Here is a 57,671-nt window from a genome sequence, read left to right as displayed (position 1 = left end):
CGTTGACCTTCATGCGCACGTTCAGGCTAGGCAGCACGTTGGTGTACGAGTTGTCGAAGTCGCGCTTGTCGGACAGGTCCGCGAACGCCGGCACGGTGCCCCCCGTGATCTTGGAGATATCCTGCTGCTTGTACAGCAGGTAGCCCGTCGCCGCCATATTGGTGCGCACGACGCGCACGCCCACGCTGCCGTCGATCGGGTAACGCAGCGTGTCGACGTTGAAGCGCAGCTGGCTGTACGCCGCCTTGGTGCGCTCGCGCTGCTGGTTCAGGCCCTCGGCGTCGCCGAACGGCGCAGGCGCCCAGCTCAACGCGCACGGCGTGCTCGTGCACAGCTGGTTCGCATAGCCATGGATCAGGGCGAAGCCGCTCGGCGCGCCGTTCGCGTTCGGGGTGTTCAGCGCCGGATCGGCGATGATCACCGGCGGCGGCGTGGTCATCTGGCCGCCGAAGAAGTTCGGGAAGCCCATCGTCACGACCGGCTTCGAGAAACGCGGGTCGTCGAGGGTGGGATAGCCGTTGATGGCCCAGCCTTGCATCCACGGCTGCGCGATCGCGGTCCATTCGCTGCCGTGCGTCGAGCGCGTCTCGGCCTTGCGGTCGGTGAAGCGCACGCCGAACCGCAAGTCGCTCAGCACCGGGCTGTCGAAGGTGAACTTGGCATCCAGGCGCGCCGCGTTCAGCGTACCGACGGCCTGATCGCGGTGCTCCTGGGTGGTGCCCCAGTAATAGGTCTTCGGATCCAGCAGCAAGGCGCGGTCCGCCGCGTCGAAATGCAGCTCCGCCGGCGACTTGGTCAGATCCCACGTCATTTTCGGCAGCGTGCCCTGCATGCCGACCAGGTTGTCGTAGCCGGTGGTGGTCGCACGGGTGTGCTGCAGGTCGGAGCTGACCTTCCACTGGTCGGTCGCGCGCCAGTCCGCGTGCCACGCAATGTCTCGGGTGTCGGACTTGCGGCCCGCCGCGCGCGAGGAGCTGCTCAGGTTGAGACCGGTTTCTTGCGGCGAACGCAGCGTGCCGGTCAGCAGCGCGCCGTTGTCGGCGAACGTGGCGCCGGGATCGAGCATGCTGGTGGACGGATTCGCCGTGCCCGTGTTCATGCCGTATTCCGTCGTGTTCATGTCGTACTTCGAACGGAAGAACGTCAGGTAGGACGACAGGTTGTCCTTTTTCCACTGCAGTGCGCCGTACACGCCGTCGCGTTCGCGTTCGAAATTGTTCGACGTCCAGTAGCTGCCATTCGGAATCCAGCGCACCGTGCCGCTGGTGTCGCCCTGGACAGCGTTGTTGCGCGGGATATACGGGGAAATCTGCATGCCGTCGCTGCGCGTATTGATACGCGAACGGGCCACGTCGATCAAGGCGCCGAACTGGCCGAAGGGCGTGTTCCAGCGGTTCGACAGCAGGCCGGACACGCCGGGCGACGTCTTGCCGCGCAGTTGCGAACGGCGCTCCTCCACCGACAGCGCACCCTTGGCGCCCTTGTAGTCGAACGGCAGCGCCGTGCGCAGGTTCACCAGGCCACTGATGCCGCCTTCGATCTGCTCGGCCGACGGGTTCTTGTACACGTCCAGGCCGCTCATCAGTTCCGGCGGCACGTCCTCGAAGCTCAGCGAGCGCCCGCCATTGGCCGAGAACGCGTCGCGGCCGTTCAGTTCCGAACGCACATAGGTCAGGCCGCGCACCGACACGCCCGTGCCTTCCGCGGCGTAGTGGTTGACGCCGTCGCCCACGCCCTGCTGCGGATCGACGCGGTTCAGCGTGCGGTCGATCGTGACGCCGACCACGCGCTGCAGGACTTCCGTCACCGACTTGTCCGGCAGCTTGCCGATGTCGTCGGCGACGATGGAATCGACGATCTCGTCCGCGTTGCGTTTGCGGGCCGAGGCCGATTCCAGCGCGGCGCGCTGGCCCACCACCACGACGGTGGTCGTGCCGTTGTCGTCCTTCTTGGCGGTGTCCTGGGCGAAAGCGCTTTGCGCCATCATGGCGCCGCTGGCCATTAACACGAACTGGGCGGCGCCCACGGCGATTGCTGTTCTCTGAAACCTCACTGACGTTCTCCTCATTCAGCCTGTCTGTTCTTGTGGATACCGGGCCGTGACGCCGGGCGGGTCACGGTGGTGGCTTCATTTTGGGCACACGTCAGGTGGCGGACAATTCATAAATCTGCCAAACCGACCAATCAATTTTATTAAAGTAGCGTGAACGCAACACTTGAAAATATAAATGTTTGATTATTCTCTTAACGAAGTCTGAACGAATTATGAACAAAGCGGGAATCAGGCGACCCGGGCCGTTCCCGCCACCTGGGCGAGGAAGGCGCCATGGTCAGGCATCGCGCCGACGACCTGCCGGATCGTCGCATGGACCTTCTGGAAATGCTCGAGCAGGCTGCGCGGGTCCATGCGCTCGATGATCTGGTCGCAGCGCTCGGGGCGCAGGCCGTTGCCCAGCATGATCGCCGCGTGCGAATCGACCTGGAACCCCTGCAGGTCGTAGATGGCGACGTGGCCCGTGGCGCGGAACATGTCGATCTGGTGCTGCAGCGCGTCGGAGACGGGCATGGCCGCGCAATAGCGCCAGAATTCCGAATCGGTGCGGCTGGTCAGCTTGTAGTGCAGGACGATGAAGTCGCGTACGTACTCGTAGCGCTGGGTGACCAGGCGGTTGAATTCGTCGGCCAGTTCCGGGCTGCAGTCGCGATCCGGGAAGAACTGGACGAGCCAGCCGACGGCCAGCTCGATGATGTTGATGCTCGTCGATTCCAGCGGTTCGAGGAAGCCGCTCGACAGGCCGATCGCCACGCAGTTCTTGATCCACGACTTGCGCCGGCGTCCCGTCGTGAAGCGCAGCTGGCGCGGCGTGTCCAGCGGTGCGGTATCGAGGCCGTCCAGCAGCACGCGCCCCGCTTCCTCGTCCGACATGAAGCCGTCGCAGTACACGTGGCCGTTGCCGTTGCGGTGCTGCAGCGGGATGCGCCATTGCCAGCCGGCGCTCTTCGCCGTCGAGCGCGTGTACGGCGTTTTCACATCGGCCAGCGCGCTCGGGACGGCCTGCGCGCTGTTACAGGGCAGCATCGCGCTCCAGTCCTCGTAGCCGGCCTGGTACACGCCCTCGATCAGGAGGCCGCGGAAGCCCGTGCAGTCGACGAACAGGTCGCCCTCCACGCGGCGGCCGTCGGCAAGCTTGACGGCCGTGATGAAGCCCGTTTCCGGATGCTGCTCGACCTCGCCCACCGTGCCTTCGATACGCTGCACGCCGCGCGCCGTCGCGTATTCACGCAGGTACAGCGCGTACAGGCCCGCGTCGAACTGGAACGCATACGAATACGCATTGGTGGGGCTTTGCGCCTCGCCGTGCGGCGGCACGAAGCGGTTCGCATGCGCCATCGTCGCCGTGAGGGACCATTCCTCGTACGGCGGCAGGTCCTTGACGTCGCGCGCCAGACGCTGCCAGGCCATGAACGCGGGACGGTTCTCGATGGGCGGGCCGTAGTCGCCGAAGCCGTGGAAGAACCGGTTGCCCAGGTGGCCCCAGTCCACGAAGTCGATACCGAGCTTGAACGTGGCCTTCGTGCGCCGGACGAACTCGCCCGAGTCGATGCCGAGCGCGTGGTTGTAGTACGTGATGGTGGGCAGCGTCGATTCGCCGACGCCGACGGTGCCGATCTCGGGCGACTCGACGAGCACGATCTCGCAGGTCGGACCCAGCTTGAGCGCCAGCGGCGCGGCGGTCATCCAGCCGGCGGTGCCGCCGCCCACGATGACGATTTTACGGATGGCCTTGTCGGACATGAAGCTCCTATCATGGAATAACGCAGTCCAGCCAATTTTGGTGAACGGTACCCGGCAGGACAATTACAAAATTGATCAACCGTACCCATAAAATTGAGGTGAGGTGCCGTCGGCACGACAGGGCACTGGACTGCGCCGCTGGAAACGGCGATGCGATGGCCGCGCGACCGCGACGGTTACGGCGCCGCCGCTTCCTGGACGGGACCATCCGGCTGTTCCTGCTGCACCGCCAGCGCACGGAACGCCTTCGGGGTGCAGCCGTATTCTTCCTTGAACAGCTTGTTGAAATACGAGACGTTGGCGTAGCCGACCGAGAACGCGATCTCCGCGATGCCCGTGCCGCTGTTCTCGACCAGCAACCGGGCCGCTTCCGTCAGGCGCAGCTTGTTCAGGTAGCTGGTGAACGTCATGCCCAGTTCCGATTTCAGCACGTCGTTGACCTTCGTGCGGTTCGTCCCCGTCCCGGCGACGACGCCTTCCAGGTCGAGCTCGGGGTTCGTGTAGTTCGACGCGATGAACCGCAGCACCGACACCTTTTCCTTGTCCCGGTACGGCTCCAGCGTGAGCTGGCGATAGGCGACGAGCGGCAGGTCCGTCTTCAAGGTCGTGTCCACGCTGGCGATCATCGCGCGCGACTGGGCCCGGAAGAACCAGATGCCGAAGCCGGCCCACCCCGCCGCCACGAGCGCGGCCAGCCAGGCGAGCCAGCGATAATCGCGGCCGCGCATCTCGAACTTGCTGATCTCGACGTGGGACGGGACGCCGCGCGGGCTCTGCGACGTGACGCCGAAGACGAATCGCCCGACCCGGTCCAGCTTGAAATCCCGGCGCGACACGTCGCGGTGGAACGTGTCGAACCACCACTGGGGAACCGACAGCCGCGTCGTGTCGATGGAGACCGGCACGCCCTCCTCGTTGCAGGAGAAATAGGTGAGCGCCGGCGGATATGTGAGGAAATTACCCGGCTCCGATACCCGTTCGTCGTGGATCGAGATGATGAATACCATCGAGTTCGCGGGCGCGCATTTGGCGAGGAAGGACACGGTGCCGTACTGCGACAGGTCGACCAGGCCGGGCGTGCCCTTGGCATCGGCGGCGATCAGGTCCGCGGAGACGTTGAGGTCCGGCGTGCCCGGCGGGAGGTTCAGGTCGAAGCGGAGCCCGTCGCGCATCGTGCCGTCGACGCGGATCACGGGTGGGCCGTCGCGCCATGGCGTGACGGTATAGCCGCGGTGCCATTCCACGGCGCGTCCGTCGGTGCCCTTCTGGCCCGGCAGGATCGGCAGCGACAGGTAGCTCCGTTCGATGAATACGACCGCGAACAGCGCATCCGCGAGCACGATGACGATGAACGCGAGCAGCGCCTTCTTATAAAACTCTTGCATATGGCACGGTAGTGAATGTCTCCGGTCGTCGCCTCTGGTGGGGACGTCACCGGAATCATAACAGCCCACCCATGCGGGATCGCGGTTTCGAGCCATTCGCGCCGTTGCGTTGCAACGACGCAACGGGGATACCAAGCCTCCGGCCCAGCCGGCACAAATCATTGGCGGCATCACCGAATTTCGCAATTGCGCCGGTCCAGCCCCCTGTTCACACTTTCAACCCTCGATTTTTCCAGGACTCTCCATGCGCAAGCTGCTGCTCACCCTGTTCTTCTTCATCGCCGCCGGCGCGCAGGCGCAGACGACCGTGATCCCGCTCTGGCCCGAAGGCGTGCCGGACGCGAAACCCAATCCCCCACCGGAGCGGATCGAAAACGACTTGATCAGCCAGGTCTCCGAGCCGACGCTGACGTATTACCCGGCCGCCTCCGACCGGCCGGCGCACACGGCGGTGATCATCTGCCCGGGCGGCGGCTACCAGTTCCTCGCGTTCGCGCACGAAGGTCGGCGCTACGCGGAGTGGCTGTCCAGCCTGGGCGTCGCCGCGTTCGTGCTGAAATACCGGCTGGGGGACGTCGGCCATCCGGCCCCGTTGCGCGACGTCCTGCGCGCGATCCGCACGGTGCGCGCGCACGCTGCGGACTACGGCGTGGCGCCGGACCGCGTGGGCGTGATGGGCAGTTCGGCCGGCGGTCACCTGGCCGCCAGCGCGGCCACGATGTACGACGATCCGGCCGGACGCACGGGCGCGCCGCTCGACGCGGTCAGTGCGCGGCCCGACTTCCTGATGCTGATGTACCCCGTGATCACGTTGATGCCGCCGTACGCGCATGGGGGCTCGCGCTATTTCCTGCTGGGCGCGCACCCGGCGCCGGAACTGGTGAAACAGATGTCGGTGGAGACCCGCGTCACCGCGCAGACGCCGCCGACGTTCCTCGTCCATTCGGAAGACGACAACGTCGTCCCCGTCGACAACAGCATCATGTTCTTCCAGGCCCTCGCGCGCGCGCACGTGCCGGCCGAGCTGCACATCTACGAACACGGCGGCCACGGCATGGGCATGACGCCGGGCCACGGCGACGCGTCGCTGTGGCCGCGCCGCGCCGAGGAGTGGCTGCGCGACCGCAAGCTGATCGCGCAGTGACGGCTTAACGCGTCAGAACGTCATCCGCAGGCCGAGGTTGATGCGGCGGCCGTCGTTTTCCAACGTCAGGAACTGGCTGTCGTTGTTGGCGTACTCGTGCACCTTCGCGTTCGTCAGGTTGATGGCGTCCAGGTACAGCGACACCGTCTCCGTCAGGTTGTAGCGCAGGCTCGCATCCGTCTGGCCGTAGGCCGCGCGGTTGCGCGGCAACGTGCTGCCGCCGCCGCAATCGATGGAGAAGTGATTGCGCCAGTTGTAGCTGGCCCGTGCCTGGAACTTGCTGTTCTCGAAGAACAGCGACGCGTTATACGACTGGCGCGACAGGCCCGGATAACCGCAGGACACCGGCCCCTCGGACGAATCGCGGTTCGCTTCCGCATCCACGTACGTGTAGTTCGCCGTCACGCCGAAGCCCTGCAGCAGCGGGCTGATATTGTCGAACGCATACTGGCCGGCCAGTTCCGCGCCCTTGATCGTGCCCGTCTGGCCGTTGCGGATGCGGGTGTCGTGCACGGTCTCGTTCGGATACTGCGGCACCTTCGTGTCCTGCAGCGACGTCTCCAGGAAGTCCGACACCTTCTTCATGAACAGCGCGGCGCTGACGTAGTTCGTCTTCGACAGATACCATTCGTACGACACGTCGAAGTTATTCGAGCGCATCGGCTTCAGGTACGGGTTGCCGCCGCCGCTCGTCACATAGCCGGTGCGGCCGCCGTACCAGTTGGACACGCCCATCTGGTTCAACGTGGGTCGGGTCAGCGTCTTCGACGCGCCGAAGCGCAGCAGCATGTCGGACGTCAGGTCGAACTTCAGGTTGGCGGACGGCAGCCACGCGTTGTAGCTGTTGCCGACCGTGTTCGTCTGCATCGGGCCCCAGTTCTGGATGTACGTCGTGTCGTTCGGGCTCTGCGTGGCCGACAGCAGGATACGGCTCGTGCCCGACGACTCCGACTTCACGTGCATGTAGCGCAGGCCCAGGTCGCCGGACCAGCTGTCGCCTTCCCATTTCGACTGGACGAAGGCATTGGCCACCTTTTCGCGCACGGCCCACAGCGACGGCTTCGTGTAGTCGATCGCCATCGGACCGTTCGGGAAGACCGACTTGTCCGCGTAATGGGCCGGATCGTTCGACTGCGGAATCACGGACGGCTGGTTCAGGTACGCCATGTAGGCATACGGGTCGAAGCTGAGGAAGTTCGCCGGCACGCCACCGCCGCCACCGAACGGATTACCCAGCGGCGTCACGGTGAACAGCGACGACGGCAGCGACAGGTGGTAACCGGAGTAGGCGTTCCACGAATCGGCGCTCCAAGAAATGTGCTCGACCTTGCGCTGCGAGTACGCGGTACCCATCTGCAGGCCCTTGAACCAGCCCATGTCCGTGCTCCAGGCCGCGTTCAGGCGGCCTTCGTGCAGGTTGTCGTGGTTGGTGTCGATGTTGTTGCCGACGGCGTGCGCGCGCACGGCACTCGGGTCCGCGATGCCGTCGCCGAAGGACACGGTCGGCGTCGAGCCGAAGGTCAGCACGTCGCCGTTCTTCGGCACCATGCCGGCCACGATCCACAGGTCGGGATAGCCGATCGCCGTGCGCGACGTCGCCAGGTCCGCTTCCAGCTTCCAGTCCGGCGTGAGGGCCCACTTCGAATTCACGCCGTAGGCCAGCGTCGTCGACAGGCGGTCGCCGCCCTTGACGATCATGTCGTTCGAATTGGCGTCCGTCAGGATGCCGGCCGCGGCCAGTCCCGGATTGTTGGCGACGAAGGTCGAGCCCGGACGGTCGAAGCCCGTCACCTGGCCGTTCGCGTCATACTTCACGTTCAGCTGCGTGGGATTCATCCAGTCGCTGATGGCGATGACCTTGTTGCGCTGGTTCAGGCGCGAATACAGGGCGTCGGCCGACAGCTTCCACGTCGACGACGGGTTGTACTGCACCGTCGTGCTGGCGACGAGGCGCTTGCGGCTCTCGTCCTCGTTCTGGAAGCCGTAGCTCTGCGGCATCAGGAGTTTGCGCGTCGTGACGTCGGCCGCCGTCAGGCCCGTCGACTGCAGGTTGCCGTTGATCGTCTTCACGTCCAGCAGGTTCCACGCGTCGTTCAGCGCCTTGTATTGGCGCGATTTGCGGTCCGTGTACGACAGCGAGCCGGCCACGCCGAAATTCTTTTCCGCGTTCGCGTACGAGTACAGGGCGCTCAGGTTCGGCGTGTTCTTGCGCGAATTCGAGTCCCACGAATCCGACACGTTGACGACGGTCGACTGGCCCGCCTTGCCGGACAGCGGGCGCGTCGTCTGGATGTCGACCGTCGAACCGATGCCGCCCTCCGGCAGGAACGCCTGCGACGTCTTGTACACGATGGCTTTCGAGATCAGGTCGGACGACAGCACGTCGAACGAGAATTCGCGTCCGCCCGTGTCACTCGTGATCGTGCGGCCGTTGAGCAGCACGTTGTTGAATTCCGGCCCCAGGCCGCGCACCGAGATGAAACGGCCCTCGCCGTTGTTGCGCTGGATTTGCACGCCCGTCACGCGCTGCAGCGACTCCGCGATGTTCGTGTCCGGGAACTTGCCGGCATCCTCGGCCGACACGGCATCGACGATGCCGTCCTGCAGCCGCTTCGTCGTCAGCGACGACTGCAGCGACGCGCGAATGCCGCTGACGACGACCTGCTGCACGTCGCCACTCGGCGGTTGTTCGTTCGTGGTCTGCGCGCCGGCATACGCCGTCACGCACAATTCGGCGACCAGCGTCGCCAGCAGGGTCTTGCAAATCCGTTTGTTGTCCATCTTGTCTCCCAATCTCCGTTTTTGACTGCTTGCTTGTCGATCGACCGGCGCCCGCGCGCTGCGGCGGTAACGTTGTCGCATAACAACGCAAAACGGGGACGTTCTGCGTCGTCGCCGTTCCTGGTCAGGACACGGTGCGGTGCGACGGTCGTCGCGGAAGTACGATGTCGTCCATGTCTAGACATCCGTACAAAACCATTTTACGTAGAGGTGCGAACGTTACCACTATGGCTTCTTTACTGTCTGGCATGCCATAAACATATAGGACGATCCGCACCGCATGCCGCGGCTCAGTAGCCGACGGCGTAATCCTTCGGGAACGGACGTCCCGCGAAGGCCCTCTTCTGGGTCCAGTCCAGCGCGGGGCTGGTCCAGTAGGTGTCGCCGGGCGGCAGGCCCAGCGCCAACAGGCTTTCCGACGCGATGTACATGCTCCCGTTGTTCGAATAAATGTCGGCCAGTTCCGGATGATGGCCGACGAAACCGAGGGTCAGCCAGCCGTCCGGCGTGAAGTTCGTCGGGTCCGACCACACGGCTTCGTGTACGGCCTGCAGCGCGGCGCGCACCTGGCCCTCGGGCAGGCTGGCCGGCAGTTGCTTGCGCCACGCCAGCAGCGCGAGCGGCTGGAACACGGCCGTGCGGTATGTGAGCGACCTTCCGATCGGCGGGTACGTGCCCGTCGGCGACACGAAGCGCTCCAGGTGTTCGCAGTAGCGCTGCATGCGTTTCAACGCCTGCGTGCGCAGGTCGGCCGGCTTGCCGTTCCAGAACGGCGCGTCATGCTTCTCCAGCACCTCGAGGATCTCGAGCAGCATCGGGTACATCACGTACGAATTGTAGTAATCGAAATGGAAGGTCTCGCCGTCCTTGATCCAGCCGTCACCCACATACCACTCGTTCACCTTGCGGATCGCGACGTTGGTCCGCATCGGGTCGGCGTCTTCCCCGACCGACAGCAGGAACGCCTCGTTCATCGCGGCGAACAGCATCCAGTTGATGTACGGCGGCTCGATGCGGCGCAGCCCACGGATCTCGGCGACGATGCGCTTCTTCGTCGCCGCGTCCAACGGGTCCCACAGGGCATGCGGCGCGCGGATCAGGGCGTTCGTGAAGTACGACGAATCGACGAGGGCCTGGCCGCCCGCGCGCCAGCCCAGGTAGTCCGGGCTCGCCGGATCGACGGCGTGCGCATAGCTTTGCAGTGCCAGCTGGCGCAGGCGCGCGCGCAAGCGCCCTTCCGGCGTCGCATCGTCCGGCAGCGCGAGCCACGGCGCAATGCCGGACATCAGGCGGCCGAAGCATTCCAGGTAGGCGACATCCTTGCTGCGCCCGTCCCACGTGGGGCTGAGCTCCAGCGCAAAGCGTTTTTTCAGCTCGCCGCGCGCCATCGCCGTCAGCACGGGTTCCGCCATCTTTTGCAAGAGGCCCAGCATCCAGGCGCGCTCCCCGCCCGCGCGTGCGGGGGCGAGCGCGGGCGCGGGCGCGGCGGCCACGCCACGGCCGGCGATGGTGCCGGCCGCCGCGACGGCGCCCATGAAGTGTCGTCGTTTCATGCGGCCCTCGTCACTCGACCACCAGCGCGTCGCCCACGTACGCGCGGAAATGGCGGATGCGTCCCGTCACGCCGTCCGGGCCCTGGCGCGGCACGTAGCGCAGGCCCGCCACGTCCATCGTGCGGCCCAGGTCGATCACGAGGCGGTGTGGATACGTGCCCTTTTCCGCCGTGATCCAGTAATCGCTGTTCTGCCCATTGATGGCGTTCAGCGCGCCGCCGTCTTCCTTCGTCGCTTCCTCGCTGTCGACGTAGGCGATGGTCCAGTTGGACTGGTCCAGCGTCTTGCCGTCCTTGTCGAGCAGCGACAGTTCCGCGATGGCCGCATACGGCTTGCCGTCGAACGCGTCCAGCGCCTCCAGGCAGAACTGGCGGCCCTTGTGCGGCGCCGCGAAGCGCACGTCCTGCGTCTGCGAGCCCGGCGCGAATTCGCCTTCGTGCGCCGGCTTCACGCCATCCAGTTGCACACGCGCCGTGCTCGGAGGACGGGGGAAGTCGCGCTCGCGGTGCAGCTGGTCGAGGATCGGCGTGGCGAGGCCCGCGATCTTCGGCACGTCCTGGCCGCGCGGCCCCGTCAGGTCCAGCACGACGACCTCGTTGCGGCCCTTCCTGATCCACGGGCCCGGCAGATACATCGTCTGCGTGGGGCCGATGCTCCAGAAACGCCCGAGGCAGCGGCCGTTGACCCAGACGACGCCCTGCCCCCAAGCCGACATGTCGAGGAACGTGTCGTCCGTGCGGGCCGTGTCGAAGCCACCGCGGTAGAACGCGGCGCCCTTGCCGCGCCCACGCTTGAACGCGAGCGGCGGCAGCACGCCGTCGGCGTCGAAGTCGATGGCGCGGATTTCCCACTGTTCCAGCGGCTGCGCGGCACCGCCTTTCGGCGTGAACGTGACGGGCCCGTGGATGCCCTTGCGGTCGTGGACCTCGGGTCCGAAGTTCACGCGCGCGATCGTGTACAGCAGGATCTCGAGCACGGCCGGCTTGGCGCGCGCGGGCACGTCCACCTTGTAGCGGCGGTAGCGCGTGTCCAGCGTGCCGATCGGCTTGCCGTCCAGGCGCACCCACGCGAGGTCGCGCGCGCGCGCCACTTCGACGACGCCGGCGGGGCCGGCCGGCAACGTGACGCGATATGCGACCAGGCCGCGGCTGATGTCGTATTGCTCGATGGGCCGGGGCGACTTGTCCTTGATGACGCGCGCCGGCAGCGCGGCCGTCACGGGCACGGATTCCGCCAGCGCGAACGGCACGATCGTCATCACGGCCATGCGCGGCGGCGGCTCGGGCAGTTTTTCACCGGGCGCCAGGAACGGCGTGATGGCGGCGCGGTAGGCGTCGAATTTCTCGCCGATCCAGCCTGCCTCGCCGATCGGCGCATCGTAGTCATAGCTCGTCGTGTCGGGCCGGAACGGACGGTCGCAGCCGCCCCACAGGCCGAACGTCGTGCCGCCGTGCGCCATGTACAGGCTGAACGAGCCGTTCGCCTTCAGCATCGCGGCGATGTCGGCCGTCGCGCCTTCGACGCCGCCGCGGCGGTGCGGTGCGCCCCACGTGTCGAACCAGCCGGAATAGTATTCGCCGCACATCCGGGGCCCCTTCTGCACGGCGTCCAGCGCCTTGAAGCCGGCCGCCGGGTCGCTGCCGAAGTTTGCCACGTTGAACAGCTCGGGGATGGCCGTGCGGGCGACGGCGTTCGTCGGATTGCACTGGAACAGCGGGACGTCGAAGCCCGCGTCCAGCAAGGCCTGGCGCAGCACGCGCAGATACCCGACGTCGTCGCCGAAGAAGCCGTATTCGTTCTCGACCTGCACCATCAGGATGTTGCCGCCGCGCGTGATCTGCTGCGGGCCCAGCACGCGCCCCACTTCCTTCAGCCAGCGCCGCGCCGGCGCGAGATACGCCTCGTCGCGCGTGCGCAGGAACGCGTCGCCGTCATGCTTCAGCAACCACCACGGCAGGCCGCCCATCTCCCATTCCGCGCAGGCGTACGGGCCGGGACGCAGGATCACCCACAAGCCTTCCTGCTGCGCGAGCCGGCAGAATTCCGCCGCGTCGCGCTGGGCGGCCCAGTCGTAGCGGCCTTCGCGCCATTCGTGGTAGTTCCAGAACAGGTAGGCGCAGACGGCATTCAGGCCCATCGCCTTGATGGTCTTGAGGCGATGCGTCCAGTACTCGCGGGGCACACGGGCGAAGTGCATCTCGCCGCAGCGGATCTGCAGGGGTTTCCCGTCCAGCAGGAAGTCGTGTTCGTCGATCGCGAAGCGGTGCGACGCCGCGCCGTGCACGGTGGCGGTCAATGGCAGGAGGGCTGCAGCGGCGCCGCCTTGCAGCAGGCGCCGGCGTGGGAAACTGATGGTCATGTGGTCGTCGTCAGGTTGAAAGGTCAGAGCTTGCCGCGCAGGCCGAACTTGATGGTACGGCCATCATACTTCGCATAGTCCATGCGGGTGCGATGGCCGTCGCCGTACTGGCCCGTCGCATCCTCGAAGTAATCGTACGACAGCGTGTTGGTCAGGTTCAGCGCGTCGAGGCGCAGTTCCAGGTTTTCCGTCAGCTTGTAGCTGATGGTGCCGTCCAGGTAACCGCGGGCGGCGCGCCAGCGAATCAGGTCGTCGCCGTTGTTCTTCGGATTATCCGGATGCAGGAAACGGCCCTTGTAGTTGTACGAAAGGCGCATCGCGAGCGGGCCGTTCTCGTAATACGTGGTGAAGCTGTACGCGTACTTCGGCACCGAGTTGACGGCGATTTCCTTGCCCGCCGTCGTGATCCACTTCTGGCTGTTGAACGGATCGATGTGGGTGTAGCTCGCCAGCGCGCCCAGGCCCTTGAACGGATCGGGCAGGAAGTTGAAGTCCTGCTGGTACGCCAGTTCATAGCCCTTCAGCGTCTGCTGGCCCGCGTTGCCGTAGGTGCGCAGGGTCATCGGCAGGTTCGGGTCGACCTTGCCATTCGCGTCGTGGAAGATCGCGCCCAGCGCCGTGTCGGGCAGGCCCAGCGCGCCGAACGTCGTCTGCGTCGTGCTCGAGACGGTGGCGTCCGTGAGCTCCTTCTTGAAGTACGCGGCCGACAGCAGGCTGCCCGGCTTGAAGTACCATTCGAGGCTCGTGTCGAGGTTCTTCGACTGCTGGGGCTTCAGGTTCGGGTTGCCCGCGGTGGCCGTGTTGTCGAAGGGGTTCGGGATGACGGTCTGCGCGGCGATGATCGACAGCGACGCGCGGCTGATCGTCTTGCCGTACGACGCGCGCCAGATCAGGTCTTCCGCGACGTCGTAGGCGGCGCTGACGGCCGGCAGCACGTTCGTGTACTTGCCGTGTTCCTGGTTCGGCAAATAGGTATTGCCCGCGCCCGACTTCTTGTAGTTGTCGATACCGAGCTTCGTCTGCGCCCAGCGCACGCCCGCATTGATGCGCAGTTCGCGCGACAGCACCTCACCCTTGAAGTCGGATTGCACGAAGCCCGTCGTGACCTTCTCTTCGGCGCCGAAGCTCTGTGCCGGCGTGAACGCGTCCGGCGTGTTGAAGGCCAGCGGGTCGTACGTCGAATAGGTGTAGCTGCGCGTGAACGTGCCGAACTGGTGCGGCCAGCCGTCGCCCATGTCCAGGTTCGAAATGGGCAGGTTCGACACCATATTGCTGCGCAGGCCCGCATCGCCGAATCCCTTCAGCTTCGCGACCATGCCGGCCGTGCCGTTGCGCTTCTCGACGGTCTTCGTCGTGTCGACGTACACGAGGCCACCCTTGAAGTGACCGGTCCAGTCGCCCCACAGGTCGTAGTCCTGGTCCAGCACCAGGCGCGCCTGGCGGCCCTTGTCCGTCTCGCGCGTCCAGCCCGTATTGATGTCGAAGCCCGTGAAGTTCGCGGGATTCGTGAAGTCGACGGGCGACGACAGCGACGGGTACACGTGGTCTGCGCCGTAGTCGATCGTGGAATCGACGCCGAAGACCTGGCCCGACAGCGTGTCCTGGTAGCTCTTCGCATCGCTGTTGTTCGCCGACAGCTGGCCGGTGAGCACGGTGCCTTTCTTGACTTCCCAGCGGCCGTTCAGCGCGAGGTAGCCGAACTTCGTCTTGTCCTCGCCGTAGGTGACGCCGCTGCTGTACGACGTATTGCCGAAGGTGCCCGTGAGGAGGTTCGATGCGGGATCGATGTGGACGTCCAGCGGCACGAGGCCGTTGTGGCCGGCCTGGCCGGCGGGCGCGCTGCGGTTCGTCGTCTTGCTGTTGCGGATCAGGATGCCGTAGTACAGCTCGTCGCGGCTGTTCTGCAGTTGCGACGCGAGGCCGTCCAGGCTGATATTCAGGCCGCCTTCCTTGAACTGCAGCGACGTCACGAGGCCGTCGCGCGTGCGCCGGTTCTGCGAGCCGTAGAAGCGGTAGATGCGGGGCAGCAGCGCGTTGTCGACCTGGTCGCGCGTATAGCCGGACAGGTTCGCGCGCGGGTCGTCGTAATCGAGCTGCAGCGCGAAGTTGCCCAGCACGGGCGACGCGCTGCCGCGGCGCGAACTGTTGTAGCCACCCGTCGCCTCGAAGCCGGAGCGGTTGTTGACGGCCTTCGAATGCGACGCGCCGGCGAGGAAGCCCCAGTTGCCCCACGTGTTCGAATACAGCGCGAACAGGTTCGGATCGGTCTTCTCCGACATCGTGTTGTACGCGGCCGACACGCCGTAGCGCACCGCGCGCTTTGGATTGTCGAACGGGCGCGGCGTCTGCAGGTCGACGACGCCGCCCATGCCGCCTTCCGGCAGTTCGGCCAGCGGGGTCTTGTAGAAGTCGACGCGGCCGAACAGTTCGGACGCGAACACGTCGTAGTTGAAGCCGCGCGCCGCGCTGCCGATGGTGCTGGTGGACGTCGTATTGACGGGCGCGCCGTTCAGCGTCGTCACCGTGTACTCGGTCGGCAGGCCGCGGATCGAGATGCGCTGGCCTTCCGCCGAGCTCTCGTCGCGGTTCAGGATCACGCCCGGCACGCGCTGCAGCGACTCCGCCACGTTCGCCTCGGGGAATTTGCCGATGTCCTCCGCCACGATGGAGTCGCGCACGCCGACGGCCTGCTGCTTCAGGTTCAGCGCCTTCTGCAGGCTGGAACGGAAGCCCGTCACGACGACCGTCGTCGTGGCCGGGGCATCCTGCGCGGGCAGTGACGGCTCGGCGGCCGGCGGGGCGGTCGGCGCCGATGGCGCCGTCGTGTCCTGGGCCAGCGCCGGGTGTCCATAGGCGGCGGCCAACGCCACCGGCAGCAGCGTGGCGAGCAACTTCTTGTTCATCTTGTCTCCATTCTTGTGTCGTTATCGGAACCCTGATGCCGGTCTGTCGCTGTGTCGCAGTAGTCTTTACGCCGGCCGATGGTCACGTTACCACAGCCGATTATTAGATAGCAATAGTGCACGACGCGAGAAAAAATCTGCGTAACCCCTTGTTTTTAAAAAGAGTCCCCTGCGGTTTCAGCAAATTTTGTGTCGCACGGCCACGACACCCATGCCAAACAGTCATACCTTTGACGAAATTTGTGATGTACGTTGTCTCATTAATCCGTCACACTTCGTGTTTTTCGGATGCCCATGCGCAAAGTCAGCAAACTCAGTGAGGTCGCCCGGCTCGCGGGCGTCGCGCCGATCACGGCGTCGCGCGCCATCCGCGGCACGGGCTACGTGTCGGCGGAGGCGCGCGAACGCATCATGGCCGCCGCCGCGCAACTGCACTACACGCCCGACCCGCTGGCGCGGCGCATGCGGGGCGACCGCAGCCGGCTGCTCGGCGTCTTCGTCAACCACTACGGTCCCGTCGTGCTGCACGAGATCATCCGCGCCCTCAGCACGCATGCGCGCGCCACGGGCTATGACCTGCTGCTGTTCAACGCCGAGCGCTTCGACAGCCCCGACCGCATGGCCACGTGCGACCTGTTGGGCAAGCTGTGCGACGGCCTGCTGCTCGTGATGCCCAGCGCCGACGATGGCTTTCTGGACGCCCTCGAACGCCAGCAACTGGCCAGCGTCGTGATCTGCTTCGACGCCCGCCCCGTCGCCGTGCCCGTCGTGGCGGCGGAAAACCGCCTGGGCGCGCGCGCGGCCGTCGAACACCTGCTGGCGCTGGGCCACCGCCGCATCGCCTACATCGCCGGCAATCCGGGCACGGGCCAGAGCGCGGAGCGCGAGCGCGGCTACGTCGACGCGCTGCTGGCGGCCGGCATCGCGCCCGATCCCGCGCTCGTCGTCAACGGCGCCTTCGTCCAGGCGGGCGGCTACGCGGCCACGGAACGACTGCTCGGCGCGAGCGTCCCGCCGACGGCGATCTTCGCCGCGAACGACGAGATGGCGTTCGGCGCCATCGACGCCATCAACAGCCGCGGCTTGACGGTCCCGGACGACATCTCCGTGATCGGCTTCGACGACATCCCGACCGCGAGCTGCGTCTTCCCCAAGCTGACGACGATGCACCAGCCGTTCGATGCCATCGCCGCCTACGCCGTGCGCGAGGTGGTCGGCATGATCGACGGCCAGTCCACGGCCGCCGCGCGGATCGCCTTTCCCGCGAAGCTCGTCGTGCGCGGGTCGACGGGGCCGGCGCGCCAGCTTGACGCCGATGCGGAGAACCTCACGCCGACGACGTCGCGCCGACCCGCCCGCGCGCGACGCGCGCCAGCGCGCGGAACGTGACGACGCTGGCGCCCGCCAGCAGCGCGCCGAACAGCATGGTCAAGCCGTAGACGTGGCCCGACGCGTCGAGCAAGGGTCCCAGCAGGAAGCTCAGCGCGATGTTGGACGTGGAGAAGATGACGCGCTTCGCGGCGTCGAACTGCAGGAAGCGCGCACGCGGGAACAGCACCATCGGCAACGACGCGGACGCCGTGTAGTACGTGCCCGACACGACGGCGTGCAGCACGTAGACGACGGCGAAGCTCTGCAGGTCGTGCACGGCGAGGAAGCCGCCGCATGCCACGCACAGGTACAACCCCATCGTGCACACCGTGACGGCGGCGGCGCCGTAGCGATCGACCATCCACCCGACGACGGACGACAGCCCGATCGACAGCGCGTACGACGTGGCGAGCAGGCGCCCCAGCTGGCCCTTGTCCATGCCGATCGAGTCCGCGTACAGCTGCGAGAACGTGTTGAAGGGCATGAACGTGAGCTCGGACGCCGTCAGCGCGAGGAACACGAGCAGGAAATAGCGGTCGGCGAAGCATTCGCGCCAATACGCGCGGCCCATCGCCCGCCACGTGACGGCGCCCTGCCCGGCCTGGGCATCGACGGTGGCCGGCGGCCCGTACTCGCCTTCCTTCAGCCGCACGCACATCAGCACGCACGCGATGCCGAAGAACAGGCCGATGCCGAGGAAGACCTCGCGCAGGTGGTGTTCGGTGAGGCGGAAGATCCACAGATTGAACAGGATGCCCGCGCCGAGGCTGACGATGCGGAATCCCGCGTAGAAGCGACCGAGGATGGGACGGGGCACGATGTCGTTCACGAGGCCCGCGTACAGCGCCAGGGTGACGAGCGCGAGGCCCTCGAACACGGTCCACAGCACGCAGAACCACGCCAGCACGCAGGCATCGACGCCGGGCGACGCGGCACCCAGCAACGCATCGGTGCCGCGGCCGATGGCCGTGCAGTTGCCGAGTGCGACGAAGACGAGCGCGGCGACGGGCGTGACGCCGACGAGGAACGGCAAGCGGCGTCCCCAGCGGCTGCGGAAGCGGTCGGAGCGGAAGCCGACGATGGGCACGAGCACGCTGCCCAGCAGCGCCGGCAGCGCCGAGACGAGCACGGCGATCATCGTATCGCTGGCGTGGTGCTGACGCAGCAATTCCATGACGCCCGGGATGGCCGAGCGGTCGCGCAGGGCGATGGCGAACTCGCCGAACAACAGCCAGAACAGGACAATGCCCAGCCCCGCCGCCGTGTAGCGCAGCGTGCCGGCGGCGTAGGCGCTTTTGTCTTCCAACATGGACGCGTTTCCCACTAACAAGAGCTAAAGCATCGCCTCAGCTTGAAGAAACTGCAAGCTTTTTTCGGCATCGGTGCCGAGCAGGCAAAAAAAAGACCTGCCGTCCTCGGCAGGCCGAACGCGGGCCCGAAGGCCCCCGAAGGAGAGAATCAGTGGCCGGCGGCGCCCAGGCGCGCCATTTCCGCCGCCGCCAGCAGCACGGCGCCCACGCCGAAATGCGCCGTCGAATCGCGGTCGACGACCTGGCCGGGAACCGCGCGGTCGCCGATGGGCTGCACATAGCCGACCTTGCCGTCCGGCTGGATCGCGACGTGCGTCAGGTAATGCCAGCCCTTCAGCGCCGTCGGCAGGTAGTCTGTACGGTCGAGCACACCGTTGTTGATACCCCACAGCATGCCGTAGGTGAAGAACGCGGTGCCGCTCGTCTCCGGACCGGGCGAGTGGGCCGGGTCGATCAGGCTGCGCGTCCAATATCCGTCCGGGGCCTGGATCGACCGCAGCGTCTGCGCCATCTCGCGGAAGCGATCCTCGAACAGCGCGCGGTACGGATCGTCGCGCGGCAGGTCCGCCAGCACCTTCGCGAGCGCGGCGAACACCCAGCCGTCGCCCCGCGCCCAAAAATCCTTCTTGCCGTTGACGCTCTTGTGCTGCGGGTAGACGTAGCGTGCATCGCGGTAGTACAGGTGCGCGTCGGCGTCGTACATCAAGCCGTTCGAATACTGGAAATAGTCGACCATCTTGTCCAGGTAGCGCCGGTCGCCCGTCAACCGGTACATCTTCGTCATCACGGGCATGACCATGTACAGGCCGTCCGCCCACCACCAGTAATCGACGCGCTCCGTGCCGATCTCGTAGCCCATCACCTCGCGCGCGCGCGCCACGCGGCGCGGGTCCTGCGGGCCAAGGCGGTACAGGTCGAGGTACGTCTGGAAGCAGACCTGCCAGTCGCCGAACAGCACGTGATCGTCCGTCTCGCCGTACGTGAGCTTCCACTCGGTCTTGTTGTCGGACTTCGCGCCGCGCCAGCCGTTGTACTCGGCCCACCGTTCGGAATACTGGCGGTACGCCTCGTTGCCCGTGACCTCGTACGCGGCGATATTCCCCGTGTGGTAGACGGCCACGTTCCAGAACGCCCACTCCGTCGCCGGCGTCGTGCGCTGCCAATGGCCGTTCACCTTGTCGATGACGGCCAGCGCCTCGGCCCGCGACGGCACCGTCGCGGCCTGCTCCTGCGCCGGCACGGATGCGTGGCTCCCCAGGTCGGCGCAGCCACCCAGCAGCAGCAACCCACCCGCCAGCACGCCCGCCATCACTCGCTTGTTCATTTGACTCCTTCAGGTTTCGGTTCATGCCGCCAGCGCGACGGCCAGGTCGCCTGCGGCGAGCGGCTGCGTCGACGCGAGCCGGATGCGATACAACGCCTCACCCCATTCGCGCCGCAGGCCAGGGTCGGCGAGGTCGATACGCTCGACGTCCGCGCGCAGCACGCCCGCGTCGAAGCGCAGGTTCACCGTGCGGCCGCCGGCCACCGGCAGCGCGAGCATGCCGTCCTGCGCGGGCTCGGGCCGGCGCGGCGTCATGAAGACGAGTGTCACCGGCGCGGGCCTGGTCAGCGCGAACGTCTCGCGCAGGCTGATCGTGCCGGCTCCTCGGTCAAGCGCGACGGCGCGCGTCCACGTCCGGATCCCTGCCTCGGGACCGAACGCCGTGGCCAGTTCCATCGTCATGCCGGTGTGCGCGGTGTCGTCGTCGACGCGCACCCGGCTCGCCCGGTCGTGCGCATCGCGCCCACGCTCCATCTGCCCGTCCACGAGCGGCAGGTTGTGAAACGCGGACTGCATGGTCCAGATCGTGTAGCGGTCCTTGCCGAACGTCTTCGCCGTATACGCTTCGACACCCGGATCGACGAACACGGGCAACCCATCGTGGAAGACGATGAAGCTGCCGGAATCGTGGTGCCCGTGGCTGCGCGCGTTCGACGCGGCCTGCGCGGCGAGGAAGAAGCCCAGCGCCGATCCGTCCTTCGCCCGCGCCGTCATCAGGCCGAGGGCCGGATACCACGCCGCGCGCGGCAACGCGTCGCGGCCTGGCGTCGACCGCATCCGCGCGACTTCCATCACGTCGGCCAGGTCGCGGGCGAGCCGGCCCTGGTCGGACAACGTGATGCCTCGCGCGCCCGCACGGAACGCGCCGAACGCGGCCAGGCCGGCATCGCCGGTGGCGCGGCCGAAGCGGTGCAGCAGCGCCGGCGAGTGATGGACCTGCGCGTGCGCGTCGCCGTAGTTCACGAACCAGTCGCCCGCCACGTGCACGTCCAGCACGTAATGGCCCATGCGCCGCACGAACGGATCGCTGGTGAGACGCACGGCGCCCGCCAGCGCCGAGTCGAGCGCCATCAGGCAATCGAGGTAGGGCCCGGCGGACATCGTCCAGTAGCTGGGCCCCTCCTCGCACGCGCCGTCGTCCGAATAATCTTCCAGGAAGCGATCGAGGCAGCCGCAGATCTTCAACGTGGCGCCGATGCGGCGTTCCGGGTCCGGCTCCAGCAGCAGGTTCGCCTCCAGCCAGCTGGACGCGATCCACGACGTCCAGTTGTTCAGCGGTTCCTTGCGGTCCTCCAGTCCCATCCACTTGAAGTCGTCGCGCTGCCAGCCCGGATCGAGGAGGCGGCGCTGCACTTCCGCCGCGATGCGCAGGGGCAGCAACGGCGACACGGCTCGGAGCTGCGTGCCCACGAGATAGTGGACGTAAGCCAGCGTCACGCCCGTCTCCGCCGCGAACAGGTCGATGACGGGTTCCGCCGCGTCGGGCAGTCCGGCGCCGCGCTTCTGCATGCCGCTGTGGGCCGGCAGGCCCCAGAACGTTTCCTCGCACACGGACCAAGCGCCGTCCGCGATCGCGTGCAGATAGCGGCCCTGCCCTTGCACGCATTCGGCCAGCACGAGGCCGGCCAGGCGGCTGCGCCTGTCGAAGTAGCGCTGTTCGTAATGCGTGCGATTGCCGTTTTCCGCAAACTCCAGGAACAGGCTCGCGGACAGCTGGGGCCATTCCGTGCCCAGCCACGCGTCGGCCCGGGCGATCAGCGCCGCGGCCACGTCGGCCGGCACCTGCGCCCACGCGGTGCGGTCATCCGCCTGCGGATACGGACGCCAGGCGGATGCCGGCAGCAGGTGGCGCCTGAGCAGGGCTTCGTCGACGACGGTGCGCAGGTAGCGCTTGGGCACGCGCGCCGGCTGTGCCGCACCGGCCGCCGCATCCGGCGCGGCCGCGAGCGGGACGGCGGTACCCGGACGCGGGGCACCCAGTGCGGCCAGCGCGCCGAAGCCGCGGGCCAGCGCCTCCCTTCGGTTCATGTCGTCTCCATGGTGGTCGTGTCCGGCTTCGCGTTCTTGCCGGGTGAGACAACGTTACCATTCGACTCAGCAAATGACAATAGCTTTTCGATCAAGAAGATGGTCGAAGCAGAGGAGGACTGCAGGTGGTAACGATGCCATGGCGGCACCGCGGCCGCCGGCTACGCCGCCGGAGCAGGCCCCGTGGACTCGCGCACGACGAGACGCGCCGGCAATTCGATGCGGAAGCCCTCGGCACGGCCGCTGCGCATCGCGTCGACGAGTTCCGCGACGGCCCGCACGGCGATCTCGTTCAGCGGCTGGCGCACGGTCGTCAGCTTGGGGTGCACGACGGCCGCGCGGATCACGTCGTCGAAACCGACCACGGACACGTCGTCCGGCACCTTCATGCCGGCGCTGGAGATGGCGTCCATCGCGCCGAATGCCATCGCGTCGTTGGCGGCGAAGATGGCGGTGGGCGGCGCGGGCAGTTTCAACAGCGCCTGCGTCTGCTCGAAGCCGCTGGCGTCGTTGAAGTCGCCCTGGCGCACGTAGGCGGGTTCGATGGCGATGCCCGCGGCGCGCAGCGCATCCTCGTAGCCGCGCTGGCGCTCCTCGCTCTGGCCCGTGAACGACGTGCCGGCAATGAACGCGATGCGGCGGTGGCCCAGTCCCAGCAAATGGTCCACGGCGCTCTTCGCCGCGAGGCGGTTGGAGCCGAGGACGACGGGCAGGTCGATGGAACGGGCGGCGAAGCTCACAAGCACGCAGGGCGCGTGCGCCCGTTCCAGCTTGACGAGCAGGCCGTCGTTCGCATCAGGCAGGATCAGGAGAAGGCCGTCGCACAGCTTGCGCAGCATCTCGGCCGTGCCGGCGCGGCGCGCGTCGTCGAAGTGGTCGGCGTTGAAGACGATGAGGTCGAAGCCGAGGCGCCGGGCTTCGTCGTTAATGGCGGACAGGAGCTCGTGCATGACGAGCGAGCGGAAGCCGTTGACGAAGACGCCGATCAGGCTCGAATTCCCGCCCCGCATCTTCTGCGCGATCATGTCCGGCGTATAGTCCAGCTTCGCGGCCGCCGCGAGGACGCGTTCGCGCGTCTCCTTCGCCACCCGGCCCACGCCGCGCAGCGCGCGCGACGCCGTGATCAACGACACGCCCGCCTCTTCGGCCACTTCCGTCAACGTACTGGTTTTGCCCATCCCGATTCCGCTCCCCCGCCCCGCGGGCGCACGGGTTCAACGTTACCTCATTGATGTCGAACAGGCAAGGCCAGCCGGCGCTGCGGGCGATGTCGGTCGCGTCCATGGCGACTTACCGGTCCTGCGGCAGCACGAGCCGCTGCTCGCCCTCGTCCAGCACGAACACGGCGAGCAACGTGGCAGGCTTGTCGGGGCTGGGGTTGCGGGTCACGACGTGGCGGGCGCCGGGGGCCTCGTACCACGTCTCGCCCGTCCGGTACACGCGCGGCGGCTCGGCGTCGACGGCACTGACGATTTCGCCGGACAGCACCTGCGCGTAGATGAACGCGGAGCGCGGATGCGTGTGCGGCGGCGCGGCGGCGCCCGGCGGGAACGTGACCTCCAGCGCGACGAGCGCCTTGCCGGGGACGTTCGGCAGCGCCCGTTGGAACAGCGGCTTCACCGTCTCCTGGCCCGCGCCCTGCTCCGGCTCGTGCGCGTGCGCGGAGGCAGCGGCCAGCGCGACGGCAGCGGCGAACAACATCGATTTCATCGCCGTCTCCTCAACGCGCCGCGGCCACGGCGGCTGGCTGCGCGCGGAAGCTGATGGCCATCCGGTTGTACGCGTTCATCAGGCCGATCGCAATCGTCAGGTCGGCCAGCTGCTGCTGGTCGAACACGGTGGCGACCGCCTCGTACTCGGCGTCCGGCACGCCCGTGTCGGCCACGCGGGTCACCGTCTCGGCCCAGGCAAGCGCCGCACGCTCGCTCTTGTCGAACAACGAGCCGGCCTCGCGCCACGCGGGCACGAGGACGAGCTTGTCGACGGTGACGCCTGCCTTCAACAGGTCGCGCGAATGCATGTCGATGCAGTACGCGCAGCCGTTGATCTGCGAGACGCGCAGATACACGAGGTCGACGAGCACCTTCGGCAAGCCGCAGTTGAGGATGTGGCCATAGACGCCGCCGAGTGCCTTCATGCCGGCCGGGGTGGCGGCGTTGTAATCCATACGCTGTGTCATTCGTGATCTCCTGTCTGAAGCGGCATCGCTCATGCCGCAGGAAGATCATGCGCTTCCGGGTGACCAAAAAACAGGGCCAAGTTTGATCACTTTTAATGTACCATCGGCCATGACCTCCCTGCCGATCGGCCTCGACCGGGCCAAGAAGACACCGCTCGCGACGCAAATTTACGCCGCGATCCGCGCCGCGATCGAGTCCGGCCAGATCGCGCCCGATGCGAAGCTGCCGTCGTGGCGCGACCTCGCCGCGCAACTGGGCGTCTCGCGCGGCACCGTGCGCCTCGCCTACGAACGTCTCGTCGACGAGCAACTCGCACAAAGCTTCGGCGCCGCCGGCACGCGCGTCGCCGACCGCCCCGCCGCGTCGCCCGCGCTCGCGCTCGCGCCGGACGCGGCACCGATGCCCGAACTGTTCCACGCGTTCGGCGCGAAGCCGCTGGCGTTCCAGATGGGCGTGCCCGCGCAGGATGCATTCCCCTACAAGCTGTGGTCGCGGTTGATGACGCGCGCCGCGCGGCAGACGGCCGCTGCGCCCGTCGGCTACCCCGATCCACGCGGCGATCCGGAATTGCGGCGCGAAGTGGCGGCCTACCTCGGCATCGCGCGCGGCATCCATGCGCACGCGTCCCAGGTCTTCATCACGGCGGGTTTTGCTGGCGCCCTCGGGCTCGTGCTGCGCGCACTGGAACTCGGCGGCAAGCGCGCGTGGTTCGAGGATCCCGGCTTCCCGCTGACCCGCACGGCGCTGGCGCTGGGCGGCATGACCGTCGCGGCCGTCCCCGTCGACGCCGAAGGACTGGACGTGGCTGCCGGCATCCGCATGGCGCCCGATGCGGCGCTGGCAGTCGTGACGCCGGGCCAGCAGGCGCCGCTCGGGATGACGATGTCGCTCGCACGGCGGCACGCGCTGCTCGACTGGGCCGGCGCCCACGGCGCGTGGGTCGTCGAGGACGATTACCTGAGCGAGCTGCAACTGGAAGGCCGGGCCGCGCCGGCGCTCGCCTCGCTCGACCACGGCGGCCGCGTGCTGCACATCGGTACGTTCAGCAAGACGATCAGCCCCGCGCTGCGCCTGGGCTTCCTCGTCGTGCCGATGGCGCTCGCGCGGCGCGTCGGCGACGTCGCCGCGTGCCTGGCGCCGGCACCGGGCGCAACGGCCCAGCGCGCCGTCGCCGGCTTCCTGCGCGACGGGCACTACCTGCGCCACCTGCGCCGCATGAAACGGTTGTATGCGGCGCGACGTGCCGCGCTGCTGCGCTGTCTGCACGACGAAGCCGCGGACGCGCTCGACGTGCAGGCGACGGCCGGAATGGCCGTCGTGACCCGCTTGCGCGGACACTCCTCCGACGTCGACGTGGCCGCGCGGGCGCTGGGGGCTAGCATGGCGCCCGTGCCGCTGTCGCCGTGGTACGTGCATGCGCACGGCGCGAACGGCTTGCTGCTGGGCGTGACGAATGCCGACGGGCGCCAGCTCGCGGCGGATTGCCGCAAGCTGGCGGCGCTGGTGCGCGAGGGGAACGGCTAGACCGTCAGTCCATATGGAAGACGGGTTCCATCATCGCCCAGTGCTCGCCTTCCGCGCGGCTCGCGAGCGGCGCCTGGCACGGGCTGCAGAACGTCCACCAGCGCTGCGTTTCCGGATCGGCCGCGATGTGGCGCATGTCGGCCTCGAAGTCCGTGCCGTGATATTCCCAGTAACCGAACATCACGTTTTCCGGCTCGCGCAGGAAGATCGTGTAGTTGCGCACGTTCGCTTCCGCGAGCCGCGCGAGCACCGCCGGCCAGACGGCTGCGTGCAGCGCTTTGTATTCCGCGATCTTTTCCGGCACGATGCCGATCATCATTCCCATTCTTTGCACAGGTTCGCTCCTTCAGTCGATACGATAAAAACGCCGGGCATTGCGCCCGAAGATGGCGTGCCGGTCCGCCTCGGCAAGGCCGGCCAGCAGCGCGTTGCTGGCGGCGATCCAGGCAGCGTAGTCGGACGCGAGGTCCAGCACGGGCCAGTCGCTGCCCCAGATGAGGCGTTGCGGCCCGAAGCAGGCCAGCAGGTGGTCGACGTACGGACGCAGGCGCGGGACGTCCCAGCCGGCGCCCGCTTCCGTGACGAGACCCGACATCTTGCAATGCACGCGCGGCAGCGCGGCCAGGTGCGCCATGTCGTCGCGCCACGGGTCCGCCACGCCCGCCGCGATCAACGGCTTCGCGGCGTGGTCGATCACGATCGGGAGGTCGGGGTGGCGTTCGGCGAACGCACGCAGCGCGCGCAGGTGGCGCGGCAGGACGAGGGCGTCGAACGACAGGCCGTGATGGACCATCGCCTGCACGGCCGGTGCCAGCGCGGGGTCGTCGATCCAGCCGTCGTCCGGCAAGTCCTGCAGCATCGGGCGCAAGCCCTTGAGCAGCGGGTCGGCGGCCAACGCCGCGATGCGCGCGGGCGCGTCGGGCGCCTTCATGTCGACCCAGCCGACGACGCCGCCGATGAACGGATGACGGCGCGCCAGGTCGAGCATGAAGTGCGTGTCGTCCTCGTTGGGCATCGACTGCACGAGCACGGTCTTCGCCACGCCGTGCTGCGCGAGCAGCGGCACCAGGTCGGCGGGCAGGAAGTCGCGGTAGATGGGAGCCAGTTCCGGCGGCGGCCAGGCGCCGTTGCGGTCGGCCAGGCGCCAGAAGTGCTGGTGGGCGTCGACGAGCATCATGCGCCCCCCTTCGCCGGCTGCGCCGTCAGGCCGGATGCGCCTTCATTTCGCGCACGCGGATCGCCTGCAGCAACGAGCTGCGCGCGGAATTCAGGTGGATGCGCATCGCCTCGCGCGCCCCCGCGACGTCGCGCCGCGCCAGCGCGCGCAGGATGTCCAGGTGCTCGTGCACCGCGTACTCGTTGCGCACCATTTCCTGCGACTTGTCCCACTGGTAGTGGTAGTGGAACACCAGCGACACGAGGTCGAAGAAGCCCTGCGCGAAGCGGTTGTGCAGGCGTCCCATCAGGAACGCGTGGAAGTCGCGGTCGAGCGCCGGAAAATCCTTGTGGTGCGTGGGCATCACGGATCCCAGCCGCTCGTGCCGCGCGATGAGCTGCTGCAGCTCCGCGAACGCCGGATCGTCCGCCGGCAGCGCGGCGAAGTTGTCGATGGCGGCGAACTCGAACATCTGCCGTACGTCGGCCAGTTCCATGGCGAACGAGCGGTCGAACGCGCACAGGCGCCAGCCGCCGCGCGGCTTCTTCTCGATCAGGCCCGAATGCGAAAAGCCGATCAGGAACTCGCGCACGCTGATGGTGCTCGTGCCCGCCGCGCGCGCCAGCTCCGTTTCCGAGAACTCGGCGCCGGGCGGCAGGTCGCTGTGGTAAATCCTGTCCATCAGCACTTCGCGGATGCGGTCGGCGCCCGTCCGCAATTCGTCCAGGTCGAAGTAGTCCCCGCGCTCCGGCTTGCGCAGCAGCCTGCGCTCCTTCATGTCGCTGATCAGGCCCCGTTCGTGGAAGTGCGTCAGCGCACTGCGCACGGCCGTGCGGCTGCCCTCGCCCAGTTCGGCCATGTGCTGCTCCGTCGGCAACGCGTCGCCGACCGCCACGTGGCTGGCAATATGCTGCAGCAGCAGGTTCGCGCTGCGCTTGAAGATGGTGGGTGGTCTGGCCATGTAGTCTGGATGCAGCCGCGTTCGCGGTCAGTCCGTGTCGACAATCCGTCATTCTAACGGATGTGGGAGTCAATGCGGCAAGCGGCGCCATTCAAACCTCGACGATGGCCTTGATGACGCCGCTGGCGGGGTCCATCCACTGCGGCAGCACATCGACGAATTCGTCCAGGGTGGTGCGGTGCGTGTTCATCGCACGCGTCGGCACGAGCCCCGCCTTCATCGCCGCCAGCACCTCGCGGAAGTCTTCCACGGTCGCGTTGCGGCTGCCCAGCAGCGTCGTTTCGCGCTTGTGGAACTCGGGGTCGGAAAACGAGATCCGCTCCGGCACGATCGACACGAGCACGTAGGTGCCGCCGTGCGCGACGAAGTCCAGGCCCCGCTCCATTGCCTTGATGTTGCCGGTGGCATCGAACACGGCGTCAAAGAAATCGCCGCCCGTGACGGCCTGCAGCGCCTCGCGGTCGCCATCGCCCACCGTCACCACGTGCGCCACCTGCAGCGCATCCTTGCAGAAGGCCAGGCGATCGGCGCGCGCATCCAGCACGGTCACCTCGGCGCCGCGCAACTTGGCGAACAGCGCCACCGCCACCCCGATCGGACCCGCACCGACGACGAGCACGCGCTGCCCCGCCGCGACGGCCGCGCGGCGCACCGCGTGCATGCCGATCGCGAGGAATTCCAGCATCGCGGCGTCGTCGAGCGAGATGCCTTCCGTCTTCAGGACGAACTGCGCCGGAATGGCGAGGTACTCGGCCATGCCGCCGTCGCGGTGCACGCCCAGCACCTGGATGCGCGTGCAGCAGTTCGTCTTGCCCTTGCGGCACGCGACGCATTCGCCGCACGAGAGGTATGGCATGACGAACACCTGGTCGCCGGCCGCGAGGCCGGATCCGGCCGGCGCCGTGACGATCTCGCCGGACAGCTCGTGCCCCATCACGCGCGGGTATTGCAGGAACGGCTGGGTGCCGCGGAAGATATGCATGTCCGTGCCGCACACGCCGATGCGCCGCACGCGCAGCAGCACGTCGCCCTCACCTGCCGTGGGGATCGGTACCTGCCCAAGACGCAGTTCGCCGGGGGCCGCGCATACGACACTTTTCATCTGACTCATTGTTGTTTGCCTTCTCGGTTGGTCATCGGCCGCCGCGGGCAAGAGACAGCCCGCGCGCGGCGCATTGTATTCTATAAATTTAAAACACTTTTGGCCGCGATGCAAACATGAATACGCTCGACGAGGGATTTGGGGCCGTCGCTGGCGTTATGCAAACCGCCAGCGCCGTGAATGAAATTTACTGAGCGGCCGCCGCTCAGGCGAGGCAGGCGGGCCCGATGTCGCGCACGGACTGCACGCCCGTGAGCACCATGCTCGTGCGGATATCCTTTTCCAGGATGGCGAGCAGGTTGCGCACGCCGGCGGCGCCGTGCGTCGCGAGCGCGTAGATGAAGGCGCGGCCGATCAGCACGCCGTCCGCGCCGAGCGCCAGCAGGCGCACGACGTCCAGGCCCGTGCGCACGCCGGAGTCGGCGAAGATGGTCAGGTCGCCCTTCACCGCCTCCGCGATGGCGGGCAGCGCCCTGGCCGTCGACAGCGCGCCGTCGAGCTGGCGCCCGCCGTGGTTCGACACGACGATGCCGTCCGCACCGAAGGCCTTCGCGTCGCGCGCGTCGTCCGCGTCGAGGATGCCCTTGATGACCATCGGGCCTTTCCACTCGTCGCGGATCCACTGCAGGTCGCTCCAGCTGATGCCGGGATCGAAGTTGGCGGCTAGCCAGCCGATGTAGTCGGCGAGGCCCGTCGGATTGCCGCGATAGGCCGAGATGTTGCCCAGGTCGTGCGGCTTGCCGAGCACACCCACGTCCAGCGCCCAGCGCGGATGCAGCATCGCTTGCAGCACGCGGCGCAGCGGGCCGTTGCGGCCGCTCATGCCTGAATGGGCGTCGCGGTAGCGGGCGCCCGGCACCGGCATGTCGACGGTGAACACGAGCGTGTCGATGTTCAGCTCGCGCGCGCGGCGCAGGTAGTCGCGCATGAAGCCACGGTCCTTCAGGACGTACAGCTGGCACCACAGTGGTTGCGACGACTGCGCCGCCACCTCGGCCAGCGGACACACGGACACGGTCGACTGGATGAACGGGATGTTGCGCTCGGCCGCCACACGCGCTGCCTGCACTTCGCCGCGGCGTGCATACATGCCGGCCAGGCCGATCGGGGCCAGCGCCAGCGGTAGGTCGCGCTTCACGCCGAACCACTCGGTGGACAAATCCAGCGTCTCGGAACCCTTCAGCACGCGCTGGCGCAGGCTGACGGCTTGCAGGTCGTCGACGTTGGCGCGCAAGGTGGTCTCGGTGCCCGAGCCGCCATCGAGGTAGTGGAACAGGAACGGCGGCAACCGGCGCCGCGCGGCTTCGCGGTAGTCGGTTGCGGAAGAAATGATCATGGTCGGCTTACGTGTTCAGGGTGATGAAGCCCCCGTCGATCGGATAATCGGTACCCGTGATGAAGGCCGCCTCGTTGCTGCACAAGTATAGCGCGAGCGCCGCCACCTCTGCCGGCGTCGCCATGCGGCCGATGGGCTGCGTCTTCGACAGCTGGGCGAACATCTCCGCCTCGCGGCCCGGATAATTCCGCGCGAGGAAACCGTCGACGAACGGCGTGTGCACGCGGCCCGGCGAGATCGAATTGCAGCGGATGCCGTCCTGCAGGTAGTCCTTCGCGACCGACAAGGTCATTGCCATCACGGCGCCTTTCGCCGTCGAATACGCGAAGCGCTCCTTGATGCCCACCCACGCGGCGACGGACGCCATATTGACGATGACGCCGCCACCGTTCGCGCGCAACTGCGGGATCGCGGCGTGCAGGCAGTTGTAGACACCCTTGACGTTGACGCTCATGACGCGGTCGAAGTCTTCCTCGCTCGTGTCGTCGGCCTTGCCGATGTGGGCGATGCCGGCATTGTTGACGAGGATGTCGATGGGACCGACCCGTTCCATCAGCGCCTTGACGTCGGCCTGGCGCGACACGTCGCACGCATGGCCGATGGCCTGGCCGCCCTGCGCATGGATCTCTTCGACGACGCCAGCGCTCGCGGCCTCGTTCAGGTCGACGACGTGGACCACCGCGCCACGTTCGGCGAACAAGGTGGCGATGGCCTTGCCGATGCCGCTGCCGCCGCCCGTGACGACGGCTTTCTTGTCATTCAATTCAAACACGCTTCGTGGCTCCCATGGAAGTTTGCGCGGCGATGCTGGCGGCGCGGCTGTCCTGGCGCAGCGACGCGCGCGCGAACCACGCGACGACGACGTAGCACACCAGCGGCACGGCGTAGCCGAACTGCACGTTGTCGGTGCGGTCGCTGATGAAGCCGAACAGCGGCGGCAGCAGCGCGCCGCCGACGATCGACATGATGATGAGGCCACTGCCCATGTCGGCATGCTGGCCGGCGCCGTTCAGGCCCAGCGAGAAAATGGTGGGGAACATGATCGACATGAAGAACGCGATGCCGATCACGGCGGCGATGCAGACAAAGCCCTGCGCGAACATCGCGACCGCGGCGAGGACGATGCACGCCAGCGCGTACATCCACAACAGGCGCGCGGGCGCCACGATGCGCATCATCGCGGTGCCGACGAAGCGGCCGACCATGAACGCCACGCCATAACCCAGGCCCAGGTAGTCGGCAGCCCTCACGGCCGACACGCCGGCCGCCTTCGTCGCGTACAGGATGAAGAAGCTGGACACGCACACCTGCGCGCCGACGTAGAAGAATTGCGCGATGGCGCCGCGGCGGATCGACGGCACGCCCAGCGCCTGGCCGATCGTGCTCTTGGCCGGCGCGGCGTGGCCCTGCGCGTGCGTGCCGACTTCCGGCAGCTTGATGAAGTAGAACACGATGGCCATGGCGAGGATGACGAGGCCCAGCACCATATATGGGCCCTTCACGCTGGCCGCTTCCATCGCGAGCGCCGCGTGGCGCGCCGCCTCGGGCATCGTGGCCAGTTGCGCGTCGTCCGCGCCATGCACGAGGATCAGGCGCGCGCCGATGAGCGGCGCCACCGTCGTGGCCAGGCCGTTGAACGACTGGGCCAGGTTGAGGCGCTGCGCGGCCTTGTCCGGGCTGCCCAGCAACGTCATGTACGGATTCGCCGCCGTCTCCAGGATCGTCAGGCCGCAGGCGATGGTGAACAGCGCCCCCAGGAACACGACGTACAGCTGCGTGTTCGCGGCCGGCACGAACATGAACGAGCCGATCGCGAACAGCATCAGGCCCGTGATGATGCCTGCACGGTAGCCCGCCCTGCGGATCAGCATCCCCGCCGGCAGCGCCATCACGAAGTAGGCGATGAACACGGCCGAATCCACCAGCGACGACTGCAGCACCGACAGGCTGAACGACCGCCGCAGGTGCGGGATCAGGATCGGATCGAGGTTATGGACGAATCCCCACATGAAAAACAGGGAGGTGACCATCACGAGGGAAAACCGGTACTGGCGCGAGGATGAATCGTTCATGTCTGCAAAGTCTCCGTGTCGGCGCTCGCGGCGCCTGTGTGTTTGTTTTGCCGCCGGCCGCTCAGCCGTCGATCAGTGCCTCGTTCCAGGCGTGGACCGTCTGCGCCTGTTCGCCCAGCCCGGCGATGCCCAGCTTCATGCGGTCGCCCGGTTCCAGGTAGACCGGGTCCGGCTTCTGGCCGAGGCCCACGCCCGGCGGCGTGCCCGTGCTGATCACGTCGCCCGGCTGCAGGGTCATGAAACGGCTGATGTAGCTGACCAGGTGCGCGACGGTGAACACCATCGTGCGCGTATTGCCCGTCTGGTAGCGCTTGCCGTTCACTTCCAGCCACATGTCCAGGTTTTGCGGATCGGGCACTTCGTCCTTCGTCACGAGCCACGGACCGACGGGACCGAACGTGTCGCAGCCCTTGCCCTTGTCCCACTGGCCGCCCCGCTCCAGCTGGTACTCGCGCTCGGACAGGTCGTTCACGACGCAATAGCCGGCGACGTAGTCGAGGGCGCTGGCTTCGTCGACGTAGCGCGCGCGCTTGCCGATCACGACGCCCAGCTCCACTTCCCAGTCGCTCTTGACGGAGCCGCGCGGCAGCACGACGGCGTCGTTGCAGCCGATGATGGAACTCGTGGCCTTCGTGAACAGCACCGGCTCGGCCGGTACGGCCATCCCCGATTCGGCCGCGTGGTCGGAGTAATTCAGGCCCACGCAAATCAGTTTGCCGATGTCGGCGACGACCGGCGCATAGCGGACCGGTTGCTCGACGGCCGGCAGGCGGCTCGGGTCGACGTCGGCCAGGCGCGTCAGTGCGCCGGCGGCCAGCTGGGCAGAGGTCAGGTCGGGCAGCACGCCGGACAGGTCGCGGATCACGCCGTTGGCGTCCATCAGGCCAGGTTTCTCGGCGCCCTTCGGGCCGAATCGCAGCAATTTCATGTCATTCCTTCGGTACGGGTTGCATTGAATGGTGAAACGTTACGGCGCCGGCACCGGCGCGGCCGCGTCCAGCAGGCCGGCGCGCCTCAAGGCGCCCCACAGTCCGGCGGGCAGCGGCTGGCCGAACCACGCCGCGTTCTGGCGCAGCTGGGCGGGATGCTGGGCGCCGGGGATGCACGACACGACGGCCGGATGGGCCATCGGGAATTGCAACGCGGCGGCCTGCAGCGGCACGTCGAACTCGCGGCACACGGCCGCGAGGGCCTGCACGCGCTCGACGACGGCGCGCGGCGCGTCCTCGTAATTGAATTTGTTGGTGCCGGCGAGGATGCCGGAATTGAACGGGCCGCCGATCACGACACCAGTCCCCGCGCGCGCGCAGCGGTCCATCAGCGGCGCGAGCGATGCCTGTTCCAGCAAGGTATAGCGCCCCGCCAGCAGCACGCAGTCGAGCGCGCACACGTCCAGCGCTTCTGCCACGACTTCCCACTCGTTGACACCGAGGCCGAACGCCTTGATCGCGCCCTCGGCGCGCAACTGCTCGAGCGCGCGGAAACCGCCGCCCTCCGTCAGCTGGTTCCAGTAATGGGCGTGCCGATCGCCATGGGTGACGCGGCCGATGTCGTGCACGTACAGGATGTCGACGCGGTCCATCCCCAGGCGCTGCAGGCTGTCCTCGTGCGAGCGCATCACGGCGTCGTACGTGTAGTCGTATTGAGGACGGAACGGCAGCGGCGCGGCCCAGCCGCACTCGCCCGGCCGCACGCCGGGGTCGGGACGCATCAGGCGGCCGACCTTCGTGCTGATCACGTACGCGTCGCGCGCACGCCCGCGCAGCGCCGCGCCGAGCCGGTGCTCGGACAAGGTGAAACCGTAATACGGCGCCGTGTCGAAATAGCGGATGCCGAGGTCCCATGCGGCGTCGACGAGCGCCAGCGCATCGAGCTCCGTCATCGGATCGTACAGGCCGCCCAGCTGGGCGCAGCCGAGGCCCAGCGCCGTGACGGGGAGGCCGCCGTGCGGCAGGCGCCGCGCTTGCGTGACGTCCATGTCAAGCCACCTTCAACGGCAGGCAGCCCGGCCCGATCGGCTCGAACTGCTTGTAGGTCAGGATGAATTCCTGGTGGCCCAGGTCTTCCGATTTCGTGCGCTCGCCATTCGCCACGCGGGCGATGAGGTCGACGATCTCGCTGCCGACGTCGTCGATGCTGGCGAGACCCGCGAGGATGCGGCCGGCGTTGACGTCCATGTCTTCCGCGAGCCGTTCGTACGTGGCGGGGTTCGCGCACACCTTTATGACGGGCGAGATCGCGGAGCCGACGACGGAACCGCGTCCCGTCGTGAACAGGGTGACGTGCGCACCGCACGCGATCAGCTCCACGATTTCCGCGTTGTCCGAGATGTTCGGGAAACCGAAGCGCGGCTCGCCGTCCGGCACGACGTCCAGCAGATACAGGCCGCCGGTGGGCGGCAGGTCGCCCGGTTTCAGGATGCCGCTGATGGGCGACGCGCCGCTCTTCGCGTACGCGCCCAGCGATTTCTCTTCCAGCGTCGTCAAACCGCCGTCCGCATTGCCGGGCGCGAAGCTGCCGTGGCCCATGATCGTGTAGTAGCGCGACGCCTTTTCGACCGTGCGCACGATCTCGTCGCCCAGTTCCGGCGTCACCGCGCGGCGCTTCATGTGGAATTCGCAGCCGACCAGCTCCCCGGTTTCCTCGAACACGCAGGCGGTGCCGGCCGCGATCAACTGGTCGAACGCCGCGCCGACGGCGGGATTCGCCGTGATGCCGCTCGTGCTGTCCGACCCGCCGCAGATCGTGGCGACGATCAATTCGTCGACCCGCATCGGCACGCGTTCCTGGCGCGCCAGGTCTTCCACGGCCCACTGCACCCACTCGACGCCCCGGTTGATGCCGCTGCGCGTGCCGCCGACGTCCTGGATCGTGACCGTGTGGACGGGCCGGCCGCTGTCGGCGACGGCTTGCGCGAGGCCGCCCTTGTCGAAGCTCTCGCAGCCGAGCGACACGAGCAGCGCGGCCCCGACGTTCGGGTGGGTCAGCACGCTGCGCATGATCTTGTCGGCGTATTCGTTCGGATAGCAGCCGGGGAAGCCGATCAGGTGCACCTCCTGGCCGGGAAACGCATTGACGATCAGCCGCGCGACGTGGTGGGCGCATTCGACGAGGTAGGCGACGACGACGACGTTGCGGATGCCCTTGCGCCCGTCCGCGCGCGGATAGCCCGTCAGGGCGATGTTGGCGAGATCGGTGGAGGTGGTCATGATGCTTTGCTTCCGATGAAGTGGTGGCCGTCCTGGTCCAGCGTGTACGTCGGGATGTAGTCGCTTTCCAGGTTGTGCGTGTGGATGTGCGCGCCGATGGCGATGGGCGCCGTCGCGGTGCCGATGATGGCGCCGTAGCGCAGGATTTTCTCGCCGGGCGCCAGATCGCGGCGCGCGACCTTGTGGCCCATCCGGACGTCGCCCGGCAGGCTCACGCTGCGGTCGTCGATCGCGACGACGTCGCCGGCCTTGAGGTCGACGCGCGCGATGAGGCAGTTATCCTCGCGCGACATGAGCAGCAGGTGGCCGGCGTGGCCCTGCGCAGGGGTGGTGCTGGACATGACGATCCTTTGTTGATGACTTCAGTTCGTCACGAATTGTATTCTATAAATTCAAAACATACGACCATTTGCTTCGCTGCAGTGCAGCAAACGGGCGACACTTACAACAGCTCAGGCGCCGCCCCCGAGTTCCTGGGCGAGGCCGAGGAGGATGCCTTCCGGGCCGCGGATATAGCAGAGCCGATACACGTTCGCATAGTCGACCACGTCGCCGACGAGTTCCATGCCGTGCGGGCGCAGGCGCGCGAGCGTATCGTCGAGGTCGTCCACGGCGAACATCACGCGCAGGTAACCGAGGGCGTTCACGGGCGCGCGGCGGTGGTCGTCGGCCACCGGCGGCGCGATGAAGCGGGACAGCTCGAGCCGGCTGTGACCGTCCGGCGTGCGCATCATGGCGATCTCGACGCGCTGGCCGTGCACACCGGTGATGCGGCCCGCCCACTCGCCGTCGATCGGCGCGCGTCCTTCCAGCTCGAGGCCGAGTTCCTTGAAAAACGCGATGGCGCCATCGAGATCCTCGACGACGATGCCGACGTTGTCCAACCGTTTCACTGCCATGATGTCTCCTTGCGTTCCCGTCCGGCGCGCGGCGCCGTCAATGTTGACTGGATTGGCGGCGCTGCAGCACGTAGCGCAGTTCGTTCATCGCCTTCCTGTCGGCGGGGTCGATCTCCAGGCACCGACGGTACATGGCCTCGGCCTCGTCGAGCTTGGCCAATTCGACGAGTACGAATCCCTTGCCGCGCAGCGCCCTGCCCAGCTCCGCATTATTGTGCTCCTTGTCCACGGATTCTTCCGCCACTTTAGCGGACGCATCGAACGCTGCAAGGGCTTCGTCCCAATTTTTTTCGCGCGCATACAGCTCAGCGAGTTCGGAACGGTAATGCGCTTCCCGGGGCGCCAGCTGGACGGCCCGCTCGAGCGCCGCGCGGGCCTCGCCGATGCGGCCCAGCTCGATCAGCGCATACCCGCGCAGGAAGTACGCATCGCACCACGCGGGGCCGTACACGCTGGCGGGGGTCCCGTCCTTGGTGGCCTGCAGCAGATAGACGAGGTATTCCGCCGGGCTGCGGGCGCAGTACGCGAGGTCCGTCTTGTCCTTGCGCAGCGCCTCGAAGTGCGCGATCACCTTGTCGACGCCGTCGATCGCCTCGGCCGGCTTGCCCTGCTGCAGCAGCCGGGCCGCGGCGTCCACCTGTTGCTGCTGTTCCGCTTCGGCGGCGCGTGCGGATGCCGCTGGCGGATTGTCGGTGCCGGCGTGGGACGGCACCGCTTGGCAGAGCAGGATGCTGGCGGCGAGGAGATGGTGCAGGCGCAAGATTGGAGTCCTTGGTCGTGATGGGTGGATGAGTGCTGCGGGCGAGCCGATGCGGCCGGGTGTGACGGCCTAACAATACGCCACCATATCACTCCGCCCGACCGGAAATACTCACGCATTATCACGAAGACGACCGTTCCGCCGCCGCAGCCTCCGCCAATGCGACGAACGCATCCACGAGCGGCCCGCCCCCTTCCGCGTGACGCGCGAGAAGCATCGCCGTCGTCGCCTCCGGGTCGGCCAGCGGCCTGTACACGATCCCGTCCATATGGATACCTTCGAACGAGCTCGGCAGCAGCGAGATCCCGCAGCCGGCGGCGACGAGGCCGATGATCGTCGACGGCTCGCCCGCCTCCATCGCGATGTCGGGCGTGAAGCCCGCGGCGCGGCACAGGTCGAAGATCTGGTGATAAATGCCCGTGCCCGCATCCTTCGGGAACACGACGAAAGCCTGGCCGGCCAGGTCTTTCACGGCGATCGACTTCTTGCGCGCCAGCGGCGAACCCGCCGGCAGCACGAGCCGCAGCGGGTCGCGGCGCAGCATCGTCAGCGCCACCGACCGCGGCAGCGGCATGGAGGCCGGGCGGACGAAGCCGACGTCCAGCTCGCGCGCCTCGATGCGCGTCAGCTGCGGCTGCGTGGCGACCTCGTGGAACGTCAGCAGCACGTCGGGGTAGCGCTGGCGGTAGCGCCGCACGACGTTCGCGAACAGCGGCGTGAACGGCGTCGAGAACGTGAACCCCACCCGCAGCTCGCCCGCCTCGCCCAGGTGCGCGCGCCGGGCCGTTTCTTTCGCCTGGTCGGACAACGCCAGCACGCGCCGCGCGTCGGCCAGGAACAGCCGGCCCGCTTCCGTCAGCAGCACGCGCCGCTTGTTGCGCTCGAATAGCCGAGCACCGATCTCGTGTTCCAGCGCCTGGATCTGCTGGCTCAGCGGCGGCTGGCCGATGTGCAGCCGTTCCGCGGCCCGCGTGAAGCTCAGCTCTTCCGCGACGGCCACGAAGTAACGCAAGTGCCTGAGTTCCATGTTATCTGTTTAAGCGATAAGTAACGCCACAAATATATATTGGACACATAGTTCGTGCAATCCTACGATGGGACCTCGCACTGCTTCCACCGTCCCGCCGCCATGTCCAGCCTTCCCGCCTCGCCGCCCTCGTACCGCAGCACCAACCGCGCCCTGTTCTTCGGCGGTTTTTCCTGCTTCGCCCTGCTGTACAGCGTGCAGCCGCTGCTGCCGTTGCTGGCGCAGGAATTCGCGCTGACACCCGCGCAAAGCAGCCTGTCGCTGTCGCTGTCGACCGCGGCGCTGGCCGTGTCGCTGCTGTTCTCGTCGGTGCTGTCCGACCGCGTCGGGCGCAAGCCGATGATGGTCGCCGCGCTCGTCGTGTCCGGCCTGATGAGCGTGCTGTCGGCGTTCGCGCAGAGCTACACGCAGCTGCTCGTCGCACGCACCTTGCTGGGCCTTGCGATGGGCGGCATGCCCGCCGTCGCGATGGCCTATCTGAGCGAGGAGATCGAGCCGGCCGCCCTCGGGGCGTCGATGGGACTGTACATCAGCGGCAACGCGTTCGGCGGGATGGCCGGACGGATGCTGGCAGCCGTCCTGTCCGATTTCTTCTCGTGGCGCGTCGCCGTGGGCGTGCTCGGTGTCATGGGCCTGCTGGGCGCCGCCGAATTCTGGCGCAGCCTGCCGGCATCAACCCGCTTCCGGCCGTCGTCCGGCGGCATCGCGGCGATGCTGCACGGCCTGCGCCGCCACCTCGGCGACGATGGGCTGCCGTGGCTGTTCGCGCTGTCGTTCCTGTTGATGGGATGCTTCGTCAGCGCCTACAACTTCATCGGCTTTCGCCTGCTCGGCGCGCCGTTCGGGCTGCGCCAGAGCGTCGTCGGCGGCATCTCGCTGCTGTACCTGCTGGGGATCTTCAGCGCCACGTGGGCCGGGCGCCGCGCCGACCGCCTGGGCCGGCGCCACGTGCTGTGGACCGTGATGGCGTTCATGGTCGCGGGCCTGCTGCTGACCTTGTCCCACAACGTGGTCCTCATCGTCGCGGGCATGGCCATCTACACGTTCGGCTTCTTCGCCTCGCATTCGATCGCCAGCAGCTGGGTGGGCCGGCGCGCCCGCACGCAGCAGGCCCTTGCCTCCGCGCTGTACCTGTGCTGCTACTACCTCGGCTCCAGCGTCGTCGGGTGGGCGAGCGGCATCCTGTGGGCGCATGGCGGCTGGGGCGGCGTCGTGGCGCTGCTGGGTGTCCTGCTCGGCGCGGCGATGCTGATCTCGCTGCGGCTGCGCACATTGGCGCCCGTGCCTCAGGCGTGGTCGCCCGCCTGATGCGCGAACCAGCTGCCCTTCGCCAGCATGCTCTCGTGGTGGCCGTGGCCCGCCGCAATCGTCGGAAACAGTTCTCGGCCTGCGCCACGACGCGGGCCGGCTCCCCCGGCCCCGCCGAGTTTCGTCATCGCTGACATCTCCGCAATACTTGCGATTAGGCAACATCCGCCATACACTGGGCCATCCTGACAGCGCGGGCCGACGCGCTCGCGCTGCTCCGAACACGACTGTTCTCACTGGGGCCCATCGATGAAAATTGCGCTATCCCTGTTGCTACTCCTGAGCATTCCGTACGCCCAAGCGGGCAACGACCGTGTGATGAAGGAATTCGTCCGCCGCACCGGCGTCACGTACGTGACGGAGAAAGAACTGCTCGACAGCTGCGATGGCGCGCAGCGATCGATGACCTGGTGCGCCGAATACCATTTCATCGAGCGGGACCTGGAACTGAACGATGCCTATCGCGACCTGAAGAACAATCTCGACGAGCGCGACCTGAACAAGCTCGTCGCAGCCCAGCGTGCGTGGATCGCCTTCCGCGATCGCGACTGCGCGTTTTCCGCGTCCGACGTCGAGGGCGGCAGCATGCACCCGATGGTGGTATCGATCTGCAAGCAGGAGATGACGGAAGACCGCATCGGCGAGTTGAAGCATTACGCCGCCTGCACGAGCGTGCGCGGGACCTGTCCCCCGCGCCACCCCCGCTGACGCCTTATTTGCCCGGCTGGTACAGCTGGTCGAACGTGCCGCCGTCCGCGAAGTGCGTCTTCTGCGCCTTCGTCCAGCCGCCGAACACGTCGTTGATGGTGAACAGGCTCACTTTCGGGAACTGCGCCGCATATTTTTGTGCGACCTGCGCATTGATCGGCCGATAGTAGTTCTTCGCGATGATGTCCTGGCCCTCGTCCGTGTACAGGAATTGCAGGTACGCTTCCGCCACCTTGCGCGTGCCGCGCTTGTCGACGACCTTGTCGACAACGGCCACAGGCGGCTCGGCCAGGATGCTCTGCTTCGGCGCGACGATCTCGAACTTGTCCGGGCCCAGTTCCTTGATGGCGAGGATCGCTTCGTTTTCCCACGCGATCAGCACGTCGCCGATGCCGCGCTCGACGAACGTGGTCGTCGCGCCGCGGGCGCCGGAATCGAGGACGGGCACGTTCTTGAACAGTTTCGCCACGTAGTCGCGCGCCTTCGCTTCGCTGCCGCCCGGCTGCTTCAGCGCGTTGCCCCACGCGGCCAGGTAGTTCCAGCGCGCGCCGCCCGACGTCTTCGGATTCGGCGTGATCACCTGCACGCCCGGCTTGATCAGGTCGTTCCAGTCATGGATGCCTTTCGGGTTGCCTTTGCGGACGAGGAACACGATCGTCGAGTTGTACGGCGAGCTGTTGTGCTGCAGGCGCTTCTGCCAATCCTTGGCGACGAGGCCGCGCTCGGCGATCTCGTCGATGTCCCATGCGAGCGCCAGCGTCACGACGTCCGCTTGCAGGCCGTCGATCACGGACCGCGCCTGCTTGCCCGAGCCGCCGTGCGACGCCTTGAACGTGACGTTGTCGCCCGTCTGCGCCTTCCACTTCGCGGCGAACGCCTTGCCCACGTCCTGGTACAGCTCGCGCGTGGGGTCGTACGACACGTTCAGCAGGGTGACGTCGGCCGCATGCACGGTCGGGGCAACGAGGGCGATGGCCAGGGTGGCCTGGATCAGTTTTTTTACCAGCATCTTGTTCTCTCTTCAGGGTTCGGAAGCCACAGCGTAAGCACGGCGGACCGGAATGCGAACGAATACTTTCGGTCTTGCTTATCCGGTTTCTTCATATCGCGAGAGCGGCGTCGTCACGGGATTTCGTGCACCGGCTGACGGATTTCGCGATGGAAGAGCGATCGCGGGCGGGCGCACAATCATCCGCGGTGACTTTTCGATAGATTTGCGACCGAAGTCATTACCGGCACGGAGACGCCGGGACACTCCTTCATCCGACGAAAGCGAGAACAAAATGAAACTGCTTGCATCCACGGGCGTGACGATGGCCCTGCTGGCGGCGTTCGGCACGGCGACCATGTCCGACGCCGCGGCCGCGCCGACCTATACCTGGAGTAACGTGAAGATCGGCGGCTCGGGCTACGTCGACGGCATGCTCGCCCACCCGGGCCAGAAAGGCCTGTTCTACGCCAAGACGGACGTCGGCGGCGCCTACCGCTACGACGCCGCGACGAGCACGTGGATCGCATTGAACGACTGGCTGCCGCCCAGCCTCGGCTACGCGATGGGCGTCGACACGATTGCCATCGATCCGAACAATACCAGCAAGTTCTACATGATCGGCGGCGGCGGGTACGGCGACGGCAGCCAGAAAGGCATCTTCATGGCCTCGAACGACCAGGGCCGCACGTTCACCACGCTGGCGCTGCCGTTTTCGACGGGCGGCAACGAATACGGACGCCAGGTCGGCGAGCGCCTGCAGGTCGATCCGAACAACGGCAACATCCTGTTCTACGGCACCGGCAACTCGACGGCGAACGCGTCGACCAACGGCATCTGGAAGAGCACGGACGGCGGCGCGCATTGGAGCCGGCTGCCGAACTTCAACGTCCTGACGAGCGACGGCACGGGCGCCGGCGTCGCCTTCATCGCCTTCCACAAGGGGTCGGGCACGAACGGCAATGCGACGCCGATCCTCTACGCCGGCGTGAACACGCAGTCGGCCGCGAACGCGCGCAACACGATCTACAAGAGCAGCGACGGCGGCAATTCGTGGACGCCGCTGTGGAGCTCCGCAGGCACCGGCTTGTTCCCGCAGCGCGGCCAGATCGGCCCGGACGGCTATCTTTACGTGACGTTCTCGCGCGCGGCCACGTGGCAAGGCAATAACTATGGGCCCGGCGGCCTGGTCGACGGCGAGGTCTGGAAGATCAACGTGCAGAGCGGCCAGGACCAGTGGACCAGCATCACGCCGCCCGGCGCCGCGAGTCCCAAGCCGTACGGCTTCGCGGGCCTGTCGGTGGATCCGTGGCGCCCGGGCTGGCTGACCGTGAACACGATCGACTGGTACGCGTGGAACGGTGCCCAGGTCGAGACCATGTACCGCACGACGGACGGCGGCGCCACGTGGACCGACATCCTGCCGCACGCCAGCTTCGACACGAGCGCGGCCCCGTGGAATGCGACCAACGGCCCGGTCACCGACTTCGGCAACTGGGGCGGCTCTCTGCTCGACCCGTACGACGTCAACCACGCCTTCGTCAGCTTCGGCGGTGGTATCTGGGAGACGAAGAACCTGACGGCGGCCAGCACCAACTGGGCCTATGGCGAGAACGGCGTCGAGGAGACGGCCATCCTCGACCTTAAATCGCCTGTGCCCAACGTGTGGAACGCGTATCCCGTGCTGAGCGGCGCCGGCGATATCTGCGGCTTCGTGCATTACGACGTCAAGACCGCGCCGCCCAACACGTTCACCGGGCCATCCTGCAAGGACACCGATTCGCTCGACTACGCGCGCACCGACTCCCGGCTCGTGGTCCGCGTCGGCAACGGCGGCAGCTCGGCGCTCGGCGCCGTCTCCTACAACGGCGGCTACAGCTGGAACGCGTTCGGCAGCAATGGCCCGTCGACCCAGGGTGGTGGTTATGTCGCGATATCGACGGACACCAGCACGAACCCCGCCACGACGTCCATCATCTGGTCGACGTGGGATGCGCCGACCGTGCGCTCGACGGACATGGGCAACTCGTGGCAGACGATCGGGGTCCCGCAATCCGCGCTGATCACCGCGGACGGCGCCGATCCGACCGTGTTCTACGCGTACGACCGCCAGCCTGGCATCCTCTATCTCAGCAACAACCGGGGCGCCAGCTGGTGGACGGCGAACTCCAGCACCAGCACGAACGGCATTCCGACATGGTCCGATAAACTCGTAACGCCCGTCGGCGTCGCGGGTGACGTGTGGCTCGTGAACTGGCAAGGCCTGTACCACAACCGCGACTGGGGCCGCGGCGCCTGGACCAAGCTGGCCAACGTGAGCGCGGCGAAAGGACTGGGCTTCGGCAAGGCGGCGGCCGGCGCCACGTATCCGGCAATGTACCTGTCCGGCACCGTGGGCGGCGTGCAAGGTATCTTCCGCTCCACCGACATGGGCGCGAACTGGATCCGCATCGACGACGCCCAGCACCAGTACGGCGCCTCGTCGGTGATCACGGGCGATCCGAAGGTCTTCGGCACCGTCTACATCGGTGCGCGCGGGCTGGTGGTCGGCACGTCGACCCAGTAAGCCGAAACGCAGCGCGCACCGCTGCCCACCCCCAGCTCCCCGTCTTGCGGCCGCCCTCCGGCGGCCGCGCAAATCCTCCGGTTCGCACAACGGTGCGTCGCCCCATGGCCCGCGCGTGCTAGATTTCGGATCGGGCGCGACCAGGCTGCGGGGTTTATTCAATGAAGATAATTCTCGGCGTAATTGGGCTAAGCGGTGCGCTCGCCACCGGCTGTGTGCACGCGCAGGCGACGGCGGCCGACCGCATCCCGGACACGATGGAAGCCCGGGTGCAAGCCTGCACCGGCTGCCACGGCGCCCAGGGCCGCGGCGTGGAAAACGTGTATTTCCCGCGGCTCGCGGGCAAGCCGGCCGGCTATCTGTACAACCAGCTGGTGGCATTCCGCGACGGCCGGCGCAAGTACGTGCCGATGAACTACCTGCTCGCCTACCTGCCCGACGCCTACCTGATGCGCATGGCCGAACACTTCGCCGCGCTGAACCCGCCGCCCCTCGTGCAGCCCGCCGTCAAGCGCTCGCCGGATCAAGTGCGCGACGGGCAACGCATCGTGACGCAGGGCATCCCCGCCAAGAAGATCCCCGCGTGCATCACATGCCACGGCGCCGAACTGGGCGGCCGTGAACCCGGCATCCCCGGCCTCCTGGGCCTGCGCGCCGATTACGTCAGCGCGCAGCTGGGCGCCTGGCGCTTCGGTGTGCGCACGGCGCTGGCGCCGGACTGCATGCAGTTCGTCGCGTCCAGCCTGTCGGAGCCGGAAGTCGCGGCCGTGGCCGCCTATCTGGCCTCGCTGCCCGTCACGACGGCCCGTCCGCTGCGCCAGCCCGGCATGCGCCTGCCGCTCGCGTGCGGCAGCCAGCCGCAGAAAGGAGGCCAGCCATGAGCACGCGTACCCTGCTGCGCAACGCCGTCGTCGCGGCCGGCCTGCTGATGGTGCTCGCCACAGCCGCACGGGCCCCGCTGCGCGCGCAGACGAGCGCCGCGAAGGCGCCGGCGCAGCCATCCGTCGTCGATCGGGGCCGCTACCTCGCGCAGGCGGGCGACTGCATCGCCTGCCACACGATCCCGGGCGCGAAGATTTTTTCCGGCAACCGGCCGATGCCGACGCCGTTCGGCACGCTGTACTCGCCCAACATCACGCCCGACCGCGAGACGGGCATCGGCAGCTGGAGCGCGGACGACTTCTACACGATGATGCACACGGGCCGCTCCCCGAAGGGCTATCTGCTGTATCCGGCGATGCCGTACGCGTCGTACACGAAGGTCACGCGGGCCGACAGCGACGCCATCTTCGCCTACCTGCGTTCCGTGCCGCCCGTGCGCCAGGCGTCGCGCGAGCACGACCTGCGCTTCCCCTACAACAACCGCGCGCTGCTGATTGGCTGGCGCACGCTGTACTTCCAGGAAGGCGAATACCAGCCGGACCGCAGCCAGTCCGTCGAGTGGAACCGCGGCGCCTACCTCGTGCAGGGCCTGGGCCACTGCGCGATGTGCCACACGCCGATCAATGCGCTGGGCGGCTCGTCGCAGGAAAAGGCGTTCCAGGGCGGCCTGATCCCCATGCAGAACTGGTATGCGCCGTCGCTGACGTCGAACCGCGAGGCGGGCCTGGGCAACTGGGCGCTGCAGGACATCGTCGACCTGCTGCAGAAAGGCGTGTCGAACCGCGGCACCGTCTATGGCCCGATGGCCGAAGTCACGTTCAACAGCCTGCAGTTCATGAGCGACGACGACGTCCGCGCGATGGCCGTCTACCTGAAAAGCCTGCCGGCCGACCAGGGTCCCGCGTCCGATCCGGCCGAGGGCCCGCTGCGGGCCGACGTCAACCAGGCGTACTCGGAAGGCCGGCGCATCTACGCGGCGCGGTGCGCGTCGTGCCACGGCGCCGAGGGCCGCGGCAAACTGCCGCACTATCCGCCGCTGGCGCGCAACCAGTCGATCGGCATGAGCTCCGCCGTGAATCCGATCCGCATGGTGCTCAACGGCGGCTATCCGCCCGGAACACGACGCAATCCGATGCCGTACGGGATGCCGCCGTTCGCGCAGGAATTGAACGACAACGAGATCGCATCGGTGGTGACGTTCATCCGCACCGCCTGGGGCAACCGGGGCGCGCCCGTCACGGCGCGCGAAGTCAACGAACTGCGCTCGGCCACGGTCGAGTGAAGGGGGAGCCATGTTTCTGGAACCGACCGACCCACACCTCGACAGCCCCGAACTGCAGCGCCGCGTCGACGCGATCGTCGCGCGCGGCCCCGGCGGCGCGTTCGCCCTGGCCGGCATCGCCGTGGCGATCGTGATGGCGATCTGGCTCGCCTTCTACTTCCTCGTGTTCGTCGTGCGCGGAGGCGACTGACATGGCGGGCACCGACGACACGGCCGGGAGCAGCCACGACGTCGCGGCGGCCGCGGAGGCGCGCTGGGCGTGGATCGTGGGCGGCATCATCGCCTTCCTCGTCGCGATGATGGCCTACATGAGCCTGCATTGGGCCGCGATGCCTCCGGTGCGCATGGAAACCATCGACCCGACCACCCTGCACATCGCCGGCGAATTCGTCGAGACGAACCTCGGGTCCGCCGCGGAATCCGACGGCTCCGTCACCGTGCGCGTGCTGGCGAACCAGTATTCGTTCACGCCGCAATGCCTCGTCGTGCCCGCCAACACGTGGCTGCGTTTCCGCGGCACGGCGGCCGACGTCGTGCACGGCTTTTCCATCAGCCACAGCAACGTGAACATGATGCTGATCCCCGGTTACGTCTCGAACTTCCGGACGCGCTTCGAGCAGCCGGGCGAGCACGTGATGCCCTGCCACGAGTTCTGCGGCAACGGCCACGCCGCCATGTGGGCCCACGTGCAGGTGATCCCGCCCGACGAATTCCTGCGCCGTGCCCGGTCCCAGCCGGGAAGGAGGTTGAGCTGTGTTCAGTAACGCATCCCGCCGGCTCGTGCTGGCCCACTTCTGGGTGGCGTTCGCCGCCTTCTTCGTCGCGCTGGTGCTGGGCGAATGGCAGATGGTCATCCGCAGCCCGCTGCGCGACTGGATCGTGAACCCCGAACTGTACTACCGCTCCGTCACGGCGCACGGCTCCGCGATGGGTTACGTATTCCCCACGCTGGTCGCGATGGGCTTCGGGTACGCCATCGTCGACCTGGCGCTGAAGCAGCCGCTCGCGGGCCGGCGCTGGGCCTGGGCCGGCTTCGCCCTCGTCGTCCTCGGCACCGTCGTCGCGATGGTGCCCGTCGCAGCGGGCAAGGCGTCCGTGCTGTACACGTTCTATCCGCCGCTGATCGCGCACGCCGCGTACTACATCGGCATCGTGCTCGTCGTCCTCGGCTCGTGGATCTGGGTCGCGCTGATGTCCGTGAACCTGCGCGTGTGGAAGAAGGCGCATCCCGGCGAAGCCGTGCCGCTGGCGATGTTCGCCAACCTGGCGGGCGCGTACCTGTGGGCCTGGACGTCGGTCGGCGCCGCCGTCGAGATCCTGTTCCTGATCCTCCCCGTGGCGCTCGGCTTCAAGTCCACGATCGACGCTGGCCTCGCCCGCGTGTTCTTTTCCTGGACCCTGCACGCGATCGTCTACTTCTGGCTGATGCCCGCCTACATCGCGTTCTACACGCTCGTGCCGCGCGCGATCGGCGGTCGGCTGTACAGCGACGCGATGGCGCGCATCTCGTTCGTGCTGTTCCTCGTGTTCTCGATGCCGATCGGGATCCACCACCTGTTCCAGGACCCGCAGGTGGGCGCCGGCGTGAAGTTCCTGCATGCCGTGTTCACGGCGATGGTCTCGGTACCCACGCTGCTCACGGTGTTCACGATCACGGCGTCGGTCGAGATCGCGGGCCGCCTGCGCGGCGGCACGGGGGCGCTGGGCTGGGTCAAGGCGCTGCCCTGGCACAACCCGATGATGCTGGCCGTCGCGTTCTCGTTCATCCTGCTGGGCTTCGGCGGCGCCGGTGGCCTCATCAACATGAGCTACCAGCTCGACTTCGCCGTCCACAACACGCAGTGGATCACGGGGCACTTCCACCTGATCTTCGCGGGCGCCATCGTCATCATGTACTTCGCCGTCGCCTACGACCTGTGGCCGCACCTGACGGGCCGCGCGCTCGTCCACGGCGGCATGATGAAGGCCCAGCTGTGGCTGTGGTTCCTCGGCATGATCATCCTCACGTTCCCGTGGCACGTCGTGGGCGTGATGGGCATGCCGCGCCGCATGGCCTATTTCGACTACACGAATCCCGAGATCGCGCCGCAGGCCATCACCGTCATCCTCAGCGCCATCGGCGGGCTGATGCTCGTCGTGTCGGGCGTGCTGTTCCTGCTCGTGCTGCTGGGCGGCCACCGGGCGGCCACCGTCGACCTGCCGGAATTCCGCTTCAGCCAGCCCGTGCACGCCGTCGCGCGCGTGCCCGTCGCCCTGAACGGCTACGCGCTGTGGCTCGCGCTGATGATCGGCCTGTCGCTCGTCAACTACGGCTACCCGATCGCGCAGCTCGTCGGGTTGAAGCAGACGTCGGTGCCCGCCGTCCCGATCGGAGGCACGCCATGAACGAGCCGCTGTTTTCGCCGAAGAACCGCTGGTTCACGGTCAGCGTGGCGGCCGTCGTCGCGATCGCCGTCGCCGCCGCCGCGATCGGCTTCGTGTGGCTGCCGCGCGCCCACGCGCGCGCTGCGGTGGCCTCGCTGTGGGATTCGATCTGCAGCGCGGCCGGCGCACCCGCGCCGTACCGCAGTCCCGGCCTGCCAGAGGAAAAGGCCGTGTTCCCGACGACCGTCATCGTCGCCAGCGAATTCACGGGCCCCATCGACAACGTCGCCGTCGGCCGCGGGGCCACGCTGGCCCTGCAATGCAGCATGTGCCACGGCGCGCGCGGCACGGCGACGGTGGGCACGAACACGCCGCACCTGGCGGGCCAGCCGCCGTCGTCCACCTACAAGCAGCTCGTCGATTTCAAGTCCGGGCACCGGCCCAGCGCCATCATGCAGCCGCTGGCGACCAATTTGTCCGACCAGGACATGCGCGACCTGGCCGCGTTCTATTCGCAACAGGTGCGCGAGTCGCTGACGGGACATGCGGGTATCAAGGTCGACGTGCCGCGCATCGCCAGCAACGGCTCGCCGATGCGCAACGTGGGGGCGTGCGCGACCTGCCACAGTCCCGGCGTCGCACGCGCCGCGACACCGATCCTCGACGGCCTGCCGCAGGCCTACCTCGTCGACCAGCTGAAGGCGTTCAAGTCGGGGCGGCGGGCGAACGACATCAACCAGCAGATGCGCAACGCGGCGCATGGCTTGACCGATGCGGAAATCGACGTGCTGGCGAAGTATTACGCGAGCCGGTAACGGCCGGCACGCCGGCTCACACCGTGCGCGAGTACTGCATCCGCTGCAGCGGCACGGCCGGCGGCTTGCCAAAATAGTCGTCGAACACCATGCACACGTTGCGGATCAACAGGCGCCCTTTCGCACTGACCTCGATGCGGTCCGGCGTCAGCGTGAGCAGGCCGTCCCGTTCGAGTTCGGCGAGCCGCGCCAGTTCGGACGCGAGCTTCGCTGCCGCGTCCACGTCCCAGCGCGCCGACAGTGCCGGCAGGTCGAGCGCGAAGTCGCACATCAGGCGCTGGATCACGTCACGCCGCAGCAGGTCGTCGGCGGACAGCACAAGGCCGCGCGTCACGGGAAGCTCGCCCCGGTCGATGCGCGAATAGTAGGGCTCGAGCGACTTCTCGTTCTGCGCATACGTGCCGTTCACGGCGCTGATCGCGGACACGCCGCACGCGACCATGTCGACTTCCGCATGCGTCGAATAGCCCTGGAAATTGCGGTGCAAGGTGCCGTCGCGCTGTGCGCGCGCGAGTTCGTCGTCCGGCTTGGCGAAATGATCCATGCCGATGTACACATAGCCCGCGGCGCACAACCGCCCGATGCACAGCCCGAGCATCGCCAGCTTCGTGGCGCCGTCCGGCAGGTCCTCGTCGCGGATCAGCTTCTGCGACTTGAACAGCTGCGGCATGTGCGCGTAGTTGTAGACGGAGATGCGGTCCGGCGACGCGGCGATCACCTTGTCGAGCGTCGCGGACATCGTGGCCACGTTCTGCAGCGGCAGGCCGTAGATCAGGTCGATGCTGATCGAACGGAAGCCGGCGTCGCGCGCGGCGCTGATCGCGTCGCGCGTCAGCGCTTCCGGCTGGAGGCGGTTGACGGCGCGCTGCACGTCCTCGTCGAAGTCCTGCACACCGAGCGACAGCCGGTTGAAGCCCTGGCGCCGCAACGTGCGGATACGCGCGCCGTCGACCGTGCGCGGATCGATCTCGATGGAGAATTCGCCCGTGTCGTCTGGCGCGAACGCGAAGCGGCTGCGCAGGTGGCCCAGCAGGTCGCCCATCTGGGCATCGTCGAGGTAAGTCGGCGTGCCGCCGCCGAAGTGCAGCTGTTCGACGAGGGCGTCCTCCGCGAACAGCGCGGCCTGCATATCGATCTCGCGCATCAGGTAGCCGAGGTATTTCACGGCCTTCGTGCGGTCGTGCGTGATGATCTTGTTGCAGGCGCAGTAATAGCACAGCGACTCGCAGAACGGGATGTGCACGTACAGCGACAGCGGCTTGCCTGGCCGCGCGGCGGCGGCCAGGTCGGCGGCGCCGAAGCCCGGCGTGAAGCGGTCGGCCGTCGGATACGACGTGTAGCGGGGCCCGCGCTGGCTCATGCGGGCGATCAGTTCGGGATCGAATTCGATGGTGGGATGCATGGTGGTTCCAGTGACGGTTCAGCCTTCGCGCCCGTCCGGGCGGGCGGCCGACAGGTAAGGCACGTAGACGGCGAGGTAGGCGAGGAAGGCGGCGCTCCAGCACGCGGTGGCGAGCACGAGGCAGGCCATGCGCCACGAAGGCAGCACCGCCGCGGCGAAACGGAACACGACGGCCAGTTGCACGAGCACGAACATCGCGAACTCGCCGCGGCCGGCCTTCAACGGGCGGCCCGTGTGGCCCAGCGCCGTGCGGGTGATCATGCCGATGATCAGCCCGGCCAGCGCGCCCACGGTCACCACGTGCAGCGCCGCGCTGCCGGAGACGACGCCGTACTGCGCGAGCGCCAGCAGGACGAAGCCGAGCGGGATCCAGAAGTAGGACAGGTGCAGGATCCACAACAGCGGATTGCGCCACGTGCGCCACGGCTGCCAGCCGATCAGGCGCGCGGCCTGGCCGACGCCGGCGAACAGCGCGAGGCTGGCCGTCAAGGGCGCCGGCAGGCCGGCCGTCCACGCGACGCCGGCGAGCACCGTGAGGATCAACGCCCACTTGTCGCGACGGGCGTCCTGCACGGGCTGTGTCCCAGGCGCCCCGTTGCGGGTGAACATGGGGATCACGCGGCCGCCGATGACGATCTCGATCACGACGATCAGCATGATGGCCCCGTGCACGGGCGTCAAAGGGTCGAGCGCGGCCCAGTGCAGCGCGGCCGCGTGGTAGCACGCGTTCGCGAGCGTCAACAGGCCAAGCAGACCCACGAGGAACATATTGCGCATATTGCCCGACAGCTTGAACACGCGGTACAGCGGATACGCGGCGATGGGCAGGAATGCGATGTCGACGGCCGCCGCGACGACGGGCGGCGCCGCGACCATCGCGATCCGGCCCGCGATCCAGACGCCGGCGATGGCGGCCAGCGCGCGGCCGCGCGGGGTCCACATTTTCGTCCAGTTGTAGCCGGCCGTGTACAGGAAGCCGACGACGACGGCCAGCGCGAAGCCGAACACCATCTCGTGCATGTGCCAGAACATGTCGATGCGCGCCGGCAGCGGCCACCCGGCCTGCGCCGCGACCCACGCCGGCACGGACACCGCGGCGAACGCGGCGGCCAGCAGGTAGAACGGCCGGAACCCCAGCGCGAACAGGGCGCGGTTGCCACCCGGTGCCGGGGACGGGCGGGCTTCTTCGATGGTCATGAGGGCCATGCTGGCTCCTTGAAAAAAGTGGTATTTCCGTTGCATGTTAAGCGTCGCGCGGACACGCGACAATCGGCCAAAGTGACTAGCCCGCACGGCCGATCGACGGTACCGACGGCCTTTCCTAAACTGGGTCAAGCTTTTCAAATTTAAGCTGCATTCCATATGCAACTAATACCGGAAAGCCTCCACAATGCGGTCCAGGCGCTTCACGGCGTCACCGTTCAACCACCAGTGAAGGAACACAAGCCATGCACGCGACACGCAGACTCTGGACCTGGCTGGCGATCATCTGTGTACTCTCCTTTGCCACGCTCTTGTTCGTGGGCCGGGAAATCTACCTGAAGGCGCCGCCGATCCCCATCGTCAAGGACACCAGCGGCACCGTCCTCTATACCGCAGACCAGGTCACGCTCGGCCAGCAGGCCTGGTTGTCCGCCGGCGGCCAGCAGCTGGGCACCGTCTGGGGCCACGGCAGCTACGTCGCCCCGGACTGGTCGGCCGACTGGCTGCACCGCGAGGCGCTCGCCCTGCAGGACGGCTACGCCCTGCGCGACCACGGCCAACGCTATGCACAGCTCGACGCCGGCCAGCGCGGCCGCATCGACGCCCTCGTCAAGGAGGAACTGCGCCGCAACACGTATGACGCCGCCACCAACACGCTCGTCGTGTCGGGCGACCGCGCCAGCGCGATCCGCGCCGTCGCCGCGCACTACGCGGGCCTGTTCGGCAACGATCCGAAGCTGGACAAGCTGCGCGAACAGTATGCGATGGCAAACGGCTCGCTGCCGGACGCCGACCAGCGCGCCGCGCTGACCGGCTTCTTCTTCTGGTCCGCCTGGGCCGCGGCGACCGACCGTCCGGGCGAACCGGGCCTGTCGTACACGAGCAACTGGCCGCACGAGCCGCTGGTCGGCAACACGCCGACCACGGGCGCCGGCATCTGGTCGATCGCCAGCATCATCCTCATGATCGGGGCGATCGCCGGCATGGTGCTGTTCCACTCCGCGCAGCCCGAAGAAGGCGACCCGCAGCCGCCGAAGGACGACCCGCTGTTCAAGCTGAAGGCCACGCCGTCGATGAAGGCAACGCGCAAATACTTCGCCGTCGTCGTCGCTCTGATCCTCGCGCAGGTCGGCATGGGCGTCATCACGGCGCACTATTCGGTCGAAGGCCACAGCTTCTTCGGTATCCCGCTCGGCGACATCCTGCCGTTCACGATCAGCCGCACCATCCACACGCAGTTCGCCGTGCTGTGGATCGCCACCGCGTGGCTCGCCACGGGCCTGTACATCGCGCCGGCCATCTCGGGCCACGAGCCGCGCTTCCAGGCGCTGGGGGTGAACGTGCTGTTCTACGCGCTGCTGTTCATCGTCGCCGGCTCCACCGCCTGCGGCTGGCTCGGCACCTTGCAGCACCGCGGCATCGACTTCAGCTTCTGGCTCGGCAACCAGGGCCTGGAATTCACGAGCATGGGCCGCATCTGGCAATACCTGCTGTTCGTCGGCCTGCTGTTCTGGGCCTTCCTGCTGGGCCGCGGCCTGTGGCCTGCGTTGCGGAAGCCGTCGGAAAGCCGCGGCCTGATCGCCATGGTGTTCCTGGCCGCCGTCTGCATCGGCGGGTTCTACGCCACGTCGCTGACCTGGGGCCAGCACACGCACTACTCGATGGTCGAGTACTGGAGATGGTGGCTCGTGCACCTGTGGGTCGAAGGCTTCTTCGAAGTGTTCGCCACCGCCGTCATCGCGCTGCTGTTCACCCGCCTGGGCCTGATCCGCGCCGCCACCGCCAACACGGCCATCGTGCTCGAGACCATCGTGTTCCTGTTCGGCGGCATCCTGGGCACCTTGCACCACCTGTACTTCACGGGCACCCCGACGGCCGTGATTGCGATCGGCGCCATGTTCTCCGCGCTGGAAGTCGTGCCGCTGTCGATGATCGGCATCGAGGCCTACCGCAACTACCAGCGCACGAAGGCAGCGCCGTGGGTGGCGAGCTACCGCTGGGCGATCCTGTGCTTCATCGCCGTCGGCTTCTGGAACACGGTGGGCGCCGGCCTGCTGGGCTTCTCGATCAACACCCCGATCGCGCTGTACTACATGCAGGGCCTGAACATGACGGCCGCCCACGGCCACGCCGCCCTCTTTGGCGTGTACGGCATGCTGGGCATCGGCCTGATGCTGTTCTGCCTGCGCGGCCTGACCGACCGCCTCGCGTGGTCCGACGCCCTGCTCAAGCCGATGTTCTGGCTGCTGAACATCGGCCTCGCGATGATGGTGTTCATGGCCCTCGTCCCGGCCGGCATCTACCAGGCCTGGGCCAGCGTCTCGCGCGGCATGTGGTTCGCCCGTTCACCGGAAGTGATCCACTCCGCGTTCATGGAAAACATGGTGTGGCTGCGCGTGCCCGGTGACATCGTGTTCGCGCTGGGCACCCTGTGCCTCGCCCTGTTCGTGCTGCGCGTGCTGCGCCGGCCGGCCCGTCCCGTCGAGGTGCCGATCGAGATCGGCGGCCGACTCGCCGCCAAGGCCGCCCGTCCCACCACGAAGGCCTGAACCCGCGGGCGCCGCCGCCACCCGGCGCGGCGCCCGCCGCATTCGCATCGGAGCGATCATGCGTCTCACCGAACACACCGATTACGCGCTGCGCCTCCTCATGTACCTGGGGAGTCACTGCGGGCGCCTCGCCACCACCGGCGAAGTCGCCACGCTGCACGGCATGTCCCACCACCACCTCACCAAGGTCGTCAACGAGCTGGGTCATGCCGGCTTCGTCGAGACCGTCCGCGGCCGCAGCGGCGGCATCCGCCTGGCGCGCCCGGCCGCCGACATCATGGTCGGCGACGTCGTGCGCCACACGGAGCCGGATTTCCACGTCGTCGCCTGCCTCGACGGCCGCGCGCGCGCGTGCCCGCTGGCCCCCGCGTGCGTGCTCAAAGGCGCGCTGTGCGACGCCACGGAACGTTTCCTCGAATCGCTCGACGGCATCGCGCTGTCTTCGCTCATCGCCCAATCATGAACAACCCTCCCCTGCTCGACGTGCGCGCGCTGCCCGCGCCGGAACCGATGGAACGCGTGCTGGAGGCGCTCGACAATCTCCCGGACGGCGCCGAACTCGCCGTGCTGCTGGCACGCGAACCGCATCCGCTGTACGGCATCCTCGCGCGCATGGGCTATCGCTGGCGCTCCGCGTGGCAGGACGACGGCTGCCTCGTCGCCATCGCGCGGGACACCTGATGCGGCGCGCGCTCGACTACGCGCACATGCCCCCGCCCGGCCTGCCGCTGGGCTTTCTTGTCGTCGCGCCGTGGTTCGGCGTCGTGGCCGGCCTGGTGGCCGCGTGGTACGGCGGCGCCGTCTTTGCCTCGCGCTGGAATCCGGCCACGCTGGCCGTCGTTCACTTCCTCACGCTCGGCTTCCTCACGATGACGATGGCCGGCTCGCTGCTGCAGATCCTGCCCGCCGTCGCCGGCCTGCCACTGCGCTGTCCGCTGCGCCTCGCCGTCTGGATCTGCCCACTGCTGGGCGCCGGCGGCACATTGCTCGCTGCGGGCTTCCTGTCCGGCCGGCCGATCCTCTTCGCAATCGCTTGGGCCCTGCTCGCCGGCGCGTTCGCGCTGCTGTTCACCTGCCTTGTCCCCACGTTATGCCAGCGCACCCTCGCCATGCCGGCCGTCGCGCACATCGTCGCCGGCATGCGCGGCGCCGTCGCCGTGCTGGCGGTGTGCATCGCGGCGGGCCTCGCGCTGGCCGCGTGGCTCGCCGGTGGCCCCGCCGTTCCGGTCCCGCCACTCGTCGACAGTCACGCGGCGCTGGGCTTCGCAGGCTGGGTCGCGCCGCTCGTGATGGCCGTCGGCTTCCAGGTGATCCCCATGTTCCAGGGGACCGATCCATTTTCCGCGGCCGCGCGCCGCTGCGTACCGCTGCTCTTTCTCGCGCTGGCGGCGTGGGTCGCCGGCCGCTGGCTGGACGCCGGCTGGCGCACGGCCGCCGCGCTGGCGGGCGCGCTCGTCGCGACGGCGTGGGCGCTGCAGGCGTGCGCGCTGCTGCTGGGACGCGCACGGACGCGGTCCGCACCGGGCACGGCGCACTGGCTGCTCTCCCTCGCGTCGCTCGTGGCCGCCGCGTGGCTGTTCGCGTGGCCGGGCGAACCGTCGGACGCGCGCACCGTCGCCGTCGGCGCCTTCTTCCTGGCCGGCTTCGCGATGACGGCGGTCCACGGCATGCTGTACCGGATCGTGCCGTTCCTCGTCTGGCACCACCTGCGCGAGCACGCACCGCCCGGCACACGGCTGCCGAAGTTCGCGGATCTGATCGGGCCGCAACGCCAACGCGCGCAGTGGTGGTGGCACGGCGCCGCCGTCGTAGCGGCGCTCGGCGCGTGCGTCTATGCGCCGCTCGCACCGGGTGCCGGTCTACTGCTGGCGGCGGCCAGCGTGCGCGTCGGCCTCGACGTCGGGGCGCCCGTCCTGCGTCACCGCCGCGCATTAAGGTTTGACGGGCGCGGATAACCTCCCGAACGGCCCGTCGCGACGATTCGATGAACAACTGACGCGGGCGCTGCAGCCGATTGACAAGGCGGCCGTGCCGGCTGCATGCTTGTCATGCGATTTTCGAGGATTTTGACTTACATCAACGATCTGCAATCGGCCGCGCCGGTAAGGTGGGCATATGGACAAACTCAAGCAGAATCTCGCCCCCGGCCCGGCCACCTTGCCCGCCGCCCCGTGCCCTCCAGCCTGCCCCGACATCGAACCGCCTACCGTGACGGACCGCATGCTGCATGCGGCGCTCGGACGGATGACGTCCGGCATCTCGCCCGCCGCGCTGGCGCTGGCCTGGACCGACTGGACCTTGCACCTCGCGCTATCGCCCGGCAAATGGGCGCGGCTGTCGGAAAAGGCGCTGCGCAAGGCGGGCCGCTTCGGCGACTACGCCGCGCGCGCCGCGACGGCGGACGCGCAGCCGTGCATCGCGCCGCTGTCGCAGGACCGCCGCTTCAGCGGCGAAGCGTGGCAGCAATGGCCGTTCAACGTCATCCACCAGGGGTTCCTGCTGAACCAGCAGTGGTGGCACAACGTCACGACGGGCATCGGCGGCGTGTCGCCGCACCACGAGCAGGTCGTGTCGTTCGTCGCGCGCCAGCTGCTGGACATCGTCTCGCCCGTGAACTTCGTCGCGACGAACCCGGACGTGCTGCAGGCAACCGTCGAACAGGGCGGCATGAACTTCGTGCACGGCGCGGCCCACCTCGCGGACGACTGGTGGCGCATGCTGACGGAGCGCCCGCCGGCCGGTGCCGAGAATTTCGTCCCCGGCCGCCAGGTCGCCGTCACGCCGGGCCGCGTCGTGCTGCGCAACCGCCTGATGGAACTGATCCAGTACGCGCCCACGACACCCGACGTGCATGCGGAGCCCGTGCTGATCGTACCGGCGTGGATCATGAAGTACTACATCCTCGACCTGTCTCCGCGGAACTCGCTCGTGAAATACCTCGTCGACCGCGGCCACACGGTCTTCATGGTCTCGTGGCACAACCCCGGCGAGGCCGACCGCGACCTCGGCATGGACGACTACCTGCGCCTGGGCGTGCTGGCCGCGCTGGACGCCGTGAGCGCCATCGTGCCCGACCAGCCGATCCATGCGGCCGGCTACTGCCTGGGGGGCACGCTGCTCGCGATCGCCGCGGCCTATCTCGCGCGCCGGCGCGACGAGCGCCTCCACTCGCTGACGCTGCTGGCCGCGCAGACGGACTTCACGGAAGCGGGCGAGCTGTCGCTGTTCATCGACGACAGCGAGTTGGACTATCTGGAAGACATCATGTGGCACCAGGGTTACCTGCAGACGCGCCAGATGGCCGGCGCGTTCCAGCTGCTGCGGTCCAACGACCTCGTATGGTCGCGCATCGTCAACGATTACCTGCTCGGCCAGCGCCAGCCCCTGACCGACCTGATGGCGTGGAACGCGGACGCGACCCGCA

At 67.6% G+C, this 57,671-nt stretch carries 47 protein-coding genes (2 of these 47 cut by a window edge); 17 read left to right on the top strand and 30 right to left on the bottom strand.

Going from position 1 to position 57,671, the window contains the following annotated elements:
- The 3 genes from NX784_RS20750 to NX784_RS20740 all read right to left on the bottom strand — a co-directional run.
- A protein-coding gene (locus NX784_RS20750) for a TonB-dependent receptor (protein ID WP_258818591.1) crosses the window boundary here: on the bottom strand, nt 1–2,053 show its 5' portion. The gene continues 995 nt to the left of window position 1, outside the view; the window shows 2,053 of its 3,048 coding nt (coding positions 1–2,053); it begins with the start codon at nt 2,051–2,053; its stop codon lies beyond the left edge, outside the window.
- Nucleotides 2,054–2,281: 228 nt separating this feature from the next.
- Nucleotides 2,282–3,796 carry a tryptophan halogenase family protein gene (locus NX784_RS20745; RefSeq protein ID WP_258818590.1) on the bottom strand — a complete coding sequence of 505 codons (1,515 nt, stop codon included), beginning with the start codon at nt 3,794–3,796 and terminating at the stop codon, nt 2,282–2,284.
- Nucleotides 3,797–3,972: 176 nt separating this feature from the next.
- Nucleotides 3,973–5,181 (bottom strand): AraC family transcriptional regulator, encoded by a 1,209-nt coding sequence (locus tag NX784_RS20740; RefSeq protein ID WP_258818589.1) that lies wholly within the window; start codon nt 5,179–5,181, stop codon nt 3,973–3,975.
- A 244-nt stretch (nt 5,182–5,425) separates the two neighbouring features.
- On the opposite strand from NX784_RS20740, the gene NX784_RS20735 reads away from it, so the two are divergent.
- A complete protein-coding gene (locus NX784_RS20735) occupies nt 5,426–6,325 on the top strand; it encodes an alpha/beta hydrolase (protein ID WP_258818588.1) in 900 nt (299 codons plus the stop codon).
- A 12-nt stretch (nt 6,326–6,337) separates the two neighbouring features.
- Here the strand turns inward: NX784_RS20735 and NX784_RS20730 are convergent, their stop codons facing one another.
- The 4 genes from NX784_RS20730 to NX784_RS20715 all read right to left on the bottom strand — a co-directional run bounded on the left by NX784_RS20730 (nt 6,338) and on the right by NX784_RS20715 (nt 15,921).
- The gene (locus tag NX784_RS20730) at nt 6,338–9,106 is read right to left on the bottom strand and encodes a TonB-dependent receptor (RefSeq protein WP_258818587.1); all 2,769 of its coding nucleotides are present in this window, start codon (nt 9,104–9,106) and stop codon (nt 6,338–6,340) included.
- Between the two features lie 290 nt (nt 9,107–9,396).
- Entirely contained in the window at nt 9,397–10,659 is a 1,263-nt protein-coding gene (locus tag NX784_RS20725) for a DUF2264 domain-containing protein (protein WP_258818586.1), read from the bottom strand.
- A 10-nt stretch (nt 10,660–10,669) separates the two neighbouring features.
- Entirely contained in the window at nt 10,670–13,018 is a 2,349-nt protein-coding gene (locus NX784_RS20720; protein WP_258818585.1) for a beta-galactosidase, read from the bottom strand.
- A 23-nt stretch (nt 13,019–13,041) separates the two neighbouring features.
- A complete protein-coding gene (locus tag NX784_RS20715) occupies nt 13,042–15,921 on the bottom strand; it encodes a TonB-dependent receptor (protein ID WP_258818584.1) in 2,880 nt (959 codons plus the stop codon).
- 294 nt (nt 15,922–16,215) lie between these two features.
- Between NX784_RS20715 and NX784_RS20710 the strand changes: the two genes are divergently transcribed.
- Entirely contained in the window at nt 16,216–17,310 is a 1,095-nt protein-coding gene (locus NX784_RS20710; protein WP_258818583.1) for a LacI family DNA-binding transcriptional regulator, read from the top strand.
- On the opposite strand, the gene NX784_RS20705 is transcribed toward NX784_RS20710, so the two are convergent.
- From NX784_RS20705 to NX784_RS20680, 6 genes are all read right to left on the bottom strand, one after another.
- On the bottom strand, nt 17,249–18,601 hold the full coding sequence (locus tag NX784_RS20705) for an MFS transporter (RefSeq protein WP_258818582.1): 1,353 nt from the start codon (nt 18,599–18,601) through the stop codon (nt 17,249–17,251). The genes NX784_RS20710 and NX784_RS20705 overlap by 62 nt on opposite strands.
- A gap of 149 nt (nt 18,602–18,750) precedes the next feature.
- Entirely contained in the window at nt 18,751–19,926 is a 1,176-nt protein-coding gene (locus NX784_RS20700; protein WP_258818581.1) for a glycoside hydrolase family 88/105 protein, read from the bottom strand.
- 21 nt (nt 19,927–19,947) lie between these two features.
- Entirely contained in the window at nt 19,948–21,954 is a 2,007-nt protein-coding gene (locus tag NX784_RS20695; RefSeq protein WP_258818580.1) for a heparinase II/III domain-containing protein, read from the bottom strand.
- A 161-nt stretch (nt 21,955–22,115) separates the two neighbouring features.
- A complete protein-coding gene (locus NX784_RS20690) occupies nt 22,116–23,132 on the bottom strand; it encodes a LacI family DNA-binding transcriptional regulator (protein ID WP_258818579.1) in 1,017 nt (338 codons plus the stop codon).
- Nucleotides 23,133–23,244: 112 nt separating this feature from the next.
- On the bottom strand, nt 23,245–23,664 hold the full coding sequence (locus NX784_RS20685) for a cupin domain-containing protein (protein WP_258818578.1): 420 nt from the start codon (nt 23,662–23,664) through the stop codon (nt 23,245–23,247).
- 10 nt (nt 23,665–23,674) lie between these two features.
- A complete protein-coding gene (locus NX784_RS20680) occupies nt 23,675–24,133 on the bottom strand; it encodes a carboxymuconolactone decarboxylase family protein (protein WP_258818577.1) in 459 nt (152 codons plus the stop codon).
- 109 nt (nt 24,134–24,242) lie between these two features.
- On the opposite strand from NX784_RS20680, the gene pdxR reads away from it, so the two are divergent.
- The gene (gene pdxR / locus NX784_RS20675) at nt 24,243–25,658 is read left to right on the top strand and encodes a MocR-like pyridoxine biosynthesis transcription factor PdxR (RefSeq protein ID WP_258818576.1); all 1,416 of its coding nucleotides are present in this window, start codon (nt 24,243–24,245) and stop codon (nt 25,656–25,658) included.
- A 4-nt stretch (nt 25,659–25,662) separates the two neighbouring features.
- Here pdxR and NX784_RS20670 read toward each other — a convergent pair whose 3' ends face one another.
- The 14 genes from NX784_RS20670 to NX784_RS20605 all read right to left on the bottom strand — a co-directional run bounded on the left by NX784_RS20670 (nt 25,663) and on the right by NX784_RS20605 (nt 38,180).
- The gene (locus NX784_RS20670; protein WP_258818575.1) at nt 25,663–25,992 is read right to left on the bottom strand and encodes an L-rhamnose mutarotase; all 330 of its coding nucleotides are present in this window, start codon (nt 25,990–25,992) and stop codon (nt 25,663–25,665) included.
- A gap of 12 nt (nt 25,993–26,004) precedes the next feature.
- The gene (locus NX784_RS20665; protein ID WP_258818574.1) at nt 26,005–26,835 is read right to left on the bottom strand and encodes an amidohydrolase family protein; all 831 of its coding nucleotides are present in this window, start codon (nt 26,833–26,835) and stop codon (nt 26,005–26,007) included.
- 25 nt (nt 26,836–26,860) lie between these two features.
- Nucleotides 26,861–27,775 carry a GntR family transcriptional regulator gene (locus tag NX784_RS20660; protein WP_258818573.1) on the bottom strand — a complete coding sequence of 305 codons (915 nt, stop codon included), beginning with the start codon at nt 27,773–27,775 and terminating at the stop codon, nt 26,861–26,863.
- A gap of 91 nt (nt 27,776–27,866) precedes the next feature.
- Nucleotides 27,867–28,877, bottom strand: a complete 1,011-nt coding sequence (locus NX784_RS20655) for a zinc-binding alcohol dehydrogenase family protein (protein ID WP_258818572.1) — start codon at nt 28,875–28,877, stop codon at nt 27,867–27,869.
- A gap of 205 nt (nt 28,878–29,082) precedes the next feature.
- The gene (gene lldD / locus NX784_RS20650; RefSeq protein WP_258818571.1) at nt 29,083–30,213 is read right to left on the bottom strand and encodes an FMN-dependent L-lactate dehydrogenase LldD; all 1,131 of its coding nucleotides are present in this window, start codon (nt 30,211–30,213) and stop codon (nt 29,083–29,085) included.
- A gap of 7 nt (nt 30,214–30,220) precedes the next feature.
- Nucleotides 30,221–30,985, bottom strand: a complete 765-nt coding sequence (locus tag NX784_RS20645; protein ID WP_258818570.1) for an SDR family NAD(P)-dependent oxidoreductase — start codon at nt 30,983–30,985, stop codon at nt 30,221–30,223.
- Nucleotides 30,978–32,285, bottom strand: coding sequence for an L-fucose:H+ symporter permease (fucP, locus tag NX784_RS20640; protein WP_258818569.1), 1,308 nt, complete (start codon nt 32,283–32,285; stop codon nt 30,978–30,980). Before fucP ends, NX784_RS20645 begins: the two co-directional genes overlap by 8 nt.
- A 61-nt stretch (nt 32,286–32,346) precedes the next feature.
- On the bottom strand, nt 32,347–33,213 hold the full coding sequence (locus NX784_RS20635; protein ID WP_258818568.1) for a fumarylacetoacetate hydrolase family protein: 867 nt from the start codon (nt 33,211–33,213) through the stop codon (nt 32,347–32,349).
- A 39-nt stretch (nt 33,214–33,252) separates the two neighbouring features.
- Entirely contained in the window at nt 33,253–34,263 is a 1,011-nt protein-coding gene (locus NX784_RS20630; RefSeq protein ID WP_258818567.1) for an aldo/keto reductase, read from the bottom strand.
- Nucleotide 34,264: 1 nt separating this feature from the next.
- Nucleotides 34,265–35,494 (bottom strand): UxaA family hydrolase, encoded by a 1,230-nt coding sequence (locus NX784_RS20625; RefSeq protein ID WP_258818566.1) that lies wholly within the window; start codon nt 35,492–35,494, stop codon nt 34,265–34,267.
- Nucleotides 35,491–35,835, bottom strand: coding sequence for a UxaA family hydrolase (locus NX784_RS20620; RefSeq protein ID WP_258818565.1), 345 nt, complete (start codon nt 35,833–35,835; stop codon nt 35,491–35,493). The genes NX784_RS20625 and NX784_RS20620 overlap by 4 nt, the downstream gene beginning before the upstream one ends.
- Nucleotides 35,836–35,946: 111 nt before the next feature.
- Nucleotides 35,947–36,393: a VOC family protein gene (locus NX784_RS20615; RefSeq protein ID WP_258818564.1), complete on the bottom strand. Its 447-nt coding sequence runs from the start codon at nt 36,391–36,393 to the stop codon at nt 35,947–35,949.
- Between the two features lie 37 nt (nt 36,394–36,430).
- The gene (locus tag NX784_RS20610) at nt 36,431–37,153 is read right to left on the bottom strand and encodes a tetratricopeptide repeat protein (protein WP_258818563.1); all 723 of its coding nucleotides are present in this window, start codon (nt 37,151–37,153) and stop codon (nt 36,431–36,433) included.
- Nucleotides 37,154–37,274: 121 nt separating this feature from the next.
- The gene (locus NX784_RS20605; RefSeq protein ID WP_258818562.1) at nt 37,275–38,180 is read right to left on the bottom strand and encodes a LysR substrate-binding domain-containing protein; all 906 of its coding nucleotides are present in this window, start codon (nt 38,178–38,180) and stop codon (nt 37,275–37,277) included.
- A 54-nt stretch (nt 38,181–38,234) separates the two neighbouring features.
- On the opposite strand from NX784_RS20605, the gene NX784_RS20600 reads away from it, so the two are divergent.
- Nucleotides 38,235–39,488 carry an MFS transporter gene (locus tag NX784_RS20600; protein WP_441295347.1) on the top strand — a complete coding sequence of 418 codons (1,254 nt, stop codon included), beginning with the start codon at nt 38,235–38,237 and terminating at the stop codon, nt 39,486–39,488.
- Between the two features lie 318 nt (nt 39,489–39,806).
- Nucleotides 39,807–40,196 carry a lysozyme inhibitor LprI family protein gene (locus tag NX784_RS20595; RefSeq protein ID WP_258818561.1) on the top strand — a complete coding sequence of 130 codons (390 nt, stop codon included), beginning with the start codon at nt 39,807–39,809 and terminating at the stop codon, nt 40,194–40,196.
- A 4-nt stretch (nt 40,197–40,200) separates the two neighbouring features.
- On the opposite strand, the gene NX784_RS20590 is transcribed toward NX784_RS20595, so the two are convergent.
- Nucleotides 40,201–41,205 (bottom strand): sulfate ABC transporter substrate-binding protein, encoded by a 1,005-nt coding sequence (locus NX784_RS20590; RefSeq protein WP_258818560.1) that lies wholly within the window; start codon nt 41,203–41,205, stop codon nt 40,201–40,203.
- Between the two features lie 274 nt (nt 41,206–41,479).
- On the opposite strand from NX784_RS20590, the gene NX784_RS20585 reads away from it, so the two are divergent.
- From NX784_RS20585 to NX784_RS20555, 7 genes are all read left to right on the top strand, one after another.
- Nucleotides 41,480–43,750 carry a hypothetical protein gene (locus NX784_RS20585; RefSeq protein ID WP_258818559.1) on the top strand — a complete coding sequence of 757 codons (2,271 nt, stop codon included), beginning with the start codon at nt 41,480–41,482 and terminating at the stop codon, nt 43,748–43,750.
- A gap of 161 nt (nt 43,751–43,911) precedes the next feature.
- Entirely contained in the window at nt 43,912–44,631 is a 720-nt protein-coding gene (locus NX784_RS20580) for a c-type cytochrome (RefSeq protein ID WP_370662957.1), read from the top strand.
- On the top strand, nt 44,628–45,914 hold the full coding sequence (locus NX784_RS20575) for a c-type cytochrome (protein WP_370662956.1): 1,287 nt from the start codon (nt 44,628–44,630) through the stop codon (nt 45,912–45,914). The genes NX784_RS20580 and NX784_RS20575 overlap by 4 nt, the downstream gene beginning before the upstream one ends.
- A gap of 10 nt (nt 45,915–45,924) precedes the next feature.
- On the top strand, nt 45,925–46,104 hold the full coding sequence (locus tag NX784_RS20570; RefSeq protein WP_258818558.1) for a hypothetical protein: 180 nt from the start codon (nt 45,925–45,927) through the stop codon (nt 46,102–46,104).
- 1 nt (nt 46,105) lies between these two features.
- Complete coding sequence (locus tag NX784_RS20565) at nt 46,106–46,678, top strand: cupredoxin domain-containing protein (protein WP_258818557.1); 573 nt, start codon at nt 46,106–46,108, stop codon at nt 46,676–46,678.
- 16 nt (nt 46,679–46,694) lie between these two features.
- Complete coding sequence (locus tag NX784_RS20560) at nt 46,695–48,299, top strand: cbb3-type cytochrome c oxidase subunit I (RefSeq protein WP_258818608.1); 1,605 nt, start codon at nt 46,695–46,697, stop codon at nt 48,297–48,299.
- The gene (locus NX784_RS20555) at nt 48,296–49,093 is read left to right on the top strand and encodes a c-type cytochrome (RefSeq protein ID WP_258818556.1); all 798 of its coding nucleotides are present in this window, start codon (nt 48,296–48,298) and stop codon (nt 49,091–49,093) included. The genes NX784_RS20560 and NX784_RS20555 overlap by 4 nt, the downstream gene beginning before the upstream one ends.
- Before the next feature lie 16 nt (nt 49,094–49,109).
- Here NX784_RS20555 and hemN read toward each other — a convergent pair whose 3' ends face one another.
- Both hemN and NX784_RS20545 read right to left on the bottom strand, forming a co-directional pair.
- The gene (gene hemN / locus NX784_RS20550; protein ID WP_258818555.1) at nt 49,110–50,495 is read right to left on the bottom strand and encodes an oxygen-independent coproporphyrinogen III oxidase; all 1,386 of its coding nucleotides are present in this window, start codon (nt 50,493–50,495) and stop codon (nt 49,110–49,112) included.
- Nucleotides 50,496–50,513: 18 nt separating this feature from the next.
- Nucleotides 50,514–51,701, bottom strand: a complete 1,188-nt coding sequence (locus NX784_RS20545; protein WP_258818554.1) for an NnrS family protein — start codon at nt 51,699–51,701, stop codon at nt 50,514–50,516.
- Between the two features lie 242 nt (nt 51,702–51,943).
- Here NX784_RS20545 and NX784_RS20540 point away from each other — a divergent pair, with 242 nt between their 5' ends.
- From NX784_RS20540 to NX784_RS20520, 5 genes are all read left to right on the top strand, one after another.
- Entirely contained in the window at nt 51,944–54,247 is a 2,304-nt protein-coding gene (locus tag NX784_RS20540) for a nitric-oxide reductase large subunit (protein ID WP_258818553.1), read from the top strand.
- Nucleotides 54,248–54,305: 58 nt separating this feature from the next.
- Nucleotides 54,306–54,710: an Rrf2 family transcriptional regulator gene (locus tag NX784_RS20535; protein WP_258818552.1), complete on the top strand. Its 405-nt coding sequence runs from the start codon at nt 54,306–54,308 to the stop codon at nt 54,708–54,710.
- On the top strand, nt 54,707–54,928 hold the full coding sequence (locus NX784_RS20530; RefSeq protein ID WP_258818551.1) for a DUF2249 domain-containing protein: 222 nt from the start codon (nt 54,707–54,709) through the stop codon (nt 54,926–54,928). Before NX784_RS20535 ends, NX784_RS20530 begins: the two co-directional genes overlap by 4 nt.
- Nucleotides 54,928–56,202, top strand: a complete 1,275-nt coding sequence (locus NX784_RS20525) for a hypothetical protein (RefSeq protein WP_258818550.1) — start codon at nt 54,928–54,930, stop codon at nt 56,200–56,202. The genes NX784_RS20530 and NX784_RS20525 overlap by 1 nt, the downstream gene beginning before the upstream one ends.
- Before the next feature lie 160 nt (nt 56,203–56,362).
- On the top strand, nt 56,363–57,671 hold the 5' portion of the coding sequence (locus NX784_RS20520; protein ID WP_370662955.1) for a PHA/PHB synthase family protein. 485 nt of this gene lie beyond the right edge of the window; 1,309 of the gene's 1,794 nt are visible here — the first part of the coding sequence; the start codon lies at nt 56,363–56,365; its stop codon lies off the right edge, out of view.

The sequence above is a fragment of the Massilia pinisoli genome (assembly GCF_024753285.1).
Lineage (GTDB): Bacteria > Pseudomonadota > Gammaproteobacteria > Burkholderiales > Burkholderiaceae_D > Telluria > Telluria pinisoli.
This window is presented reverse-complemented; position numbering and strand designations above follow the sequence as displayed.

Coding starts and splice junctions, on each gene's coding strand:
- NX784_RS20615 (WP_258818564.1), bottom strand. CDS start 36,393: ATGGCAGTGAAACGGTTGGACAACGTCGGCATCGTCGTCGAGGATCTC.
- NX784_RS20720 (WP_258818585.1), bottom strand. CDS start 13,018: ATGACCATCAGTTTCCCACGCCGGCGCCTGCTGCAAGGCGGCGCCGCT.
- NX784_RS20695 (WP_258818580.1), bottom strand. CDS start 21,954: ATGAACCGAAGGGAGGCGCTGGCCCGCGGCTTCGGCGCGCTGGCCGCA.
- NX784_RS20620 (WP_258818565.1), bottom strand. CDS start 35,835: ATGTCCAGCACCACCCCTGCGCAGGGCCACGCCGGCCACCTGCTGCTC.
- NX784_RS20725 (WP_258818586.1), bottom strand. CDS start 10,659: ATGAAACGACGACACTTCATGGGCGCCGTCGCGGCGGCCGGCACCATC.
- lldD (WP_258818571.1), bottom strand. CDS start 30,213: ATGATCATTTCTTCCGCAACCGACTACCGCGAAGCCGCGCGGCGCCGG.
- NX784_RS20535 (WP_258818552.1), top strand. CDS start 54,306: ATGCGTCTCACCGAACACACCGATTACGCGCTGCGCCTCCTCATGTAC.
- fucP (WP_258818569.1), bottom strand. CDS start 32,285: ATGAACGATTCATCCTCGCGCCAGTACCGGTTTTCCCTCGTGATGGTC.
- NX784_RS20685 (WP_258818578.1), bottom strand. CDS start 23,664: ATGAAATCGATGTTGTTCGCCGCTGCCGTCGCGCTGGCCGCTGCCTCC.
- NX784_RS20605 (WP_258818562.1), bottom strand. CDS start 38,180: ATGGAACTCAGGCACTTGCGTTACTTCGTGGCCGTCGCGGAAGAGCTG.
- NX784_RS20555 (WP_258818556.1), top strand. CDS start 48,296: ATGAACGAGCCGCTGTTTTCGCCGAAGAACCGCTGGTTCACGGTCAGC.
- NX784_RS20575 (WP_370662956.1), top strand. CDS start 44,628: ATGAGCACGCGTACCCTGCTGCGCAACGCCGTCGTCGCGGCCGGCCTG.
- NX784_RS20630 (WP_258818567.1), bottom strand. CDS start 34,263: ATGGACGTCACGCAAGCGCGGCGCCTGCCGCACGGCGGCCTCCCCGTC.
- NX784_RS20590 (WP_258818560.1), bottom strand. CDS start 41,205: ATGCTGGTAAAAAAACTGATCCAGGCCACCCTGGCCATCGCCCTCGTT.
- NX784_RS20525 (WP_258818550.1), top strand. CDS start 54,928: ATGCGGCGCGCGCTCGACTACGCGCACATGCCCCCGCCCGGCCTGCCG.
- hemN (WP_258818555.1), bottom strand. CDS start 50,495: ATGCATCCCACCATCGAATTCGATCCCGAACTGATCGCCCGCATGAGC.
- NX784_RS20705 (WP_258818582.1), bottom strand. CDS start 18,601: ATGTTGGAAGACAAAAGCGCCTACGCCGCCGGCACGCTGCGCTACACG.
- NX784_RS20580 (WP_370662957.1), top strand. CDS start 43,912: ATGAAGATAATTCTCGGCGTAATTGGGCTAAGCGGTGCGCTCGCCACC.
- NX784_RS20635 (WP_258818568.1), bottom strand. CDS start 33,213: ATGAAATTGCTGCGATTCGGCCCGAAGGGCGCCGAGAAACCTGGCCTG.
- NX784_RS20565 (WP_258818557.1), top strand. CDS start 46,106: ATGGCGGGCACCGACGACACGGCCGGGAGCAGCCACGACGTCGCGGCG.
- NX784_RS20665 (WP_258818574.1), bottom strand. CDS start 26,835: ATGATGCTCGTCGACGCCCACCAGCACTTCTGGCGCCTGGCCGACCGC.
- NX784_RS20545 (WP_258818554.1), bottom strand. CDS start 51,701: ATGGCCCTCATGACCATCGAAGAAGCCCGCCCGTCCCCGGCACCGGGT.
- pdxR (WP_258818576.1), top strand. CDS start 24,243: ATGACCTCCCTGCCGATCGGCCTCGACCGGGCCAAGAAGACACCGCTC.
- NX784_RS20660 (WP_258818573.1), bottom strand. CDS start 27,775: ATGGCCAGACCACCCACCATCTTCAAGCGCAGCGCGAACCTGCTGCTG.
- NX784_RS20680 (WP_258818577.1), bottom strand. CDS start 24,133: ATGACACAGCGTATGGATTACAACGCCGCCACCCCGGCCGGCATGAAG.
- NX784_RS20745 (WP_258818590.1), bottom strand. CDS start 3,796: ATGTCCGACAAGGCCATCCGTAAAATCGTCATCGTGGGCGGCGGCACC.
- NX784_RS20595 (WP_258818561.1), top strand. CDS start 39,807: ATGAAGGAATTCGTCCGCCGCACCGGCGTCACGTACGTGACGGAGAAA.
- NX784_RS20730 (WP_258818587.1), bottom strand. CDS start 9,106: ATGGACAACAAACGGATTTGCAAGACCCTGCTGGCGACGCTGGTCGCC.
- NX784_RS20710 (WP_258818583.1), top strand. CDS start 16,216: ATGCGCAAAGTCAGCAAACTCAGTGAGGTCGCCCGGCTCGCGGGCGTC.
- NX784_RS20530 (WP_258818551.1), top strand. CDS start 54,707: ATGAACAACCCTCCCCTGCTCGACGTGCGCGCGCTGCCCGCGCCGGAA.
- NX784_RS20625 (WP_258818566.1), bottom strand. CDS start 35,494: ATGACCACCTCCACCGATCTCGCCAACATCGCCCTGACGGGCTATCCG.
- NX784_RS20740 (WP_258818589.1), bottom strand. CDS start 5,181: ATGCAAGAGTTTTATAAGAAGGCGCTGCTCGCGTTCATCGTCATCGTG.
- NX784_RS20655 (WP_258818572.1), bottom strand. CDS start 28,877: ATGAAAAGTGTCGTATGCGCGGCCCCCGGCGAACTGCGTCTTGGGCAG.
- NX784_RS20735 (WP_258818588.1), top strand. CDS start 5,426: ATGCGCAAGCTGCTGCTCACCCTGTTCTTCTTCATCGCCGCCGGCGCG.
- NX784_RS20700 (WP_258818581.1), bottom strand. CDS start 19,926: ATGAACAAGCGAGTGATGGCGGGCGTGCTGGCGGGTGGGTTGCTGCTG.
- NX784_RS20690 (WP_258818579.1), bottom strand. CDS start 23,132: ATGGGCAAAACCAGTACGTTGACGGAAGTGGCCGAAGAGGCGGGCGTG.
- NX784_RS20715 (WP_258818584.1), bottom strand. CDS start 15,921: ATGAACAAGAAGTTGCTCGCCACGCTGCTGCCGGTGGCGTTGGCCGCC.
- NX784_RS20570 (WP_258818558.1), top strand. CDS start 45,925: ATGTTTCTGGAACCGACCGACCCACACCTCGACAGCCCCGAACTGCAG.
- NX784_RS20585 (WP_258818559.1), top strand. CDS start 41,480: ATGAAACTGCTTGCATCCACGGGCGTGACGATGGCCCTGCTGGCGGCG.
- NX784_RS20540 (WP_258818553.1), top strand. CDS start 51,944: ATGCACGCGACACGCAGACTCTGGACCTGGCTGGCGATCATCTGTGTA.